Raw genomic sequence first — 57,671 nt, 5'->3', positions numbered from 1 at the left:
CGCCACACTCCACCGATGTCGCTGGCGTGGTCGAAGATCGCGAACTGGTCGATCCCTGCCCTGCGCAGCGCGACACCCATCCCCAGGCCACCGAACCCCGCACCGACCACGGCTACCTGCAACACCGCACCGTCCACGGTCGAGGACCCAACTCGCTGTCCAGCCCTCACCGGCGGGGCGTTCAGTGTGCCACCGCCCAGTGGAACAGGGTCTCACTGGGTAGCGGGGCGACGACGACGGGCAACTCGGCCCACGCCCGCAGGTCCACCGGCAGGCCGGGTGCGCACAGGCTCATCCCGCAGCGGTGAAAGAACGCCGCCGTGCCGGCGGCGTCGGTGTCGAACTGGCCGTAGACGATTCGAGCGCCGCTTTCCTTGGCGATACGCAGCGCTTCACCCAGCAGTGCGCGCCCGATGCCGCGACCGTGGTGGCCGGGCAAGACGGCGAGGGCATGGATTTTGATCGTCGCCAGTGCGCCCTGCACGACGGCCTCAGGTCCGAGGACGGCCAGCTGGGAGACCAGGTGAATCGACGGCCCGCCCGCCAAGCCCCCGACCACCCGGCCATTGACCGAGGCGATGAGCGCCATCGTTCGTGCGGCCCGCACCATCGAAATCCCACCGACGGCACTGGCATCGCGGCGTGCGGACGCCGCGTAGTCGCGTGACAACCCGGTCGACAGAATCCCGGCGTCGTTGGCGTGCAGCAGGTTTCGTGCGGCGCGGCGGCCGCGAGGCACACCGCAGAGCCGATGCCATCGCTGGAACTCGCGTAGCTCAGCCTTACTACTGGCAGGGCGGACCTCAACGGTCAAACCGCCGGAATTCTGGGCCTGAGTCATGGCGTCTCCTGAGAACGAAGGAAAGTGTTGGGTGGCGATGGGCCAGCGGGCCGCCGTGCCTAACAGGTCTGTGCCACAGCGCTATTTGGGCTGCCACTGGCGTTGTCCGTCGGTGTTGGTGGTGACGTGGCCGAGTTGGATGTCGGCGAAATGGACGCCGAAGCCGAGGGTGTTGGGGCGGGTGAGTTCGTCGAGCAGGCGCATCGCGGTTGCGCGTGCGAGGGCGGGCTCGTCGTCGGTGACCGTGGTCAGGTGCGGGTGGGTGATCTGGGCGGGGGTGGTGAGTGCGTCGCCGAAGGCGATCAGCCGCCGTCCGCCGGATTCGAGGAGGTAGCTGGTGTGGCCGAGGCTGTGTCCGGGGGTAGCCATGGCGGTAACGCCGGGAAAGATCTCCTCTCCAGCGCTGATGGTGTGGATCTGGTGGGTGAAGATGTCGAGGACTTCGCGGGGGGGTGCCGTCGACCGCGGCGAGTTCGGGGTGTTCCCATTCGGTGCGTCCGACCACCACCGTGGCGTCGGGGAACGGGCGGGTGGTGTGGCCGGGCTGGTGTGCCCACAGCCAGCCGATGTGGTCCATGTGCAGGTGGGTGATCGCGATGAGTTCGACCTCGGCGGGGTTCTTGCCTGCGGCGGCGAAGCTGTCGAGCAGCTGCCCGCCCCGCAACAGCCCGACTGCCGTGGGCACCGCCAGAGGGCCGAAGCCGGCGTCGATGAGCATCGACCGGCCGTCGTGCTCGACCAGCAGCGCGCCGACGCTGGCCACGAGATAGCCGTCGTCGTTGATCAGATGGGCGTGTTCGGTCCATACCTGTTCATCGCTGTCGGGCAGCCACGCTTTGGGTTCGAGCAGGGCGACGCCGTCAGGCAGGTAGGTGATGGTGTGTTCGCCGAGCTGGTGGCTGTGGACGGCGGCCGGGCGGGCGCTGCGGTGAAGTGTGAGGGTCATGGCGGGGATTCCTGTTCGTGCGGAACGGCGGGGGCGTGTGTGCGGTCGTCGCCGGCGGGGCCGGGTGGGTGGTCGGCGAAGGTCTCGCCGTTGTGGTGGTCTGGTCATGTCGTGGGGCGGGTCGGTGTGCGCCTGTGGGGATCGAGTCGACAGGCATGGGTCCTGTTTGCGGGCGGCTGGTTCCGGCAAGCCAGATCGCCGCGCCGGGTTAGCGGTCTGGTCCGGCATCGCGATGGGCCTCGGTGGTGGTCGGCTGCTCGCCGCCGTCGAAGCCGGGATCGGCGTCCAGGTCGGAAGCGAGCTGGTCTGGTAGGGCGGCGGCGATCGCGGCCTCGGTCGCCTGGCCGGACTCGGCCTGGTCCATGGCTACCGCCTCGCCGAGGACGGCGCGGGCGCGTGATCTCAGCTCCGCGGGTTTGGATAGATCGGCATCGAGCTCTGAGGTGGAGGAGCTCGTCGTGCGGGCGTCGCGGCGCAGGCTCGACAGTGAACGTCGAACACTGGCCGCGACCGCGGGGCTTGCGTGGTTGCGCCATTCGGCGTTGAGCTCATCGAGTCCGTAGTGCAGGTACTGCTCGGTGCGCTGCTGCAAATGCTCGTCGGTGATGGTGAAGGCGCGGGCGCGTTCGCGTCCGCTCATCCCGATCGCTGCCGCGGTACGGGTCGCGCGCGTCCACAGCGCGTCCATGTTGCGCCGGAGTTGTTGCGCGGCAGCGGGTTCGGGCTCGCTGGCGATGCCGTGGAGGGTGAGGAGGTGTTCGCGGGCGGCGGTGATCGCGGCCATGTCGACCAGCTGCGCGGCGTCGGCGATGACCCGTTTGACCGTTCTACGGCCTGCCTGCTGGCGTGTCGGTGCCCGTAGCAGTTGCTCGTCGGTCCAGGCGCGCCCGGTCTGTCCGGCTTGGCGTGCGTGCTCGACCCAGCTCGGTGGGATGCCTTGGCTGCGGGCCGCGATTTCGGTGAGTTCGCGCTCCCGGTCGAGGTGTCCGAGCTGGTCGAGTACCCCGGCGCTGTCGGCGGCGCTGAGTCTGTCGGTGTGCATGGTGTGGCGCAGTCGCGCGGATTCGGCGGCGAGGTGGTGGATTTCGCGCAGCAACACCGCGTGCTCGCGCGGGAGGTCGCCAACGCGCGTATCGGCGTTCGGGCCGCTCATCGCTCGATCCCGTCCGCCGTTGGCAGGGTCGTGATCTCGGTCCAGGGGTCGGCGCCTTCGGGATCGCTGAATACCGGTGGCGCAGTGGCAAATTCGAGGTCGACGTCTGGGCTGTAGGTGAGGTTCGCGGCGTCGACGGCGGCCTCGATCTGGTCGGCGGCGGTGAGCGCGGGCTGGAACAGTGGTTGCGGTGGCTGTACCGAGGCAGCGACGCGAGCCCGCAGATTCTCGAGCCGCGGGAGCGCTGTGGTGGTGTCGATCGGTATTCCGGCGTCGGCCAGCGCGGTGGCTTGGCGGGCGTAGCTGCTGGTGTCGGTGCGCAGGGCTTGCTGCCAGCGTTGAGCGATTCCCTCGGCTGGAACGCCGTCGAGCATCGCGACCGAGGCCTGCACCCAGTCACGAGTAGTGCCCCACAACTGGCGACCCTGTCCAGCGGTGAGGCCGAACAGGTTCGCCACCCCCACGGTCCGGGTGTGCAGCGCATGGAGATTGCCGTCGAGCCCGGCGCCGTCCGCAGTGCCGGGCTGGGAGTGGTGGGCGGCATCGAGTGCGGTCCATTCGCGTAGCCGCTGGACGTCACGGTCGAGACCGTCCAGTACCCGGTCCCACTCGATCGGTTCCGGAGCACGCAGAGACAGATCCGGGTGCCAGGTGATGCCACGCTCGCCCCGCTCACGGACGCGGTCGATCCACGCCCGCGGAACAGCGGCGGCGAGCGCGGCCTCGGTCAAGGCCTCGCGCGCGACGGCGTGGTGGTGGAACTCGGCATACCACTCCGGCGGTGGGCGTTGACCGGTCCGCTGTTGGTGTTCGGTGGCGGTGGCGTGCAGGGCGCGCAGGTGCACCGACTGGTTCTGCACGCTTTCGAGCACCTTGACCTGCGCTGGTGTCGGCTCCTTCATGACCGGCCTGCTGCCGGGTTGCTACCGAGTGCACGGAAGTCGGGGCCGAACCCGAGCCGGTCGATCGGAGTTTTGGCTCCCGGCGTGCCGAACCAGTTCGCGGGGATCGGCACAGTGGGCAGCCCTGGCGTGGGGTTGTGCTGGTCGGGCGTGCAGCGGTGCAGCGGTCCGTTGGCGGCATCGAGGATCAGGCGCATGTGCGGGTCGATGTGGCGGGTGAACAGCGCGCTCATCGCCATTTTGTCCTCGGCGCGCAGCGCGGCTTCGAACACCGCGTGCAACCCGGCCAAACGCACCGCGACCCCGTGGTGGCTCCACCACTGCCGACACCACGTGTACTGGCCCTCACGGTTATTCGCCGCGATCCGCACCGACGTGACCGGCAGCAGCCACTCCTGGACGAACTGGCTGAAATGCGCGAACCGTGGCGGCGGCTTCTTCTCCTCGCCGTCCCTGCTGCCGGTGTTGTTCTTGGCTTTCGCGAGGTTGCCCCAGCTGGCCGGTACTGGGGTGAACGGCAGCGACGGTGTCGGCACGTGGCTGGCGCGGGTGCAGCGGTGCAGCGGTCCGTTGGCCGCGTCCAGGATGACCTTGAAATGGGCATCGACATGGGACAGCAGGTACGAGCTGAACGCGTTGCCGGTCCGGGCGCGGCCCTGGGCTTCGAACGCGGCGTGCAGGTGGGCCATCCGCACCGCGACCGCGCGGTGGGCCCACCACTGCGAACACCAGGTGTAGGTGTTCTCGCGGTTGGCTTCGGCCAGGCGGACGCTGATGACCGGCAGCAGCCAGCCTTCGACGAAGTCGGTGAAATGCGTGAACTGCGGCGGCTTCGGCGGCTGGGACTTCTTTCCGGCTGCGGCGGGCGGGGTTGGGCTGGTCATGGCTGCTGCCCCGCCGCGGGATCGCTACTGTTGCTGGGCAGGGCGATCGGTTGGGCGGCTTTGTCGAAGCGCGCCAACGATTTCAGGATCAGGGGCGCGTATTCGGTGTCTTGCCACCAGATCTTGCGCACCACCACCGGACCGTGGCCCGGCAGCCGTACCAGGGCGCGGTCCTTGGGCAACGCGGCGAGCAGGGCGACGTCCAGGTTGGGCTCGGAGCGCCAGGACAGGCTGCGTTGGACGCCTTGGGTGCCGTGGCTGCGGGAGCGGTCGGCCACATCGTGGGGTCCGGTCATCGCCGCCCAATGCTCGAGGTAGTCGGTCGCGGCGATTCCGCCGCCGTAGACCTCGATCGATTGGGCGCGCATCGTCTTCAAACCATTTGCCCCCCACAGGTCTTCGCCTTGCTCCAAGACCTGGAGGATGGTCATGAGGATGATTCCGCAGCCCCCGGCGTAGGTGTAGTAGGTCGGGAGTTCAGCCAGTCGCGCGCAGTTGGCGGCCTCATCGAGCACTCCCAGCAGTGGCACCGTCAACCGCCCATCGGGGCGGGCGCGCGCGGCATCGAGTGCGGCTTCGAGGATTTGGCCGACCAGTGCCGAGGTCAGCGGGGTCGCACCATCGGGTCCGGCCATCGACAGCGCATACAGCGTGTCGGTGGAGGTGACGAATTGACTCGGTTTGAACTCCGGCAAGAAGTGGGTCTGAGCCTGTGCGGTTGTGACCACGACCAGGCGGGTCTTGCCTAGCGCGTTCTTGTCGGGTTTGTCCTGCACCTGCAATTTCTGTCGACGGGGTGGGGTGACCATCTGGGCGTAGCCCTCGTCGGTGAGCACGTTGAGGTAGCGGCGCGCCATGTCGTAGAGGCCGTCACGTTGGCGGGCGTAGAGGGCCTGGGATTCGAGGATGCGTTCGGCCGGTCGGTCGTGGCCGTAGCTGCGCAAGATCAGCGCGGGAGTCTGGTCCTGGTCGCGTCCGAGCCATTCGGCCACGTGCAGCAGGTCCCCGTCGGCGCAGGCGGCGGCATACATGTACAGCGCCAGCAGCTCCTGTGCGCCGCCATCGAAATAACTGTCCACCTTGGCATTTGCGGCTTGGGAGGCTGAGCCGGAGGCCGCGGAGACGAAGAACCCGGCCAGCTTGCGCGCCGCGGGCAAGTTATCGACTTGGGCGAGCAGGTTCACCCAGAATCCGCACTCGACCTTCCCGGTGACCGCCTGCAGGTCGCACAGCCAGATCCAGCCGCGCTGTTCGCGCCCAGAAAGGGTGTGGCGGTATAGGTCTGGCTTGTTCGACGTCGCCAGGCACGGCCCCCACGCCGCCAGTACCGCGGGAATCGCCCAGGCCATGGTCTTGCCGGTGCGGGTGCCCGCCGCGATCGTGACACCGAGCTCGGCGGGTACATACAGCTCAACCCCGCCGATCACGGTTCTTCCGAGGGGTGGGCCTTTCATCGCTTGGGTGGCGGGGTCGGCGTCGCGCAGCAGCCGCCGGTTGGCGGCGGCGTTGTCGCGTGCTCGTGCGAGCCGGATCTGGCCGGGGCGTTGCATGGTGCGCGCGGCAGCATCGATTTCGCTACCTGCCGACAGCGCTCGCCACCCGGCCGCCGCCGCGGCGATGCCCGCGGCGAGGAAGGCGACCAGCAGCACGCTGGACTGCCAGGGCCACCGGTGTTGCCCGGAGATGACCGCCAGCAGCGCGCGGGATGGGTGGGCGATGACGGGTTGCCCGGCCCACCAGCTACCCACGCACAGGGCCGCCCACGCCATCAGCGCCACGACGATCACCGCCAGGGCCAGCAGCAGTAGCGCGGTTTCCTCACCGATCCCGCGTTTGGTGCGGCGGCGCGTTTCCCGGGTCGAGATCATGGTCAGAACTCCTTGGTTGTGGGTTGCGTTGGGGTGCAGTGGTTTTCACGAGGCGACGTCGACGCCGAGGTCGCGGTGCGCCACCACGGCGGTGGCGTCCTCGGCGTGCTCGGTGCTCCAGTCGGCGGCCTCGCCCTCGGGCATCGCGGCCTCGATCGCGGCTTCGATCTCGGCTGCTTCTGGGAGTGGGTCCGGTTCGCTGAGCTGCCGGTCACCGGGTTGTTGGTGCCAGTAGGTGCCCTCGCGCCCGGCGAGGTAGACCGCTTCGATATCGGCCAGCGCCACCCCGGCGTCGGCGGCGTTCATCCGCGCGGTGCGCGCCGCGGCGAGCAGGGATTCCAGGCGCGCGATGTGGGCTTGATCGTGTTCTGGTGAGCCCTCCCAGTTCTCGACCAGCCGCGCGTGCTCGGCAGTGAAGTCCTGCACCTCGCGCAGCGCGGCGATCTGCGCGGGCTCGCGGTCGGGTTCGCCGGTGTATGTGTCAGCGCCTGGTGCCGGACGCAGGCGCTCGGGCAGCAAGTCGGTGTGCTCGTGGGTGCCGCGGTCGAGGTCGCCGAGTTCTTCTTCGATCGCCAGCAGCCGATCGGTTTCGGCGATGACCGCGTCGACCTCGGTCAGGGTGGTCAGCTCGGGCCCGCGCCCACCGAGAGCCCGGTCGAACAGGGTGGGGCGCTCCGCCTCCCGTGTGAGGGAGCGCTGCGGTGGCTGCCAGCGAGCACCGTCCTGGTCTGAGCCGGTGACGGTGGTTTCGAGGTGGCCGGTGAGTTCGGCGGCCTGGCGCAGGTTGCGCCACACCATCTCATCGACGGGTAGATCACCGACCGCTTGCGCTTGATCGAGGCGGTTGAACAACTGACGGGTGGTTTCGGGGCGGATTTCCCACCCTGAGATCGCGGCCTGCATCTGCCCCCACAACGTGCGAGCCTCGACCGATTCGTGGCGGCCGTGCTTGGCAGCCAGCTCGTCAGCGCGGGCGGTGAGTTCGCGCCTCTGTTCAGGAGTCTCGCTGTGCGGGGCGATCAGCCGCAGCTGGTAGTAGCGCGAGAAATCGGCGCGGACCTCGGCTTCGAGGCTGGTCGCGGCCTCGCGCCAGTAGGCGGGATCGGTGGGTCCGCGGGGCGGATCGGGCCAGCTCATGCCCGAGCCCTCGGCTCCAGCTCAACGTGCACCGCTGAGTGGGACAGGTGTGGTGATGCGGTGGTGGTGGACATCGACGACCTCCGGAAAGTGGAAGGCGTAGCGCCAGGCGACCGCCAAGTGGTGGTGCGGCGCAGGAATGTCCCGGCAGTGATGGTTCGACGTCACGGTCTGTTGGCCCGTAACCAGACGTCAACGAAAAGCGTTAGGCACAATCAGGTTTCAGTCGGTCGGTTCGCAGCGAATCCTTTCGGGGTGTCGTGGTCATATCTCGGTGCCGAGATCGGTCGCGAGGCGAGGCTCGTATGAGTCGGCGGGATAGTCGAGCTCACCGGCCCCGGCGGTGTCGCCGACGGGCAGCGCGGCGTCGCCGCCGCCATCGGGCAGCGCGGCCTCGATCGCGGTGGTGATGGCGGTGCGGTCGGCGGTGAGGTCGTCGATCACACCGCTGTCGGACAATGCGGCGTCGACGAAGCGCGCGCGCAGCGAGGCGCTGGCGGCGTCGATCATCTGCTGCGGCGTCGGCGGCGAGGTGTGCGCGCCAGCGGTGGGGGTGGCGGTAGCGGACTCGGCGGGAAGGTAGGGCGGGATCGCCAGATCCGGGCTGGCGATGGCGTAGGCGTTCCATTCGGCGACCACACTGAGCTCTTCGTGGGTTTCGACATACAGGGCATGGCCGCGGCGCGCGCCTTCGGCACCAGCGCCCCAGAGGGTTTCGGCTTCGGCTGGGGTGATCTCGGCGGCGTGGGCCAGTGCGGTGACGCGTTGGTGGCGCAGCTGCATGTTGTCGGCGAAGCGTTGTTCGGCGATCGGGTTGGCGCCGAAGCTCCACCGGCCGGTGGCTATACGGTCCGAGCGCGCGGCGGACAGGCTGGCCATGCGTTCCAGATGCCACAAATCCAGTCCGAGCATGTCGACATACATCTCCTGGGCGGCATTGTCGCGCGCGGGTGCGTGGCGAGTGGCGGACCGGATGGGTGGGTGGGCATCGCGGGTGCCGAGTTCGCGGATGTCTTCGACCCAGGTGGGATCGAGCCCCGCGCTCAGCGCGGTCTGTTCGGCCTGCTCGCGCTCGGCTTCGAGGGTGTCCAGGTGTGCTAGGTAGGCGGCGCGGTGCTCTTCGTTGAGCGCGGGGTCCTCGGTGGTCTCGTAGCCCGCGTTGCGGACACGGGTGTGTTCGGCGGCCAGCATCCGGATCCGCAACAAAAGCTGGGCTTGCCAGCCGACCACAGTGTCCGGGGGTGAGGAATCGGGGGTGGTCATCGCCGCGTCCTTCAGAGCTCGTAGCCGGGCTCTGGACCGGAATCGGTTGTCCGGTGGTCTGTTTCAGCACCGGCTTCGCTGACCCAATCCCGGCCCGAGTCATCGGGGAGTGCAGCCCCGACCGCTGACCCGATCTCCGCGGTAGTAGTCGACATCGTGGGATCGATCGTGGAGATCGCTTCGGTCGCGCGATGGATCAGCACATGCGGGGTCGGTGGTGCGAGGTCGAGCTCGGCGTGGGTTTGGTGAGCGAAGACGAGGTGATCACTGCCCCGGCGGGCTTGCTGTTCGATTCCGGGCCAGGCGTAGGTGCGCCACCGCTCGTGCAGTTCGGCGTCGTCGTAGCCCCGCACCACCCCTGCCAGGTGCTGCCACCCCGCCCGGTCACGCTCCCACAACTGGCTGCCCTCCTCGGCGGTCAAACCGATCACGTGGGCGGTGGTGTTGGCGCGCGCCCACAACGCGACCATGTTCGCGTCGAACTGCGCGTCGGCCCCGGCATCACGTGCCACCCGGCCGTCGAACCCGCGCAGCCGGTGCTCCACGCTGATCACGGCCATGTGCTCGAGCTGCCACACATCCGAGGCGATTCCATCGACCATGTGGCGAACCGGGTCCTCGCCGTGCCGCAGCGTGGGCACGGCATGGGAAACCTCGTCCCATTGCAGGCCCCGCTGCCCCGCCGCCTGCGCCTCGGCGATCGCCGTGGCAGGCACCCCGACGGCGGTAGCGTGGATCTCGATCTCGCCGCGGTCGGCCTCCAACGCCCGCAGATGCGCCCGCCAGCTTTGGATCGGGATATCCCCCTCGCCGTAATGCGGGTGATATTCCGGATGCCCCTGCATCAGCACCTGAGCGTGAACGGCGGAGAGGTTCTGGATGCGTTCGAGCAACCGCACCTTCCAGCCCGGTAATCGTTCCAGCTCCGGTAGTGGTTGATTCACGTCGTTTGCCTTTCCATGTAAAGCGTTGGTGTGCAGTAGTTTTCGAGCTACGAGGACCGGCTATAGCCCTCGCCCGGCGTCGAGCTCACGTGGTGGATGTGCGGGTTCCACCGCCTCCTCGGCGAGGTCGGATTTCCCTGGCAGAGCTGTGAGTCCGGCGGCGTCGATCGCGGCGTTGATCGCCGTTGCGGTCTCGTGGTCGCGGCCCGGGTCGGTGACGGTCAGCCGCCGGGCGTCCGGGGTGTGTTCGCTGAGCGCGGTGGCAGCGAGCTCAACCATGCGGTCCGGGGAGATCGGCATCTGGGCGGCGGAATCTTCGTTGGTGATTCCAGCCCATTGCAGGACCAGGACCGGCGCGGCCACCACGGGAAACTCCATGCCCGCCACCTGATTCCAGCGCCTCACCAGTTCCTGGTCGGGATAGTCGCGTACCTGCGCGGCGACGACCGTGGACCATTGCTGGCGCCCGCGCTGCCAGACCTGATGGCGTTCCTCCTGGCTCAGCGTCAAGGCGTGGGAGACCGCGCCGAGGCGCTGCCAAGTCATACCCATGACCCGCCGAAATTCCGCAACCGGACCACCGCCCAGGTCGCCCCGGCTGATGTAGGCGGCATGGACACCGGCCATGTCCTGCAACCCGTGCGTTTCCCGGGAAAGCGCGGCGATCAGCGTGTGGCGCGGCACGTGCCCGGAGCCGAGCATCACCTGTCCCGGCTGCCACAGCACCCCGCGTTGCCCGGCGGCGCGGGCGTAGTCGATCCACGCCTTGGGTGCCCCGATCGCGACCGCGGTGGTTTCGAGTTGTTCACCGGAGCGCTCACCGATGTCGAGGGTGCGCAGCATCTCGGGCGACGTATCCGACTGGCTGGCGGTGCGAGCCCGCACCCGCAGCTGCTGGTTGTCGTTGGCGAGGTTCTGGATCGCTTTGAGCAGATGCGCCTGTAACGGAGTCGGAGCGTCCATCACCGGCACCCGCCCAGCCGCAGCGCAACCGTCGGTGTGTTCATCGCTCGACCCCCGCGTCCGGCACGGGCCCCAGCGGGATCTCGACCGGATCGAATTCGATGTCCACGTCGATGACCGCGTCGTAGTCCACACCGGTCAACCCCGCGGCCTCGACGGCTGCCTCGATGCGCGAGCCGTCGAGGGCCCCGGTGTCGAGAACCTCGGCGTCGACTACGACGTCGCCGGTGTCGTGCTCGAGCTGCGTGGCGAAGCTCAGCTGTTCGGTCAGCCCGGCAACATCATCGAGCGCCCCCCGCCATGGCCCGGCCTGCTCCCACTCGGCCGCGAGGTCGGCCAGAGCCTCGAAGTCGTCGACATCGAGACCGGCGTCCTCGGCAAGCCGCGCCCGGTAGGCGGCCGCGTCCTGCTGATGCTGATCCGACAGACCCTCGGCCGTCTGAGCGTTGGCGAACGCCGCCGCCGAACCCATCGCGGCCCCGGCATCACCCTGCTCGGTCAGCGAGTCGGCGAAACCAGCCGCGCGGCGACGGATGTCGATGAGCAGCTGCTTGTACTCGACCTCCAGCTCATGCACCTCGACCGCGCGGGCTTCCCGGTTGACGTAGCCGTCGACCTGATGCTTGTGGAGCTTCTTTTTCTGCTTGCGTTCCAACCTCCCCGCCGCATTGCGACGGGCCAGGTCTTCATCGGCCCGCTCGATCTGGCGTTCCTTGTGCTTCTTGTCCAGCTCGTACAACTGTCCGCCACGCCAGGTCCGGGCACGGACTTCCTCAACCCTGGCGGAATTCAATGCCCGTTCCTGGTCGGCCGACTCGATGGAATCTCGCACGCGGATCCAGTGCTCGAGAGCGGAGCGTTGTTCCTTGGCCTCGGCATCGTGCATGCGTTGAACATGTTCGGCCTTCGACCGGGATTCCCCACCGCGCCCGCGCATCAGCGCAGCGGTGGTGTGCGCGGTCTGCAACGCTTGAACAAAACCCTGGCGAACAACCTGGCTGCTTTCTTCGACCGGATCCCCGCTCATTGGGGCACCATCCCTTCTGCAGCCCGAACAGTTAGGGTTGTTACCTCTCGGTTCCGGTGGGTGCATGGCCAGCGTCGCGTGCCATCCGATGGCCAGCGTGAGTATTGCCAGCCCCACCGGGCCGAGGGCCATAGACCGGCGTCAGGGACATGCCCCGCAGAGGGCCGATCAATGAGCTTCCGGCGGCGGCCCTCGATTCCGACGAGGTGGTTCATCGACCTCGAAGGAGTGCAACCTTGGCGTTCGTCGGCTGGGACTGGGGCTGCAGTGCCCACGAAGTGTCCGTACTCGACTCCGAAGGCGGATGCATCGACCGATTCGCGGTGGCCCACACCGAAGACGGCATCGCCGAGGCGTTGCGGCGGCTGGGCACTCACGGTGCGGCGACGGATCTCGCGGTGATCATCGAAACCACTCGCGGGCTCGTGGTCGACCGGCTGCTCGCCGCCGGTCACTCGGTGATTCCGGTGCACCCCAACGCTTTTCATGCTGCCCGACCGCGTTGGGGCGCGGCGCGCGCCAAGAACGACCCCGGCGACGCGTTCAAACTCGCCGACTATCTGCGCACCGACGCCCATCGACTGCCCGCCCTGGCGCCGACGCTGCCGCAAACCCTCGAGTTGCAGGCATTGACCCGGTTGCGCGCCGATGTTCTCGAACAACGCATTACCGCGGTCAATCAGCTCACCGCCCTGCTCGACATGCACTGGCCGGGCGCGAACACGATCTTCGCCAAACTCAACTCCGACATCGCCACAGCGTTCCTGCGCCGCTACCCCAACCCCGAATCCGCGTCCCGGCTCACCGCTGCCCAGCTCGACAGGTTCTGCCGTCGCCACAGCTACAGCGGCCGCCGCAGCGGCACCGAACTCCTCGCCCGGCTGCGCTCGGCACCCACCCCCGCCAGCCGGCTCAGCCAAACCGTGATCGCTCAGCTCACCAGCACCCAAACCGAAGTCATGGCCTCGCTCCAACAGCGCCTCGACGAACTCGACATCCTCATCCGTGACGCCGTCACCGCCCACCCATACGCGGCGCTGCTGGCCAGTCTGCCGCGCGTCGGAGTGCTCAACCTCGCCCAGATCATCGGCGAGGTCGGCCCGATCCTCGAACGCGTCACCAGCTTCGACCAACTCGCCGCCGAAACAGGGCTCGCGCCAGTCACCCGAGCCTCCGGCAAAGTCCATACCGTCGCTTTCCGACACGCCACCAACCACCGCGCCCGACAAGCCCTGATCACCTGGATCGACAACAGCCGCAGGGCCAGCCCCTGGGCCGATCAGCGATACACCGCCGCCCGCAACCGCGGTCAACGACACCCCCACGCCATCTGCACCCTCGGCCGCGCCTGGCTGCGCATCATCTGGGCCTGCTGGCGCACCAAAACCAGCTACGACCCAACCCTGCGAGAACCACTCCCACAACAACGCGCCGCATAGGGGTTGACTCAGGGAACTCACGCCCGCACCTGCAGTCCTGTCAGCAGCCACGCCGAGCTCGCGCTGACCCGCCACGCGTGGGCGTAGACGGCGAACACGATCCGCGCCTGGCCGGCCGGTTCGACCGACACGGCCAGGACCCGATCGGCGGTGGTGGCGGTGTCGGGCCCGTGATCGTCCTCTGAGACCCGCACGCTGGTAGTGAGCTCGGTGTCATCACGCTGCCATGCCTGGAATTGCTCGGCGGTGATCGGCGCCCACACCAGCGCCGAAGGTTCGGCCTGGTCGGCGAACCGCGGGTCCATCAGCGGATACGCGGCGCGGAACGCACCGCGCTGGTCGGCGTGCTCACGCGAGCGGTAGCCGAAGATCGTGCTCACCGCAGCGGTCAGGACCGCCTCGGCCTGGCACGGATCCAGCTCGTGGAAAGGCGGGGCGAACCGATCGGCGCGGCATTGGTACGGGGTGGGCGCCGTGGTGTCGGGAGTGGTGGACGAGCACCCCGCCAAGCTGGAGAGCACCACGGCCGCCGTGATGACGAGAATTGTTCTGCTCATGCCGGTTCCTGGGACTCGAGCAGCCCGCCCAGATCGGTACCGCACCAGTCGATGAAGGTGGGGCGGGTGCATTGTTCGGCGGCGGGGTGGTGCACCGGATCGGTGGTCACCTCCAGCACCAGCGCGGCGGCGACCGCGGCCTCGTGCAGCTTGATCAGTTCCACCCCGCGGCTGCGGGCTAGGACCAGGTGCAGGGTGGCGGCTTCGGCACCCCATTGGCAGCGGGCTTGCCCCGCGAGCCAAATCGCTTGCCGTGCCGAGGCTTCCGCAGCGGCAACGCCGGTAGCAACCGGGTAGTCGGGCGCAAAGCGGTCATGCCAGATGACTCGGCCGTCGGCCCGGCAGATGGTGAAGGCATCCATGGTGGCCGCCGACCACAACATCAGCTGCGGCCCGCGCCGCGCCATGGCCACCAGTCGGCGGTGCACGCTGCGCCGCGCGGCCTCGACCTGGCGCAATCCTTCGTAGTCGATCCCCGCGACATCGTGTAACGCGGTCACGAACCGCTCGAAGCTGGCGGAGTCGGTGAAGCCGTGTTGGATCGCGATCTGGTCGAATTGCCGCTTCCTGGTAAGCTTTCGCAGGTCGGCGACGCGCACGCGCACGACCTTCTCCGGCGTGATTCGGCTACCGGCGACTGATCTCGATACGCGGTGGGTGTTCATGTGCGACCTCCTGGGAGGCTGGTGTCGGGATTCGAGTAGCGGCGCACGTCGATGTGCTCGCCGTCCCACGCCGACAGCGGGGTGAGGGTGACCGTTTGCCCGGACTGCGGGGCGTGCAGCAGCAGGTCGCGACCCTGGTCGTCGCGGCCGTAGTAGATGCCGACGTGATGGGAATCGGCGTCGCCTCGGGCGGTGAAGAAGATCAGGTCCCCCGGCGCCCGCTCGGCGAACGGAATCACTTGCGCGGTGGGGTGGTCTTGCTGGGCTTGGGTGTAGTGCGGCAACCGAATACGCCCACCCGAGGCGTGGTAGACCGCATACAAGGTCAGCCCGGAGCAGTCGAATCCGCCGCCGGTCGGGCCGTTCACATCGCCGCCGCCCCACACATACGGGGTGCCCATCCAGCGGGACGCGTGCTCGATCACCGCGCGCCCAAACTCGCTCGCCTCGCCGGGCAGGGGTGTGCCGGAGCCGTTCGGCCCGCATCCCGCCGCCGGTGCCCCGGCTGGGGTTCGGGGCATCGAGGCCGGGTCGATGTCGGCGAACAACGCATACAACCGGCGCGCCAGCTCCAACTGTCCGCTGTAGGCGTTCGGTGCCGACCGTTCGATCTCCTGGGCGAGCTCGGCCGGGGACATCGCACCTGCCCGAGTTCCGAGGGCTTCGGCGCGGTCGTAGAACCAGTTGATCTGATAGACCGGATCCATCAGCATCGCGATGCCGACCGATCCCCAGACGCTGGCGCGCATCTGGTGCGGGCCGACCGAGTCGTGGTCGAAGCCCAAACCGTCGTTGGCGTAGTTCAACGACTCCGGCACCGCCGGGTTGGCGAGATTGCGGAAGCTGGATTCGGTGGCCTGGGCGGCCAGCTCGGCGATGATCACCGGCTCGGGCATCCCACGCTGGCGGCCGATCGCCACCCCGTTGCGGGCCAGCTGCAACTGCCGCTCTGACAGTCCTTCCACCGTCTGCCCGGTCGGACCACTCACCCCGGCTGCGCCCTCGGAGACCGGGGGTGTCGCGCAGGTCAAGGAAGGGTCGGCGCCGACGGCAATGAGTAACAACAGCAGCAGTACCGCGGGTAGGCCGAGGGCGGTGGCGATCACCGCGCGCGAGGAAGTGTCCATGGGCACTCATCACCTGCTCGCCTCACCGGCGGTGGGGAGGTTGTCGAAGCGACGGTTGGTGTTGTGCACATCCGCCTCGCGCTCGCTCGGAGTGAACACCATCCGGAACGCGATCCCGGGCTCGTTCGCCTCCCCGGTCTTGAGCAGGAAACATCCTGTGCCGGGCGGTGTTTCACGCCGTGAGGGGTCGAGGTCGTCGTCGCTGGGCGGCCGCGGCGCGGCCCAGGAGGTGACGAGCAGTTTTTCTGTGTCGGTGATGCCCACCGCGCTGCGGATGCGGTTGATCTCCTCCGGCCCAACCGGCCCGATCAACTTCGCGCGCGCCCGTTCGAAGAAGCCCACCGCTTTGGCTTGCGCCGCCGGGGAATCGAAGGCTGCGAGGTCTTTGATCGTGTGGCTACACATGATCAACCCGGTGCCGAGCGTGCGGTTGAGTCTGGTCAACGCGTCGACGCGATCGACCATGAAATGCCCCACCCCGAGCACGCGCCAGATTTCGTCCATGACGACTTCGAACGTGCGCGGCGGGGCGAGCCCGGCGTCGGCGAGTGCGTGGGCGGCGGCGACCGCGCCGAATCCTTCGCTCCAGCAGACCATCAGCACCGCGGCCAGCAGTTTGGTGTCGCCCTCGGGAATGCGGGAGACATCGACGCACACCGCCGGGCTGGACAAATTCAGTCGGGTGGTGGTGGGGCCGTTAAAGATCGCTCCGAATGGCCCTTCCACCAAGGCACGCAGAGAACGCCGCAGGGTCTTCGTGCTGGCCCGGTAGGTGGCATCGTCGTCTTCCTCGGCGAACTGGCGCAGCTGCTCACCACCGCCGGAGATGACCTCAAGCAGGTCCGACAGCAGCGGCGGATTGTCGTAGCTGAAACCGCTTGCGGGGCTGTAGAGTTCGCGAAGCCCTGCGGCGATCAGGACTTCTTCGTAGTCGGCGACCCGCGACCCGCGCACTAGCTCGATGAGTCCGGCGACGATGTTGACCTGCCCGGCTTCGACCCGCGCGGTGACCTGGCGGCGTTGATCGGGGTCCGTGAGCCGCTGCACGACCGCGCCGAGGGCTCCGACGTCGAGCGGGTTGAGGGTGCCGTGCCCATACCCGACATCGACGACCTGACCACCGAGGCGTTCGACGAGGTCGCGGTAGTCGGGTTTGGTGTCGCCCATGCACAGCACCGTCTCCCCGGCCGCGACCGCACCGGTCACCATCCGCCGGATCAGGCTGGATTTGCCGAATCCGTTGAGCGCCAACACGAATGCGATCGGCGCGGTGATGAAGCCTTTGAGAAACCAGGACATCGGGTCGAAATGCACCGGGGCGCCGGTGATGTAGTGCGCACCGACCGGTGTGCCGACTGTGGGGGCGCTGGCGCCTACACTGAACGGCCACAATCCGGCGACTTGGACGGTGGTGGCCCGCCACTCCGGGGTGGCCGCGACGACGGCGGCGCGGCCACCACCGAGCCCGCGATATCCGCGGTCGGTCAGGGTAGCCAGCGATCGGTCGAAGCCATCGCCGCCGATATCTTCCGCGCGGCGCGCGGCGGTGACGCGCCGATGATCATCGCTCGACATCGCCAGCCGCGCCCGCCAACCACGCAGACCGGGCCGGGCGGTCGCGGCCTCGACCGCGGCACGCGCCTGGGAACTGAGCACACGCACGCCCGCGACGGTCTCGGTACGCGCCGGTCGTGCGGATCGGGACGGCTTGGGACTCATGCCGACACCCGCTTGGAGATCGAGGTGTGCTCGGGCAGGATCAACCCGATCCCGAGCGAGGCGGCGAAGGCGGCGGCTTGACTGCCGTAGCAGCGACGCACCGCCAACCGCGAGGCCGCGGCCATGCCCTTGACCGAGGCTTCGATCCCGGGCAGATCCCCATCGAGGTGATCGGTCACCGTCACCAGCACCCCGAACCGCGTCAATCCGGCGCCGCGGGCTTGCTCCTCACGCGCGGCTTGGGTGTTGGCGACCCGGATACGCGCCGAGGCCGTCGAGATACCGCGTTCGGTCTGCTCCGCGGCGACAGCATCGCGGAAATCGGAGTCCACGAGGCTGGTGGCCTCGGCCGCCGAGTGCAGCCGGTAGATGATCGCGACCCGCTTGCGCGGGATGTCCGCGCGCGGGCGCAGCAGCTCTTCGAGCACGGTTTCCATCACCGCCCCACGCGGAGCGGCGTCCATCTCCCAGGTGATCGAGCGCGCGCCGTCGTGCAGGTAGTGGTCCCACCGATCCTGATGGGCGACGGGCCCGACCGAGTCCCACGACTGGCTGCCGGTAATGTCCGCGCCCGCGGCTTCCACATCGCGTTGCGCGGCCAGGTCGTAGCGAGTGCGCACCAACCCCAGCACTTCCCACGCCTGCAACGGGGTCGCCGGAAGCCCGGCGCGGGCGAGCTGGGACAGGACTCCCTGCAGGCGTTGCCCGATCTCGCGGGCCTGCTCGGCTTCATCGCGACGAATGCGGCCCTTGCCAATCGCGCGGTAGGTGATCGCGATACGTGCTTCGATCCGCACTCCGACCCCGCCGAGGTCGGCGGCGGCTTCCCGCATCACCGCCTGCGCATACGCCGGGGCATCCGGACGGACCAGGCGCGCGACCTCACGCGCTTGCTTGAGCCGGGTCTCGACGGTGTTCTCCAGCACCGCGGTCACCGCCACCACTTCCCCGCCACGGCTCTGCGTGGCCAGGAACTGGCCGTACCCTTCGATCCAGGCATCGATCTGGGCCTGGTCGACGAGCTCCTTACCGCGCGGGATCACCCGCAGCACGACCGTGTAGTGGTCGCTGCGGCGGATGTGGATCATCGCGAACCGCTTCCCACCCGCGGTCTCGTACTCACTGAGCCGCGAATCAGCCAGCAGCCCAGGAAGTTTCGCGACACCGGGGATTCTGGAGAACCGACCGCTGCGGTAGACGTGCTCGCCCCGGGTTTGGGCGGCGGCGAATTGCATGCGCAGCAACACGATTTCCCAGCCACTGCGGCCGTTGCGGGTGATCGCCAATGGCGTGAACACCACCGCCGCGACCGCGATCATCCCACCCGCCACAGTCAGGGATCGGGTGAGCATGAACGCCACCATCACCATGACGATCAACGCCAGCCCGAGCATCGACACACCCCAGGTGAGGCCGAAGAACCCGGCCGATCGGGGCCGTTCCCACCGGCCGTACATGCGTGCGGTCATCGCCGCACCTCCCCCGGGCCGAGGGCGTCCGGATCCCACCCGGCCTCGCTGGCATCACGCACCTGGCTATCGATGGCGGACACACCCTGCTGCGCGAGACCCGCACCGATCTGCGCCCCCATCACCGCCGCACCAGCCGGGCCCGCACCAGCGGCGCCAGCTACCGCGCCACCGCCACCACGAGCAGTTGCACCTGCCGACTTCGCCGCACCGTCGTTTGGGCGCACTCCGCCTCCTCCACCGCCGGTGGGGCCGGGCCCAGGGCCGCTGGAGCCGCCGCCGGCGCTGACACCCGCCGAACCACCACCACCCCCGGCAGACATCGAGCGTCCCCCGCCACCACCAGACGATCCGGACGGGCTGTTCGGTGGTGATCCGTTGGGCGCGTTCTCGCCTTCGCTGACCTTGCGTCCCTCCGAACGTCCACCGATCGAAGCCATCGCCACACCGGCCGCGCCACCGGCCAGCACTGCCGTCGCGCCGCCACCACCGCCGAGTGTCGCGACCGCGGGGGCAACCAGTCGGATCAGAGCGGGCAGGACGACCACGCTCATCACCAGCAGAATCAACCCCAGCAGCACCAGCTGCGGGTCGCGTTGATCCTCGTTGCCGATCACCGCGAACGCGATCGCGTACACCAGCGCACCGACCGGTTTCCACAGCACGAACGCCAGCGACCACGCCAACAGCCGCTTGTAGGCCTGCGACCCAGGACCGGTTCCGGATGCGGCAGCGGCCATCGGGATCACCGCGACGACCACGATCAGCAGCGCTTGCCGGATCACCAGCATCACCAGCTGGATCAGCATGCTGATGGCGCCCAGGACCGCTACCAGAAGCAAAATTCCCGTCCCCAGCCCAGAACGGGTTTCGCCGTCGAAATCGGTCAGCCGGTTGACCGCGCCTGCCCAATCTCCGCTGCTGGAGTCGAAGATCACCCATTGCGCGAACGCATCGCCCGCCCGTGTCCCGGCGGCGATCACCGCCGCGAAGGTCATCGACGCGAACACCGCTCGCGCCAGCATCAAGAAGCTCTCCTGCGCCTCACCGGCCACGCCGCCGCGCTTGGCCAACGCCAGGCGCGCCGCGGCGAACATGATCCCTGCCGTGAGTAACACCACCTGCAGACCGCTGGTGTAGTCGCGAATCGCAGACAGCGCCGCGCCAGGCTCGCCCTGCGCGCCTGCCAATTCCGGAGCCGGGATCGTGGTCCACCACGTCATCGCCAGCCGGAGTCCGCTAGCGAAGCCGTCGAGCATCGTGTCCGCCAGGTCGTCGAGTACCGAGCTCGCGGCCTCGGTGGCGGTTTGCTGGAGTTCTTGGCAGGCTTGTCGTGGTCCGAGGGGCAAGTCGCAGAGGTTGGGTCCGGGTAGCTGTGTTCGCCAGCTTTCGGCGCCGTGGGTGGTGTAGGCGAGGGTGCGGTGGGTCATGGCTGTGCCTTCCATGACCCGAATCCCGTCAAGGTTGCTGCCGAGGTCCCTGGTCCCCAGAGGGTTTCGATGTTGTCGGGGACACGGACGCGCCAGTCGCCGTCGATCCAGGTCATCGGCCAGGTCGCGACCGTGTAGCCGATGTCGTCGCGGGTGGCGAACTGCACGACGGCGAGGTCGTCGGCGTAGCCGGGTTGGATTCGCACGCCGTCGGGGACCACGACGTAGCGGGCCGCGCCGATGGTGCGCCGGGAGCGGGCGAATCGGTCCAGCAGGGGTTGGCCGCCGCCGTAGTAGCGTTCACGCACCACCTGCTGCCAGACGCCTTCCGGCGCGGATAGGGCTCGTGCCATCGCGTCGAAGGCGGCCAGCGCTGCGCCTTGTGGTGTGCGCGCGAACGCGATCGCGACGCCGTCGTAGACCGCGGTGGGGCCGTCGCTACTCGAGAATGGCAATGCCGCACCGCCCCACCCGCGCTGCCACTGGATCCGCGCCGGCGGCGCGCTCAGGTAGTTGGGGCGTGCCGGGTCGGGCCGGGCAGTGAAGTCTTGGGGCAGAACAACACCGGTCTCAGTTGCGGGGGTTTCGAGGCGGTTGCCGAACAGGTCGGTGCTCGGCGGCAGCAGCGCGGTCGTCGGCGGCGGTTCGGGGTAGGTGCGTTCGGTGGGGCCGTGTCCGGGATCGGCTGGGAGGTCGCGAGGCTGGTCGTCGCGGGTGATGGTGACCACGAACGCGGCGATCACGACGACGCTGATGCTGACGAGCAGGATGATCAGTAGGCGTTGGGATTTCATGTCGGCGGCTCCTCATCGAGGCGTGAACGTGACCATGTCGGCCGGTGCTCCCGGGACAGTGGTGACTGGGCTGGTGGTGGCGTCATCGGGCAGTCGCAGCCGCCAGTCCTCGCGCTGCCACAGCACTTGGGTGCTGTTGCGGGTCAGCGAGTTGTCCGGATGCAGGCTGTAGATTTCGACATCGGTGGAGTCGAGGGCGTAGCGGGTTATCTGGTAGCCCAGGATCTTCGGTGCGCCCTCGGCGATGGGGGTGGTGATCGAGATCTGGGCTCGTGCGGTGGCCCAGGCATCGCGGCCTGGCCCGGAAGCGAGCATCTGCTGACCGACCGCGGCCCATTGGCTGTCGGTGGCGATCGACATCCGCACCGTCGCGTGGATCGCCGCCAGCGCCGCACCGGCCGGGGACCGGTCAAACCCACCCGCCACCGGCCCTTCGGTGCGGCGCGGGCCTTGATCGGCGACCGGCAACTCGATGCCTTGGAAGGGCCGCCACGCCATCCCCGTCGGAGGTGTCGCGATCGCGACCGACGAAGGTGTCGGGGTCGACGAGATGGTGTCCTCGCTGGTGCAGGCGAGGAGCCCGGCGGCGGCGATGGGCCCGGTGAAGGCCAGCACGGCGATGACGCCGAGACGGTGGGGGCGGGTGGTGTTCACAATTCTCCTGGTAGGCAAGTCAGTTGGGAAGCACAGCGAGGGCGATCGAACTGGCGGCACCGAGTAAGGCCGCGCCGAGCAGCGCGCCGAGGAGTCCTTCGACGCCTTCTTCGCGGTAGCTGCGGATCGCGAGCAGCCCCGCGACCCAGACCGCGCGGCCGATGCACAGCAGCAGCACCAGCCACGCCAGCCAGCCCAGCAGCTGCGTCAACGGCGAAAGGACCTGCGCGGGAAGTGGTTCGGCGATCACCACGACGCCCTCCCGTGCTGGTGGTCGCGGTAGGCGACTTCGAGTGCGGCGATGATCGGCTCGGCGGCTCGGGCGGGGTCGGCGTGCGGAAGGGAGTGCCCGGCACCGGGAATGGTGTCGTAGTCGGCCCACAGACGTTCGGCCAACGCCTCTGCGCGCCGCGGTGCGATGATCGGATCGGATCGCCCGGCCAAGACCCACGTCGGGATACGGCGCACGATGCTGACCACCTCGGCGGTGAACGGGGTGAGATCGGAAGTCAACAGCGCCGCACCGAGGGCATCAATTCCTGCCGTGCTCGTCTCGACGCGGCTGCGGCGGAGAGGACCATGGTGGCTGGGTGGGTCGTAGAGGTGGCGGGTCAGCTCGGCGAGCAGGAGATGTTCGCGTCGTGGAGACCCGCGCGAAGCCAGGCTGTCCACCAGTGTGGTGACGTCGCGGAGGTCCGGCCACGGGTTGAGCAGGACCAGTCCCGCCAATGCGGCAGCCTGGCGCGGATAGTGCTGAGTCCAGGCGTTCACCAGGAGCGATCCGGCCGAGTGCGCGACTAGGATCACCGCACCATGGGCGAGGGTCAGGATCGTGTCAAGGTCCTCGACCAGCACCGGCAAGACCGAACGGGCTTCAGTCTTGTCGTAGAGGTGGCGTTGCGGGCGCGAGTAGACGATCTGGGTGATGCCGCCGCCGAGGCGAGCGTGCAGGTGGCCGGTCAGCGACGTCCAGTAGGTGGAGTCGGTGAGCAGTCCGGGAATGTAGACCACGCTCGCCGGGGACCAGACCGGCCCCAGACGTGTCGCCGACAACGAGATCCCGTCCGAGACAGCCACGTTCACCTGCTCGGCCTCTACGCGTGTGGCCGGTCCGGGTGAGCCGATCGCTACGGGGGCAGAGCTCTGGCCGGGGCTGGGTGTTCCGTACCGCGCGGCTGTATATAGGTGGGGATGGTTCCGGTTGGCGGGCATGGGTTATGCGCCTCCGGTGACGACGGCGTTCATGATCCCGCCAGCGCCGGTGGCGATGATGCCGCCGACCAGTGCTCCGAGGATGATCTTGGGAGATTCGACCGCTCCGCCGTGGAAGCGTTCCCACCCGAATTTCCCGCCCGCGTAGATCAGCGAGGCGATCCCGGCGAGCATGACCAGCCAAGACAGGTAGTTGACCAGGTTGAGCAGCTGTGGAGCCCCCGGCGGTTCGGTGGGGGTGATCCTGATTTCCTGCGCGAGGACGGTCAGCGTCTCGCCGACCGCGGAGGCGGTGGTCATGACGGTTGCTCCAAATCAGGTTGTGCCGCAGCAGTTGTGCGGTTGGCGACCAGGTGGGTGATGATTTGCGTGCCTGCGGTGTGCACGTCGGCGGGGACTGCTTCGCTCAGCAGAGCGTGCCGACGCCTGCGAGGCGGTGGGTCGAAGGGGATGTACTGCGCCAGCTCGCCCAGTTCCCGCACGACCAACTCGTCGTGCCAGCCGATCTCGTAGACCGTCTCCGCCAGCTCGGCGACGACACCGCGGTAGCGGCGCACCGCGGCGGGAACCTTCCCGGGCCGCGCCGCCGACAGCACCAAGCCGAGGACGGTGACTCCGTCGGGGGCCAGCCCGGCATGCCATTCCCGAAGCCGCTCGGCGGCCGCGGTCAGCCCCGGCATGCACAGTCGCGCCGCAACCAGGACTCGCTGGGTGGTCGCGGGTGAGGCGGGCCAGGCCAGGCCGGTGTCGGCAGCGGGAGCCCACCATCGCGCCAGAGTCGAGGTCCCGGCCCCACCGTGGGCGCCGAGCACCGCGAACAACGGCGGATGCGCTCCGGTGGTGGGCAGCGGCTCCTCACGGACCGGCGCTCTGCGCTCGGCCGCGGGTGCGGTGATCGTGTCGGGATCGAAGCGACGGTCCGCGCCGAGTTGCGGAGCGTGGTCGCCGGCGGTGTGCAGATGCAGCGGTGCGGCCACGGTTCAGCCCCGCTTCTGGATGTTGGAAATCACCGTGGCGCCGTCTGGGTTGTGGCCGAGGTTGATCAGTTGCAGGTAATCGATGCGCTGCCCGTCCGGATGCAGCTCCACCAGATGCACATCGGCCGCACCGTCGGCGATCGGGGTGATCGCCACGCAGTGGACGGTGCCCGGCGGGATGGAGGCGATACCGGCGGCCAATGCCTCGGGAATGATCCCGACTTCCGGTGCGATCAGCCGCAGCGCGGCCTCGGCGTTACGCTGCACGTAGTAGGCGTGCTCGAACGCCGCGATCACCCCCGCCGGACTGTGGATGTCCCCTGGACCGTCGGTGACGATCTGACCGGACAGACCCGCACACGCCCCGGCCGCAGCCGATGTAGTGGTGGTCGGGGGGCTCGCGGTCAGCGTCGGGATCACCGCTGGCGTGTAATCGCGGTCGGCGATCGAAACGATCCCGGCGACCACGAGCACCGCGGCGACACCGAGCGCGGTGAGCAGGATCAGCCATACACGCCGCGGCAGCCGCGGCAACCAGGTGCTGCGGACACCGGTGCGGGCAGCAGGCGCAGCGGTGGGTGGGTGTGCCACCCACCGCCACTCGCTTGCGCCACCGGCGGGGTGCTCTGTGCTGTCGTCGGTGGGAACTGCCTGGAGGACAGCCGGTTCGGTGCGTTCGATCCATCCCGAGCCGTGCTGGGGAGAGATGTCGGGTTGCGGGTGTGGGGTGTGGATGTCGGCCATGGCTGGTGGTCACCTCCTCGGCGTTCGGTGTTCGGGTGGATCGGTGGGGCCCTTCGGGCGGAAGTGCCGGGGTAATCAGCGCTCACGGGCCCGAGACAGCTGATCGGTCTTCCGCCCGAAGGGGTTCAGGGCGGCCCGCCGTGCGGGGTGGACGTCGCCGCGGGCGCGCTGCTAGTCGAGTGGGATGGTGTGGACGTGGTGAGGCGGGGAAGCGGCTTCGGCGTGGCGGCACCCGAACCCCCGGTTGTGGCAGCGAGGTCGCGCGCTGCGGCGGTGAACCAGTCCGCTGTCACCGCGAAGGTCGAGCGGCCCTGCGGTGTGGCCGGGACACTGCGGTAGGAGCCGTGGCGGCCGGTGGTGTCGCTGTACTGGGCTGAGGCGGACAGCGTGTAGAGCTCACCGGGGTCGGTGATCGTGGAGGTGATCGCGGTGAACGCGTCGTTGACCCAGCGGCTGGCTGTCTGCGGCGGCACCAACTCCACCACCGCGCCCGCAAGTTTCGCGCCCAGCGCCGCGACCGCCGCCCACGGATTGGCCAAACCAACCGTGGCCAGCTCCGCGACCGTGGCAGGGGTGAACACTCTCTGCGCCACCGAGATCACGGCGTTCAGGCCGATGCTGCCGATTCTGAACAGCGCGGCCAACGCTTCGTGCGGCCCGGGTGGTGTGGAATTCGGTTGGGAGGCTTGAGCGATGCGCTCACCGAGCGTTTTTTCTGGTTGGTAGGACAGTTGGTCCAAGCTCGTGCCGGTCAGGTCCTCGTTGACCACACCGACCGCAGTGGTGTAGACGGTTGCCGAAAGTGACTGCACGACAGTGGAAATCGCCGCAATTGGGTCGCGCAGGTCGGATCGAGCGGCGATGTTGGCGACTGTTGTCACCAGCGGTGAGCCGGTCGGGGTGTCGCAGGTGGCATCGCCGGGAACGCACAGGTCGGCGACCCGGCCGGTCAACGCGCCGTAGTTCTGCGGCGGTGCGGCGGTGATCCCCGCCCCTGCTAGGGCGGGGTTGGTGAGCGTGATCGCCGAGACCTTCTCCCCCGCCATGCCGGGCGCCGCGGATGGTGTGGTCGATCCGGATCCAGGCAGCACCGCAGTGCTCGCTGCTCGGTCGGGGTTGGCCAGCAACGCGATCGCCGCGACTTGGTCCGCGCTGACCCTCGCGGTACCGGTGCCGACGTGGTGGGCGAAAGTCGATACAGCGGGTGCGCCGTGGGCGTAGCCGGCGGCGGCGATCTTGGTAGTCGGGCAGCGGGTGAGGACTTCGCTGGCCATCTGCTCGAGCTGTTCCGCCGCCGCGGTGATCGCTTCGTCGTACGGCGGCTGGGCACGGCCGGATTCGCGGCCGTAGGGGACGTAGGCCCGTTGGACGAGCTCTCCTGCCGCAGCAGCCATCGGCCCGAAGACCTGCCCCAACGCACCAGAGTCGCTGGTGGACGCGACACCTGGCGAGGACTCTTGCCCGCCCTGGACGCCCAGGACATACAGGGAGGGGCAGGTTTTGCCCATCGGCACATCCGGGTCGGCGTGGACGTTGCCGAGGACCGTTGTCGAGATCGCAGCAGAGCTCACCACCACCGCCAGAACACGGCGTAGTCGCCTGGTCGCGGGTTGGAAGTTTCTGCAGTACACGGTGATTACCTCGATCTCGATCGGGTTGCCTGCCCGCACCCTCAGCGAGGGGTCTTCGGGTGCGGGCAGGCGATTCAGGTGGTCTGCGGAGCCGAGCGGCTGGCGGGGCGGCGAAGCAGGTAGCTGGCCAATCGGGCGATGGCCTCACCTGCTCCGGCCTGGGCGGCGCCACGGTGCGCGGTGGGGTATTCACGCCAGGACAGGTCCACGCCGAGGGCGCGGTATTCGGTGAACAGCCCTCGGCCCATGCCGACGGGGATGAGGGTGTCTTCGGTGCCGTGATAGAGGTGCACCGGCGCCAACGGTGTTGCGCGGGCGCAGGTTTCGTTGCCGAGCACATACCGCCAGATCGGATCCGACCACGGATCCGGTCGCTCACACCAACGCCCCAGCGGCACGTCGCGATAGGTGGCCAGCAGCGCAGCCAGGCTCATATCGCTGGCGATGCGGGCCGTCTCCTCGCCGTCGTCGGTGAGGATATGAGCGGCTGGCAGATGCGCGTACGCGCGCCCGAGTCCGATGAGCCCGGCCAACGCCAGCCCCGCCCACGCCCCACCGTCGAGCCCGAGCACCAAGGCCCCGGGATCGGCGACGACCGCGCCCGCCGCGACACCACGCAGATCCAGGTCGGAGGCGTAGGTGGGATGTTGTTCGGCCGCCCACACCGCCGCCCGCCCGCCGTCGGCGTACCCCCACACGACCAGCGGCACATCGACCGCGTCGAGTTCGGGCAGCAGGCGCACCGCACGGGCGAGGTCGAGCACCGCGTGCGCGGCGGCGCGCCCGGCCAGGAACTGGTGTGGCCCCAATCGGGTCATCCCGAGGCCGAGCCCGTCAGGTATCGCGACCGTCCACCCGCGCGCCAGGGCCGCGCTGATGAACACCGCTTCGGGTTCGGTGCCGTCGGCCAGCAGGCGCGAGGGTGCGCAGCCACCGCCGAGACCGTGAAACGACGGGCAGTACACCAGGATTGGGCGGGGACCGGTCCGTTCGGCGCTCGCGGGGGCGATGACGGTGCCGGAGGCGGGGATGGGTGCGGAGAAACCCGTGCGGGTGGCGTAGACGAGCTGCCAAGCTCGTCCGGCTTCGTCCAGGTCAGTCAGTTCGATGCTGCGGCGGCGCAGGAGGTCGCCGGGACGGGGGTCGAAGCCGATCTGGCTGCCAGTGAAGAAGTCGTCGACCTCGGTCGCTGGAAGGGGTTCGGGTCGTTCGGTCATCAGCGGGTTCCTGCGATGTCGTGAGCGGCGGCGACCATCCAGGCGACCCCGGAGTTGAGTTGTCCGGTCAGGGCGTAGCCGTTGTGGCGGGCGACGGTGTCGGCGTAGCGCAGCCAGATCGCTGGATTGACGAGGTCGGCGTTGTCGGCGACCAGCTGCCCCCACGCCGCACCGAGTTGTCCGGCGAGCTTCGGTAGCAACCCGAGCGGGTTCGCGGAGACGGTGGCGGTGATCTCGGTCCACCGCGCCGCCGCCGCACCGATGTCCTCGGGCGTGGGTGCGGGGATGCGGGGGTCGGCGGCGTCGATCAGCCGTCCGGCCAGCGGCAGCTGCGGGGCGTAGTCGACGTTGCTACCGCCGACTTGGAAGTCGTTGAGTATCACCGTGGTCCACGCATCACCCAGGGTGGCGTGGAACAGGGCGTTGAGGGAGCCGATCGCGGCGAGCGGGTCGCGCAGGTCGGCTTGGGCGGCGATCTCAGCGCCCACGCGCAGCAGCGCGGCACGGTCCGGCGCCGAGCAGGCCAGGTCACCGTCGGTGCAGATGTCGGCCACCCGCCCGGTCAGCGCGCCGTAGCTGGTCGCCCCGTCAGCGATACCGCCACCCGCGGCGGGCGGGTTGGTGATCTGCACCGCCGACACCGCGACCCCGCTGGTCCCCGGTACAGGGTCGGGCACCGTCTGGCCAGGGCGACCCGGAAAGATCGGAGCACCAATCGCGCGGTCGGCGTGCGCGTACAACGCAATCCCGGCAATCCGGTCGGGTTCGACCGGACCAGCTCCGGCACCGACATCGGCAGCGAAGGACGACATCGCTTGCGCACCTTGGGAATAGCCAATGCCGGCGATCATCGTGGCGGGGCATTGCTCGGCGATCTCGGAGACGGCGGCATCCAACTGGGCGCGCGCATCAGTCACCGACGCCACATACGGGTCCGGCCCGCCGCCGGGGACCGCGCCGCCGAATCCAGCGCCGTAGGGGATGTAGCTGCGCTGCACCAAACCGGGCGCGGCGTTCAGGACCGGGGCGATCAGCGCACCGACGACACCGGTGTCGGCCAGCGGATCCGCAGTCGGCGAGGACTGACCGGTGCCTTGAATTCCCAGCACGTAGAGCGCCGCGCAGCCCGGCCCAATAGACACCGCCGAGGCATTGCCACTTCCGGTGGTCGCGGCGGACAGGCCGACGGCGGCCGTCACCGCGGCGGCAGCCGCAGCAGTGCGTGCGCGGGCGTTGGTCGAGGTGTTCATGGCTGACCAACCCCCACTCCGGCACCGAAACCCGCCCCGACGGTGCCACCAGCGACCGCACCGACGGCCGCGGCCGGAACACCGACCACCACGGCACCGGCCGCGGCACCGGCGGCGGCACCGAGCGCGGTCCCGGCCACACCTGAAGTGACGGTGCCGATCACGGGTACTGGGACGAGGGTGCCGAGCGCGGCTCCGGCGATACCGCCGATGGTGCCGCCGATCAGACCGCCGACGACCGCGCCGGCGGTGCCGACGGGTACCCCGGCCAGCGTCGCGCCTGCCGCGCCGCCGATCCCGGCACCGGCCAGGGTGGCGCCGCTGACCCGGTCCGAGCGCCCCGCCGGGATGCCGATCGAGTCCAGTGCGGTCGCGACCTGCGCCTCGGCACCCGCAGCGGCGTCGTTGATGACCTCCGCGCAGTGCGGGGGGACCCATTCCGGGCGTGGGGTCTGCCACTGCCCGATGCGGATCGTGTTCTCCGGCGCTTCGATCGGCGCGACCGGCGCCACCGGCGCGGGCAGATGCAGCTCCTCGAACCGGATCGGCTCGACCGGCACCTCCGGCGGCGGGGCCGGGCGTGAGGGGGATTCGTTGCGGACCTGCGGCGGCTGGGAGTAATACACCGGCGGCGGCGGCGGTTGCGGCGCGGGCTCCGGGTCGGGTACTGGAGGTGCGGGTGGCGCCGGGGGCGGGGTCGTGCCGGGCTGTGCGGGCCCGGTCACCCCGGGCTGGTCGGCGATCACCGCTGGGGTGTCGGTGGCGGCGCTGGCCGCTCCGGCCGCGGCGATCACCATGGCCAGCGGAACCGTGCCGGCCAGCAGCACGCGACTGGCACTAAGCTTTCTGGATTTTGGCATGCGAAATAGACACTTTTCATCATGGGGGAGGAATTGGGGTTTTTGAATCGGTGAATGCGCGGAGGCGGCGCGGGATTCGCGGCTCCCAGAGGCGACTTTGCCTCTGGGAGAACGCTTCTCAGGACGTGCTCGTCAGATGAAGGGCAGGGCGAGCGCCAACGCCTGCGCTGCCACGGCCAGGCCGTTCGACAGCACTGACAGACCGGCGTTCACCCAACCGAGAATCACGAAGGGGTCCAAGACTGTTTCCTTTCAAGTGGTTCGGACTTGCCTTTCCATCAAAACCACGAAAGGTGTTGAAGCGCTAGGATTCTGGCGTACCGAATTTCCGGTACGCTTCCCGCCGGCATACTCATACACGTCGTATCCAGGCTGTTTGCCGATGATTTGACGATCTAACCGTCGTACCGAATTTCCGGTACAGCCCTTGGCGCAACCCGCGGAACCGGTAGGGCGGGCATGCTCAACGTGCGTCTGAGCCAGCTATTGCTGGGCGGACCACGGGTCGGAAAACCCTTGCCGGGGCGTTACCTGGTCTGGTAGGAACGAAGCATCATCCCGGGGGTAACTCTTCATCGTATCGCTACCAGTCCTGCAACGGAAGACAATTGGAGAAGGGGGGAACTGGCATGAGTCAGAATCCCGCACGCCGATCACCAAGAATCAGAAGACTCAGATCGCAGGTCGCCATCCCGACCTTCGGCAGCACCTGCCGACTGATCCGCGAGGATCTGGGGCTCTCGCTCACCAGGGCCTCCCCTCAACTCGATATCGCCCGCTCCACCCTCACCGACGTCGAAAACGGCTTTCTACCAACCCTCGATACCGTCAACCAGATCATCGCTGGCTACAAAGTCGACCCCTTGATGGCGCGGCACCTGCGCGAACTTCTGGCGCCTGCCGAAGATCTCCCTTCGACCGACTACCTACGCCAGTGCGTGCGCGAGAAGACGGCCGCGGTCGATCATCTGTGCGACCTCGATGAACGCGGCGTCTTGGCCGCTTACCTCGATCCGCTGTGGAACCTGTTGGCCTGCAACGACTCCTTCCGAGCCGCGGTGCCAGGACAGCACGAAACCGATCTGATCCCCGCATGGCTGTTCAGCCCGCCAGCGAGAAACTACTTCCTCGACTGGCCCGGCGAGGCCACCCACACGGTCGCCTCCCACAAGACCATCCTCGGCCGATACCGCGACTCCGAGCAAGCCCAGCGCTTCGTCCAGATCCTGGGACAGATCCCGGAGTTCGTCGACTTGTGGACCTCGAGCATCCGCATCGCATACGGCCGCAACACCGCCGACCTACTGCACATGCGCGACCGCGCAACCGGTGACCCCGCGTCCTACAGCCTCAGCATCTCCAACGTCACGCAAACCGAGCACGTCTTGCTGGTCACCGCGATACGTAAGCCCTACTCCGGACCGGCGTTACACCACCCCGTGACATCTTCGCGACACGCCGACGCGACACGCCCATAGCCTTCGGATCCACCATCCGAACCACACACGTCTCGAGCCGACAATCCCGACCCCGCCGCCACCGTCGGCGCCCGACTAGACCGCCCCAAGGCTATCTAGTGGCACACTCCATTCACAAGCTCGGCTTCGCATCCGAACCGGACCAACACTCATAGCCCGGACTTAAACGATGCGATTTGCTAACCAACGCCACGGAATCGAACATATTGAATGTGAGGAGATCTTCGATGTCTGGCTACCGAAATGTGATACGTGACACGAATATGGCGTCCGAGTTTGCTTCGTCCGCCCTCCCTGCTCGGCCTGTTCCCCGTCGGCAGCCACGCCGCCGTGCCTTCCGGCCCGGCAGTCTGCGAGCGACACTGCCACGACACCACCCTGCCGCCAGAGTGCAGGGTGGACAACGTCCCGGAGCTGGCCGTTCCAAGGCGGGCACCGTCGATGCCACCTCTGCCGCACGAGCCGACCTACCCTGATTCCGTTGGTGCACGCGCAGTGCGAAAGTCGCGCCGCTGGTACGAACGGCAGCTCAGGGCAGGCCACCTACCCGAACGCAAGCAGGCAGAACCTGGTTCCTCACCACAAGCGACATCACCGCAGCACTCAAAGCAACCAGTCCCACTGCCAAGCTGACAATGCCTATCTGTCTGTCGTCCGAGAACACCGGCCTTACGACACCGTGCCGGTTGCACCGCGCACCGACAACTCGACACCGAATCATGTGTGGCCAAAGCGCGCCGAAATCGGCATCCCCAGGCGTCACGGATGGGATGAGCCCGAACGGGTCACCGTGGAACGGCTCGTACGGGCAGCCGCAATTGCCGCTAACAACGAGGCCGGTTTCGTACGGAACGGCCTGAATCTCCTAGACACAACACGATGAAATCCGCCAGCCTGCGCTGTTCGGGCAGGGCAAACTTGCCCCAAAGGCCGGACCTGGTGCATCTTGGGGCGACGGGTAGTTATCGTCGACCCGGGATACGGCAGCGCGAGATCTGAACCGCCTGCTTGGAGACCCCAACCAGTCCAGGGTCAAGGAGTGAATCGCGAGACCGGGAATCGCTCCTCACGATCTGATGGCATCGGCAAGAACTTCGTATGCGTGATCCCACGCGATACGTTCCTGTTCGAGGAGTACGCCTGTTTGATGGCTGGCCGCGTGGTCGAGGAGATGTTCGTAGAGGCGACGTTCCGAGTTGGTGAGGTGGGATAGATCGATCCGGGTCGCAGTCGCCCCTTCGACGGCGAGGTGGCGGAACCGGTCGAGAGTTCTGAGGTCCATGTGTACGGTGTCGGCGCGAACGCCGAGTCCTCGGAGGTCACTGATGAATGCAAGGCCGGGTAGATCTATGTCGCCCCAGTAGATCACCTTCCGTGCCGAGCGGACCCATGTGATTCGGGCATAGTGAGTGACGCTGAACCCCGCGCCGTGAAGCACGACAGTTCCAGGGTGGTCATCGGTGATCGCGTAGCCGGTTTCCTTGTTTTCGAGGATCACGACGGTGTCAGGCGTGCGAGGCCATTGGTTGAGGTCATCGACACCGGCAGCGAAATGACGCATGCCGGCGAGCTGTTGACGGAGTACGGGATCGATGACCGCGACCTGTATGAGGTAGGGCGGGATGCGCAATCCGAGGCGTTGGTGTAGTTGGATGCGTCGGGACACCGGAGCGTCGTCGTCTGCGTTCTGCTCGTCGGATGGTTCGTAATCGAGGTCCTCACGGGGTTGTTCATCACCGAGGAGTGCCAGCAGCAGTGTGGCGTGGCGGGCGAGCCATTTGGTGTTGATTCCTTCGATCGGCAGCTGGCGGAGCAGCATGCCAGAGGTGGGGTTATCGGCAATCCAGCGTGCGGTCGAGGACAGACATTCATAGTCCTGGTCGGGTAGGTCAGTGAGACGGCGGATGATGCGGTCGAATCGTGTTCCAGGAAAGGTGCGTGCGAGTTCGGTCAGGCGCGTGCCGCAGCGGTGCCATATCGCCTGCGTGTCGGGAACGACGGCGGCAGCTGCCCCGGGTGAGGTGAACGTGAGGGTCTTGGGCATGCTGTGGATGCCGGTGGGGAAGCGGGCATTGGCATAGTCGAGGACCCCGGGTCCGCTGTAGCGTGCCCAGTCGTCGGCCCAGGCGTGGCATGCGACGGGGTTCTCGGACCGTTCGGCTTTGGTCGGTGGTTTCAGGTTGATTCGAAGCGGCCACGATCCTTTTCCGCGGGCCCAATCGGGGTAGTCGCGGTCGAATCGCTCTCGTATGTCGCGCTCGATGTCATCGGGATGGCGCATCGCTCAACCTTTCCGGGACTTGCGGTGTTCACGCGGACTCACGGGCCGCCTCGTACTGCTCGCTCATCCTGCGTGTGAGAAGTTCGCCGAAGGTAGCGGATTGCGCGGTCGAGCGAGCTTCTGTTGCAGTGACATGTTTGTCGACGAGCACGGCTTGCCCGATGAACGGTTCGACGATCCCGGACATCCGAATCGGCGCAGCCATGATCAGTTGGAAGCCGAACTCTTCGAACGCTGCCAATGCTTGCTGTGCGAAGGTCTCGTCGGATTTGCTGAATGCTTCGTCGAGCATGAGCGGGGCGAAGGTTGGTCGTCCGTCGGAGTCACGGTCGGCGAGGTTGTAACTCAATGCGGCTGCGAGACAGAAGGCAACCAGTTTTTCTTGTTCGCCGCCGGAGTTGGAGGCGGTATTGCGGTACGCCTTGGTGGTCTCTCCGTTGTTGTTTTCTTCGCGGCCGTAGAAGGTGAAGCTGTTGCGGACGTCGAGTACGTTGGTGCGCCAGCGCCGGGATTCGGTGTCGGTCCCGGTGAAGCGCGCCATCAGATCGCGGATTCTGTGTACTTGCTGTATCAAACGGCCGCGATCACCGCGAGTGGTTGCTGCGTCCCTCAACAGTGTATCGACTTGGTTGCGGAATTCCTTCGCCTCAGCGGGTTCGTTTGTCTTGCGTACGATCTGGAGGTGGGTTCCGGGGTCGAATTCCACGCGTTTGAGGCCGGCGTTGACCATGTCGATGCGCGTTCTGATGTCGTTGGTGGCCTTTTCGATGGTGCCGTGCAGGAGGCTGATGGACGGCACCATGTTCTCGCTGATCATGCGCTGGAAGTTGTCCATCGCCTCCGGCAGCTTTCGCTCGACGATGTCGGCGTGTAGCTGTGCGAAATCGCCACCGCTGTGCTCGACGTCGCCGCTGATGTCGGGTGCGCTGTCCGGCCATTGCTCGAGGAATCGGGCGATCGCTGCCTTGATCTTCGAGTGGGCGAGGATGCGTTGGCTGTTCGCATTCTCGCGGCGGTGTTCGAGTTCCTTGCGGAAGGCGCTGCGGACCTGTGGCATCGAGTCGACGGTTGCCGGAACTTCGACGGCAGCGAGTATTTCGTCCAGGTGGGCGCGGTCCTCGGGGTCGTCGATGGTGTGAGGTTTGAGCTGTTCCTGATCGAGTATCGCGATGAGCTTCTCTTGTTGCTTATTGTTTTCGCTGAGCTTGTTCTCAAGTGCGGCACACGCCGCAACGAGTTTCTTCCAGCGACCCTCGGCGTCGTCACGCTGCTCTTGCAATGTATGCAGGTCGATATTCTCGGCCTTGAACTCTTCGATTCGCTGCTTAAGGTCTGCGACTCGCATGCTGGCGGTTCGGTGATCGATCTCGCTCCAGTTGGTGTATGCGGTGAGCGACCGCGCGGCCTCGCGTGTGGCTGTGAGCGAAGTAATGGTGCGGTTGAACTGGTCGGCATCGTGAGCTGTTCGTGTCGCCTTCTCCTCGAGAGCGGTGACTTCATCTTCGAGGGCTTGACGTTTCGCGGCGACGTTTCCACCCAGGATGTAGGAGGAAGGGCTGGTCACCGCGGCCCGATCGTCTTTGCGATAGTGGCCTCCCGGCAGTTTCACGGTGCCGCGGATGGTCACCGCCCGCGGGTATGCGTCCAGGTCGCGTGCGTTGTCGACGCAGATATGGTCGAACTTTTGCGCGAGCTGTGCAGTGAGCCACCCGGTAAACGGGTGAGAGGGGTCGACGGTGAGTTTCGCCGCCAAGGAGTCGGCGTCGACGCGAGCGGGCACAGTTGTCGCGTTAGGAACGACGTGGTATTCGACCAGGCTGCGCATGTCGTGCTCGTCGATGAACCGTTTGACCGAAGCCTGGTGTTCTTCGGGTACCAAGAGGCGGAGGCCGAAGTTGCGTAGCACCCTCTCCGCGGCCGGTCGCCACAGTTCTTCGCCGTCGACGATGTCGATCAACTCGGCGGCGTACGGCAAGGCGTCGGTCGAGACACCCGCGCCTCGAGCGATCAACTTGCGCCGAGCGCGATGCTGCTCCGGGATCAGAGTGCGCGCTGAGCGCAGCGCCGCCAACTCGTCGCTCCGGGCGTGGAATGCGTTTTTCGCTTCTCCAGCTGCGGCGTAAAGCGTATGAAGCTGAGGCTTTTTGTTGTCCAGCTCGTCCTGTGCCCGGTCACCGATGTCGGCGAGTTCGTCGTGGAGTGCCGCAAAATCCTCGGGGCACTCCGGTGTTGGTCGTCCGAGCTGGTCGACCAGCGCGGTATACGCGGTGTGTGCTTTCTGAACCGCAGCGGCTTCGGATTGCCTCTGACCGAGGGTCGATTCGAGCTCTCGCAGGCCTGCGCCTTTCTGGTCGAACTCGCGGGCGAGCGCCTTATAGGTCTCGTATGCGTCGTCGTGGCGGGTCGTTTGTTTACCGAGTTCGAGGTCTGTGTCCCGCACGGCATCGTCGATGCGGTCGAGTCCGTCTTCGACGGCCCGAAGGTAGACCCCGCGCAGGTAGTGCTCCATCGAGATCCCTGACAGCGACTCGGCTCGGCTGTGCAGGCGGATGGCCGCCTGGTAGTTCTGCCAGTTCTCAGGAACTTCCCGGAGTACTTGTTCCTGGTCGAATGCGCGTTTTGCGGTGTTGTATGCCTCATTGAGCGGTATGAACGCATTGACCATTTTCTGCGCTGCCTGAAAGGTCGGCGGCTCGTCCAGCATGTTCTCGCGGATGAACAGATTGAGGTCCCCGACGTTCTTCATCGCTTTTGCCTTGCCCAGCAGAGACAGCGCGGTCTTGGAAGTACCGAGGCCGATCCGTTTGGCCAGCTCAAGGGTGTAGCGGGTTTGGGTATCGAAGTGGGTGTCCGGGTAATTGTTCTTGTACCAGGCCAGGTCGTAGCCGCGTGCAGCCCACTGTTCCATCACCCGAAGGTCGAAGTCTCCTTGGTGGAGCTGGTGCATGGTTTTCAATGAGCCGCCGTCGACCTCGCCGCCCGCGAACCATTTGACGACTACTGCCGTGGTGATGGAACCGAGTCCGTCGGCGTAGGTGGCCGCGATTCCGGACCAGGTCGATTTCCCGGCACGCAGATAGCGAACCTGGGACTGCTCGTGCTCGTCGTTGGTTTCCGACCACGCGCCTCTGACGTAATCGGCAAGTGAGCGGGTTGCTTGCTTGGCTCCGCGAGCGGTCAGATCTGCCGAAGCGTTGAACCGCTGGTCGTGCGTGGGTAGCAGAACCACAGAGTGCGCATCCATCAGCGACGACTTGCCTGACCCGGACGGACCGGTGAACAACACACCGCGCTCGTCAACAGGCAGGTCCTTGTACCCATCGAAGGTTCCCCAGTTGGCGATCTGCAGCCGGGCCAGACGGTACTGGCCGAGGTGGATCGCGCGGCGCGGGCGGTTTGCCCCACCGGCGGACGGGGAGGTCCACCCGGTGGTGTTGGCTTTTGTCGCGGAGTGCAGATCAGGCACCGTGCGCCTCCTCGCCGTCGCCGTCAGCGTCCTGCAATGGTTCGGCACACGCGATCGCGCGGTAGCGCTGCTCCAATGCTTCGATCCGGTCGGAGGTGAGAAGTGAGGTGATCACACCGTAGATCACGTAGCGGTTGGTGCCCGGAACCTGTTTGATGATCGCCGCTTCGCCCAGTGCCCTGATCGCCGCTCGAATCTTGTTGTGGAAGTTGCCTTCATCGGTGTCTTCGGGCCGCTTGTAGGCCAGCATGTGGTCGATCATGTCCTGAGTGGTGACAATCGGGTCATCGGGTGCCGTCAGATACTGCTGGTACAGGTAGAGCGCCAGAGCGCTCGCCGCGAGGCTGAGCGTTCGCGTGCGCAGAATGGTTCTGCTGTGCGGGCTCGGGTCGACGGCTGGCTCCGTGAAGGCGTAGCGGTGCTCTCGGTTGATCTTGAGCACGACTCCGAGCTCGGCCAGACGACTGCGGAGAATGTCTTCGTACTGAAGCACGCACGACCAGTATTTGCGGTCTGCCTCGCTGACGTATGGCGCGGTAATCAGTGCCTGCAACGTCCAGCACACCTCGGGCGCCAGTTCGCTGGTGTCTCCATCGAAGCGCGGCTCATGGTGGCCGGGTTCGACGCGCGATCCGGATACTGCTTGGTCCGGCTGGTTGAATACCTCTTCCGGATCCAGCGCCACAGCCGCGGGGGCGAGACCGGTATGTAGGTCGGCGAAGACTTCGTCGAAGGGTTCAGACATCCTCGTCCTCTTTCGTGGGTGGCTCGAATAGCATCTGCTGGGCTCGCAATGTGCGTGCGTAGCCGGTGTGGGCTCGCTCGACCGGCTGGGGAATCGGCGTGCTGAACAGCACAGACGGCAGGGTGATTTCCCGCGGTCCGCGGCTGGTGTGCGCGACCACCGTGACAACGGCGTCCGGTTGTGCTGGAGGTGAGCCGAGTGACCAGAGACCGATCACGTCACCTGTTCGTGGGCGATCCAGTTCGGTGAGGACATCCCGCAGGTCGGCGTGGCCGCCGCGTCGACGCAGAGCTGCGTTGACGGCGTCGCGAAGCACAGCCCAGTCGATCGACTCGCGGCCTACCATTGCGGTCACATCGACCGGCGTGTCGGGGATCTCGACCAACGGATCGGGTTTGTCGACTACCCCTTCATGGAGCCGTAACCGTCCCACAGACGAGGTGTCGACCCCACTCATCGGGACAGTGAACCCGATATCGCGGCCTCCGTGGGTGCGTTTGAATGCCTCCACGGCAGCGGCCTGCGCGTTACTGATACGTGTCCGAATCCCCTGATAGTGCAAGGCATCGCCGCTGCGGACGAATGCGTTCATCCGGCGGAATGCGACCTGGCGGGCGTCTTCGACTTCGCTGATCCGGCTCCACATCGCGTCGATGAACCCGTCCAACGGCTCAGCGAGATCGCCGGGAAGCTGATCCAGGTGATGAAGGATGGCCTCGATGTCCGACTCGAGCTGACTTCGTTGCGACGGCCGTGACACCAAAGTCGCGAACGACCGAAAAGCCAAACCCTCAGGGGATTCGCTGATCACGTCATGGCCGTCGAACATCCGCCCAAGGGAGTCGGCGAACTCGGCAGGGTCGTCAGCGAACGTGCGCCGGATCAGTTCGGCTGTGTTGGCCTGCATTTGCTCGCCATACCGTGCGATATCCGAGGGCATCCGTTCGATCAATTGCACCAGCGCAGAAACCTTGTCGATGAGTTCACGTTGATTGATCTCGATCGGGATGTCCTCGTCGAGTGCATCACGCTGGGCCGCCAGTTGCGCGATCTGCTCGTCGAGAGCAATCCGACGCGACTCGGCATCGGGGTTCGCCTCGGTCGCGATCTGCCGGATCTCCATCATGACCATCGCCAGGGCCGATTCGGTGGCGATCGAGGAACGCCGTCTCAGGTTGCGCATCTGCCGCACCGCCTGGCCCGCGCCCGAGGTGAGCTGATAGCGCTCGATGCGACTGTCCGGGTCGATTGTTCTGCGCACCCACCCCCGTTTCGTCCATCGGATCAAGACGGCGTCGGTGTCGGGGAACGAGACCAGTTCACCTTCCTCGCCGTGGGGGTAGCTCCGCAACAGCCGCGGCAGGTCTTCGTCGAGGGCCGCAGTCAACGTCTCCCCGTCGACAATCTGACCGTCACCCAGATGCGCGGCCATCAGAGCCAGGTGCAACAGGGCGTCGTTCGACCGCAACAGTGACATGGTGACGTCGGTGTCTGCGTTGCTACGGAACTCATGCAGCAACCGTTCAGCATCACTGTTCGGCACCAGCTCCCCCTCGAATCGTCGCTCTACGGCCGCCTCGCCAGCATAAGCACGTGGACCGACAGCAAAACTGCTCACCGGGCGGCGATCGCAACCTCAGGACCACCGTTGCGCAGGGCTTCAGTCGCGTGGCCAGGATGTGTGCTCCCCCGGCCACGCTCCTGCTAAGTCAGCGCTTGTAGGCCGCTGGCAAGGTCAGCGTTGACCAACTCGTCGCGTTCATCGGCGCTGAGCCACCGTGCTATCGAGCTGCCGCCGGTCGGCCGCTCGACCCAAAGGACATCGTCGACAGCTTCCGCGACCGCGTGCAGATGGCTGATCACCATGACGAGGCGCTCCTCGCCGGTCTGAGCGCGCAAAACGTCGAGTGCCGATTGCAATGCATCGGTGTCCAGGGTTGCGAAGCCCTCGTCGAGGAACAATGACCCGAGGCGGGGGCCGTTGAGGGAATGCAGTTCCGCCAGAGCGAGAGCCAAGGCCAGCGACGCCAGGAATTTCTCGCCGCCGGAAAGCCGGTTGGCACTGTGCTCAACCTGGCTGCTGCGGCTGACGATATCGCAATTAGGGGCGAACCCGAACTGATTCTCAGTCAGCTGTCCAAGCAAGGTGCTAGCGATACCGAGGAGCGTTTGAGTGTTCAGGGTCGTCAGATGGCCCAGGAACTTGGCGTCGACGAACTCTCGCCGTAGTACATTTAGCGCCGCGTAGCGTGCCTCGCCGGCGGCGATCGCGAAATCGAGGTCCGCCGCCTGCTGTATCTGCGCCTTTGCCACACTTTCAGCCGTGCGCCAGTCTTTGGCGTCTTTGCGAGCCTCTGTCATGGCCTCGATGAGCGGGTGAACCGACTGCGGCCTGGTCCAGTCGACGGTCGCGTCGACGCCTGGCACGTCGGGCAACTGTCGGGCCTCCTCGACGAGTTTGGCAGTGGCTTGTTCGTATTCCAGGGTGTGTGCAGCGTACGCGCTGGCCAGGTCGGAGTTGACCTCGGCGGTAATCTCGCACAGTTCGGTGAGGAGTGTGCGAGTCTCGTCGACGCCCGCTTCAGCGGGGAATCGCGGGACCTGATTCTTGCCATCATCGAGATAGTCGATCGCTCGATGCAATTCTTTGGCCCAGGTACCTAGTGCGCTCTGTAGGTCCGCCAGCGGCCTATCCAGGAGTTGGTTGGTTTCTTGGTCCAACTGGTGCTGCTGGGTGAGGACATCGGTCATCTCCTGGCGAGCCGCCTCCCGAGCATTGACCAGAATTTCTATATCGGACTTCGCGGCAGTGACCGCATCGGTTGCCTCGAGGACAGATTCGTCTGTGATGTCGAGTATTTCACCCGCCAGCATGTTTCGGATGCGGACGGGCAGGCCGCGGACCTCGGCAGCGGTACGATCGATAGCCTCGGCTTCACGGACTGCAACTGTGCCAGCTTCCTCGACTGCCGAAAGATGTGCCCTTTGATGGTTTGCGAGCGTTTCGCGGTCAGACTTGATGGTGAGAGTGGCCCGAAGCTCGTTCTCCCGGAGCCGCGTAATGTGGGCCGAAACTGCCTCCTCGCACCTGGAGATCGCTGAGGTGATCGGCTCTGTCAGGGTCTGGTCCTGCGCGACATGTCCTGTTGGAGCGGCCAATGTGTCCATTACGGCGGCAAGCGTCGTGAATGATGCTGCCGCATCGAAGGTTCCACCGACTCGTGCGACAAGGGAGGAGAACTCGTCGAACTGTGTGCGCGTCGCGTCAGCGGCGCGCTGCGCGTCGAGCTCCGCGGCGTGAAGTTTTTCCACGCTGTTCGAAACTGCCTGCGATGCGGTGATGATTCTGGCCTTGGCCACGGCAAGTTCACCATTGATCTTTCCGCGCAGCTCCGTGGCATCGTCCAGAGCGGCCCTCGCCTTACGCATCTCATCGGTGCCCGGAGTTGCGTCGGCCTCGAAAGAGGCTGGCACTTGCTGTCGACAGACCGGGCAGCAATCACCGGGATGGACGTCCGCCGCGATCAGGGCTGCCCGATCCTGCCGTTCCAGTGCACCTTTCCTTTTCTCAGCGGCGGTGACTTCGGCAATCGTGGCAGCAAGTTCTTGCTCGAAACGTGCCCTGACCTTGTTGGCGTCGTCCAGCTCATCGTTCGCCGACCTTCGCGCAGTGGTTGTCTCGGCGATCAGCAGGGCGGCCTTGGTCGAGTCGGCGATCTGTGTACGGAGTTCGCGGGCACGGTTCCACACACTCTGGCCGACTTCGGCGGCTGCGTCGGCCTCGTCGACGAGTGGCTGAATCTGCTCGGCTTGTTTGTCCAATGCGGCCTCGTCGGCGGCGATTCGACTGGCGTCCGCAGCCAATTGTGCGGTGCGGGTCTCGAGGCTAAAGCGCTTTTGACGGTGACCTTCGATGCGGTCTGGGAGGTGAGCCAGGATCGCGGCAGCGTCGGCAAGTGGACTGAGGCCCTCCCCAGCCTGCTCTCGCTGTCGTATCTGTTCCACCAAACCCCGCTCACGAGTCTTGATTTTGGCTGCACTGTCGACGAGCGAAGCTCGTTGTTTCTCAGCGTGTTCGGCGATCGGCGCGAGCTTGTCGAGGGTCGCGACCGCATCATGCACCACCCCGTCCGCGAGGTTGTCGGCGGCCTTCTGGGCCGCGACTGACGCCCCGCGAGCCGTGGAGACCTTCTCCTGCAGTGTGCTTATTGTGTCGATCGATGTCACCAGCCGGGCTGCCAACGTTTCAGCAGCTGAGGCCTTCGAGCAGCAATCGGCGGTGGTCTGCTCCGGCTTGTCGGGCATGCCCTTGCGTTTTTCGGTTGCTTGCTCGAGGAGTGCTTTCAGCTCTGACGCCCGCTCCCGAGCGACGTCCTGGACCGCCTCCAGCGAATCCGCACCGAACAGCTCGCGCAGATGTTTCTTACGCTCACTGGGTTTCGAGGTCAGAAGTTGGTCGAACTTTCCCTGCGGCAGCAGTCCCACACGTAAGAACGTGTTGTAGCCCAACTGCAGAACGGCTTCGATACGGCTGGTCACAGCCGTCGCGCCGTCGACTTCCTCACCGGTGTCGAAGTTCTTCAGATGGTGTCGTCCAGCATTGGAATTCGTGGCATGGATTGTGCGGTGCACCTGCCACCGATGCCCTCCGTGTGTGAAGGTGAGTTCGACGCTGCCGATGTCGGCGTGGTCGGCGATGAGTAGTTTTGTCTCCCGGCCGTCCCACGAACTCTTGCCGAACAGCGCGAAGGTGATCGCCTCCAGGATGCTGCTCTTGCCGGCGCCGGTGTCGCCGAGCACAGCGGTCAGACCTTTGTCGGTGAAGTCGATAGTCGCTGGTTCGGGGTAGCTGCGGAATCCCTTCATGGCGAGTGTGATCGGCTTCATCGCGGTACCTCCGAATCAGTAGAATGGCCGACGGTCAGCACACCCGCACGATCGATGCTGTCGAGGGGCCGCCCGTCAATTGCGGCGGCCAGCAAGTTCTCTTCACAGCAGGCTGTTCGGTCTGTCGGATCCGGGTCCGCCTGTAGGTCAGCGAAGGTGGTCATCACGTGGTCCAGCGCCGGTCCGGAGACACGACCTTCGGAGAGGTATTCGCGCAGAATATCTTCCACACTGGGGAGGTCCGCGGCTGCCGTTCCCCGGTCGAGGATCTGCTTTTCGGCACCCTCGCGGATTTCATCGATGCCGACGATAGTCGCCTTCGGCAGCATCTCTGCCAGTGTCTCCGCAAGCCTCAACGTCGGACCGTCGGTGTGGACGGCGACCTTCACCCAAGCGTCGCCGACTCGGCCTGCATCGGTCCTGATCTGATCCAGCGTCCCGACAAGCTTGACCAGTCGTCGGCCGGATTCCAGTGGCACAATCTCGATTCGAGGATCTCGACCGGGCGCGATCTCGGCGAGAACCACGCTCTTGGTGTCGCGAGTCTCGCCGAAGTCCATCTGGAGCGGACTGCCGGCGTAGCGGCCGGTGAAGCCGATCCCGTCGATCCGCTGCGGCTTGTGGATGTGGCCGAGTGCACCGTAGTCGACCAGAGGCAGGCTGGTAGCCGTCGCGGCGTAGTCGGACTCGATGGAGATCTGTCGCTCGGAATGCGAGGGCGTGGCTCCCTCGACGAACAGATGCGCCGCAAAGACCAGCACGTCATGCGGACCACGATCGTGAGCAAGGCGGCGATACACGTCAGCCTGCACGGCCCGCATCCGCTCGGCGTAGGTTGCGGTCGCAGTCACCGGGTCGGCGAAATCGTAGGCAAACCGATTCGGGTGCAGATACGGCAGCGCACCCACTCGAACCGTGAATTCCCCTTCAGCGGTCGGATATTCGGCAACCAGCAGTCCGTCGGGCCGAGCGTCGGTCGCGAACCGCACCCGGGCTTCGTCGTCGGTCCGGGCACCCATATCGCTGAGCATGAACTCCAGGAACGACAGCACGTGTCGCGTGTCGTGGTTACCGGCGACAACCACCACGGGCGCGATATCGCCAAGACGTCGCAGTGCCCGCGCAGCTCGGCGCATGTCGTCCAGACTCGGTCGATGACCGTCGAATAGGTCTCCACTGTGAACGATCACGTCGGGTCCGAAATCAGCTGCGATATCTACGATCTCGGCCAACACGGCATCGAATTCTGCGTCGCGCCGGTGGCGTCCGATCTGGCGTCCCAAATGCCAATCGGACGTGTGGAACACGCGTGCGGTCACGAAGTACTCCGAAGAAGGTAACGGGCGGGCATCCCATGCACCGCCGCGGTCGAATGGAGTCGAGCAGCACTGAGATTACACCACACTCGGGAGGATGTCAGGAAAAACTCTGGAAGCCTGGTAGGCTCCGAATCCATGAGCAACCCACTGGACGCGCTGGACAAGAGCATCGCCGAGCTGCGACGCGCGATCCGCGATGCGTCCGCCGCTGGCGACTCGGAGCGGGTCGGCGAACTTCGGGCGCAGCTTCGCCGGACCGAGCGTGCTTGGGATGCCCTCGTCGAAGCCGACGCAACGACACCGTCGACTGCGATTCCGGACCAGCCGGCGGCGGCCGAACCACGCGCGATGACACTGCCCGCCCGCGAACACGTGCAGCGAGCACTGGTTCTGCTCCAGGCCCCCGCGGCGCCGAAGCTGATCGTCGATGTCCACGACGCGTTCTTCCCGGGAGATCTGACGGCATCCAAGCTGTCGAGCCTGCGCCGCGACGAGGAACGCTCCTACCGTTCAGCTCCTGGCGCTCGGCCCTACTACCTGTGTCCGGCGCTCAACCACGACCTCCTGTCGCCGACCAGAGCGTTGCTCACGATCAGTACCTGGCCGCTCGAGCAGCGCATCATCGGCCCGCTATCCCCCCGGGTGAACTTCCTGACCGGCGCGATCCGAATCGCCGAGGCCATTCGCGGGATGCAAACGGCCGGTTCAAAACCCACGCCAGCGGCGATGCGCTTGCTATGGCGCTTCGCGACCAACATCCCTGGCGCGATGCCGCCGGAGGCGAGCCTCGTCGTACACGACATCGGGCAAGTGATCGATGCGTCGCTCGCCGAGCTGGAGGTCCATTCCGATGCCGATCATGCGACCCGAACCGCGTCCGCGCAACGGGCACGAAAGCAGCTAAGCGACGAACAGCAGCTGTTCGGCGCGCCGATCCGACAGGCCCGGCTCAAACATGCCGACTCCTGACCAGGTTAGACCCCGATAGGCCCCTCCAGTCCCCCTCCTCAAGGAATCACACTGCCGTGAAGGTAGCTCCCGACCCCCGATTGGATGCGTTGCGTGGGTCTGCACCGCGTCTGAATTACAACGCTCGGTCACTGGCCGCGCTCGAAAACAATCCGCGCTGCACCTTGAGGGCGGTCCTGGATGCCTCCGGCTCCAACAAGACCGCCATCGCCGCCCATGCCGGATACCCTACTCAGTTCGGCCAGTCCATCTTCGCTATCACCCGAGGGAACAACTTCGAGAAGATGGTGAAGGCCAACGGATGCGCCGAACTGCTGCGCGTACTCCGAGAGGTCCTCGAACTACCGATTCCAGAAGTCGGATACCGGGATCTCAACGACGTCGGCGGCGCGAGCGGCCTCTCGGTCCGCTACACCGAGACCGAGAAGCTACTGCTGGCAGCCGCCCGAGGCGATGCAGACGGCACTCTCTACGACCACCCGCTGCTGCGGTTGGAGGTCGGCGGCCAGCCCGTATTCCTCGAACCTGACCTCGTGGCGTTAAAGTTCGGCGCCCAGTTCTACGTGGTGGAGATCAAAAGCTTCCCGATCGTCGACGGGCAGGCGGACACAGCACTGGTGAAGTCGGCGACAACCCAGGCATGCGCGTACGTCCTCGCGCTACGCACCATGCTCGCCGCTGCCGGCATCAGCAACCCCGACGAAATCGTGTCCGACAAGATTGTGCTGATCGGACCCAAAAACTTCACCAACCGCCCGACCGGGGCCTTTGTCGACGCGCGCAACCAGGTGAAGAACCTCGCCCGCCAGCTGGCCCGCATCGAACGCATCGGCAACCAACTCGACCTGCTGCCCGAAGACCTGACCTTCGACCTCGCCGAGGACAAGGACGGACGCCCGCAGCGCCCCCGAGACGAACTGCGGGATGCGCTCGACACCGTGCCAGCCGCATACCGTCCCGACTGCCTCAATCACTGTGAGATGGCCTTCTTCTGCCGCTCACGCGCACGGGCCGCCGGATCCCTTGATGTGATCGGGTCGACCGTCACCGAGCCCCTCGGCGGCATCGACACCATGACCATGGCCCTCGGGCTCGCCCGCGGCGAACTCGAGCCGAACCAGGAGCAAATCGAGATGGCAGTTGCTCTGCGCCACGCCGCACGGCTGCGAGCTGAACTGGTCGACACCGGCAGCACATCGATGAGGAGCGCGCGGTGAGTAAGGTTTCGGCCCTGGCGCGCCTGGAAGCACTGGAGTCCATGAAAGCGCTGCCCATCACGCAGTTTCGGCACCGACGGCTCTCGGACAAGCCACTGGTCGTGATCCCACTCGTAATGGCTGGCGAAGCCGGCTCCCCACTCGCGGTGATGATAGGCCAGACCAAACGGTCACCACGACTGATCATTGTGGGTCAGCCACGAAATCCTGATCAGCGTTTCGTTTTCGCCGCGGAACTCGGCGACGTCGTGATGGGCTACATCAACGACCACCGGCTGAACCGCCGGGAAATTCGTTCTCGAAGCGGCGAGTCGCGATCCCGATTCACCGGAGCCCCGCAGGTTCTCGTGCCCAACCGCGGTGGCATCAAAGCACTCGCAGATCTGGGCCGTACCTGCCGCTTCCGTAAGACAACCGGCGACTTCCCGGTCTCCGCTGTCGTCCCCGAGTTGGGTAGGTGGCTCACCTTCCTCACCGACTCGGCGGAGCAGGCCGGAACCTCGATGCTGCTGGCCGTCACCAATCTGCTCACCGACCACTGGGCGACGGGACAGAGCACCCTCGAAGACCAAAATCTGGCTTCCGTCATGGCCTGGATCGCCCCACCAACCGGTGTAAGCGTCGAGCAGGCGCTCATGGACGCCGAGAACCCGGTCATCTGGCCGCCCGCCGGACCCTCGACATCACCCGAATTCGACAATCAGCAGTTGCACTCGGCGATCAAGGGATTCGACGCCGCTCGAGAATCCGGCGACACGGCGGCCTTCAATGCCGCCCAGCAGGAGCTCCGCGACCTCATCGGCGACCAGATCAAGCCGACCTGGCGAATGATGTGGGACGCGATCGCCCTACTGCATGGCGTCCCGGAGGCGCCTAGCGCAGCAAAACGTTTCGACGCGGACTGCGCGTCGTTCACAGACTTCTCCGATTATCAGGAGACTGGTGCCGCGCTGCCCCAGCGGGCGCGAGACAACGCAGTCGGCGCCGCGAGACGACTCAGTCGCCTGGAACGCTCTATCGAAGCTTTTGAAGCCGACATGGCCTTCGATGACCCCTTCGTACTCGCCGACCGACGCAGCATCGGCGAAGCGTTTGCCGGCACCGTTGAAGCCGTGGAACCCGACCGGGTCGTTACCAGTGACAAGAACCGTCCGGTATTGAGACCGCTTATCGCTATCCGAACCCTCGACCCCACCAGGCTCGCAGATGGAACCCAGCTGATCAGCCCAACGATGGGAGTCGGCCATAAGGCCAAGATCGTCGGAACAGTGCTCGACGAAGACTCGAGCCTCGTCACTGTAGAAGTCGTTGGCGGCATGGGCCGTCCGGGGAAACCGACCATCGGATCAGTCCCCGAACTCGGTCGGATTGTCGCCTATCTACCCGATCCGGGCTGGCGGGCCACGCCTACCTTCCCTGCCACCGGGACAATGCCATGGACACATACCGATACAACGGCACCCGATCTTGACAGCTCAACTTCCGCCACAGCAAGCACAGAGGAGTGGGGCGATGAGGACTAACAGCCCGCTCGCCGTCGACCCCGCCATGCGAGCTGCCGCAGTCACCGACAGGATCTTGACCGACCTCGCCAGCTCCGACTACCGAGCAGTCGTTGTCGACTCACCGCCCGGAGCCGGGAAGAGCACTCTCGTAATTCGCGCCGCGGGCAACCTCGTCGCAGGCAACGAGCGCCCAATGATCGTTGCCCAGACCAACAATCAGGTCGACGACCTCATCATTCGCCTGGCTCGAGAACACCCCGAAATCCCGATCGGCAGACTCAGCGGCGGCGACTACCGGCCTTCGCCGGTGGTCGCCGACGTCTGCACCGTCGGGACGAACATCGCTGCCTTGGCCGCATGTCAGATCGTCGTCGGCACATCCGCCAAGTGGGCCTTGGATCGCGACAGCCAATTCGGGTGGGCGATCCTGGACGAGGCGTATCAGATGCGCTCCGACAAGCTCCTGCAGATCGTCGAACGATTTGATCGGGGACTGTTCGTCGGCGACCCCGGCCAACTCGATCCCTTCACCGTGGCAGAAACAGAACGGTGGACAGGTCTTCCTCACGACCCGACCAAGAACGGCGTCAGCGTAATGCTGCAGCACAACCCACAGACCCCGGTACACGAACTGCCAGTCTCCTGGCGCCTTCCAGCTTCCGCTGCGCCCACAATCCAGGAAGCCTTCTACCCGCTCTCCGAATTCACCTCCGGCACAAAAGCGGGCACGCGAACCTTACAATTCCGGACTATGGGCTTCGGCTCTACAGCTCTCGACGAGACACTCGAAATGGCCGCAACAACCGGATGGGCACTGCACGAACTCCCCCGTCGACATGTCCCCCGAACAGACTCCGAGACAATCCAAACCGCAGCAGACCTCGCAGCCAGACTACTTGACCGAGGCGCCGTCGGGTTCTGCGAACACCACCCTGACGGTCGTGAGCTACAGGCCAGCGACATCGCGATCGGAGTGGCTCACCGAGACCAAGCCGACCTCGCCCGGGTCGCGCTCACCCGAACAGGCAACCCCACAGCGAGTAGAATCACCGTCGACAACGCCAACAGACTCCAGGGACGCGAATACGAAGTCGTCATCGTGATGCACCCGCTATCAGGCCGACGCGACGCAAGCTCGTTCCACCTCGAAGCTGGCCGACTCTGCGTTCTCACCTCACGGCACCGCCAGGCTTGCATCGTTGTCGCCAGAGCGGGCATCACGGACCTGCTCGACAGCCACCCATCAACCGAGCCCATCCATCTGTCGGTGCCAGCCAAATTTCCCGATGGCTGGCAAGCGAACCAAGTTGTAATGGCCCACCTCGCCCAGCATCGCGTTGGAGCCTGACACATAGGGTGAGGTTCACCCTCAATGGTGAATAGGGGTTCAAGCCGCTTCTTCTGCGACTGTGAGGAACTACTCGTAGCGAACAGGACTGAGCATCCTGATGACGGAATGCCGCCGGTCAGTGCTGTACCCCGTGGATCTCCAATTGTCAACTGCGGTAACGAGTTCCGCCTTGGCGGCGTAGGCGTGCCGACAGTAGTGCTCATGTTTGAAGGTCCACCAGAATGATTCGGCGGGACTGTTGCCCCAGCATAATTCGGTCTCGCCCATCGACCGCTTCAGTTGGTGGCGGCGGCAGGCTTACCTTGTCAGCGTCGCGGTGAACTCACCACCACGATCGAAATGCAGCACTGCGCCCGCGACGCTGCGGCCACGGGTCTCCACCGCTCGATCGGATGGCCTCACACACCATGTCGGCGCCGATGTGGTCAGCCACGACGTGGGCGAGCACCCGCCGTTACGACGCCCGTGGACCTGGTCAAGCGGCGAGGGCGAGCATGCTGGCACGCACGCGCGGCCGACGACCGGCGATGATCTGGGCGGCCGATTCGAAAGGAGGCTCGACGCCCTGACGGGAGGTCCGGCATCAGCGGGTAGTGGCGCCAACGCAAAAGTTCAGGTTTCATGGATTGGGGTGATCAGGCTAGACGGGCAGAAAGTGAACCTCCCGTGCCTTCGATCCGTCCAGTCCAGCCGCAACCCGACCCGCACGACCACAGGTCGCCGACGTCTCGTTCTACGAGCAGGAACCACGACCACCTTCCCTCGGCATCCACCACGACCCAACCACGGCCCCGCCCGCGGGTGCCGGATCAGTTTGCGGTGCACGACATCCGGCGCGAACCCGACCGTGGCAGAGAGCCGGTCCTCCAGTTCGACGGTTTGCTCCATACCCGGAAGCGACGTGCCAAGACGGCTGGCACAGTCCCCTTTCAGTTTCCTGCAGAGCTACCAGCAACACCCATAGATGAATTAGTCCACGCCACCGCAGCTTTGGACAATCGCGGGCGTCTCGGCAACAAATCACTGTTCCGCCTGCTGTCCTGGACCTCGGCTGATCGTCTACAGATCACCGTTGAGGGACAGCTTCCGGTCATCCGGCGTTCTCAATCGGGTCGGTCCTTGATTCGCGCGAATGGCTACCTCTATCTGCCTTCCGCGGTGCGACGCGACTGCAACCTCACGGCCGGCGAACGAGTCCTCCTTGCCGCAGCACCCGCTTTAGACGTCGTCGTGGTATATCCGCTGCAAGCTGTCGCCGGGGCGCTGTGGGCCTACCGTCGTCACGTCTGGGAGCGCAAGCCGTGACTACCGACGATGACATCAGCACCGCGTTGCACCTGCTATCACGTCTCGGGCTGACCGTCGCCGACCTGCAAGCGAGTCCTCAAGCAGCAAATCCGATGCCGACGTTCCGGATTTACATCCACACCGTCTCCGAGAGGTCCAACGACAGCACACTGCGCAACTACGGTACATATTGGCGATTCCTCGAAACGCATTGGGGTGACAGACTTTTAGGAAGTCCTAGCACGAGTGAGATCGAGGCAATAATCGAGAAGTATCGTCGGCAAACGGCGGTTCGCGCGAACACACGGGACGGTCAGGGCGCGGCCCGCATGTTCGTATCCGCGATCCGGCATCTCTATCGACATGCCGAACGAGACGGCTTCGTTCATCCGTCCAGCAATCCTGCCGCCGCCGTACACAAGCCTGCGCAGCTAGCGAGTGCCCGCCATGCCCTCCCCCTCCAACAGATCAACGAACTGGCACGGGTCGCGTCGACCACTGGCGACGACCGTCAACTCGATGCGCTGCTGGTCCGGTTTCACATCGAGACGGCATGCCGGCGCGGTGGTGCGCTACGTCTGCGAGTGGCGGATCTGAACATCGAGCACTGCCTAGTCAGGCTCAGGGAGAAGGGAGGCACTCTTCGATGGCAACCGGTATCACCAACTCTGATGCGGCATCTCGTCCAGCACGTCCGCGAGCGAGGCGGCACAACAAAAACCGATCGCGTATTCCGCTACCGCAACGGACGCGCGATCGGCCGCCGACGCTACGACACCCTCACTCAACGGCTTCGCGCCGAACTACCCTGGGCCGCTGCGCTTCAAGTCTCCGCGCACTGGTTCCGACATACCACCCTGACCTTCGTGGAACGAGAGTTCGGCGTCGCCGTCGCGCGCGCCTACGCCGGACACAAAGGACCCGCCCCCGGATCCGGGGCCACACTCATCTACACCAAGGCCGGACTCCTCGAGGTCGTCGAAGCCCTTACCGCGCTTACAGGCGAGCCCCATCCCCTGTCGGGAGCCAATGAACCGATCCCAACGGAACCAACCTGACACCGAAGACCGAAACGGCAATTCTCGAACCAGAAAGTCTGCCCAACCAGCGCTCCGAAGGAGTCAAACCACACCTATTCCGACCAAACGAATTCTGCCGCTTCACAATCTGGTGGATCGCTCTGCTTGCGCTCCGAACCAACAACGTCCCGCTTCGCCGAGCCCCGTAGGCCAGTGCGCTGCTCGACCCACGCCAGCATGCTGCTGCCACTCTGCAGTAACAATGAGATTCCTTGCCGAATCCGGCGGATAGGCGCTGCGATCGCCTGGCCGCCCACTCGACGTTCAACTCCCCGTTGGAGTTCTCGCCGAGCCCGGAGAATCGGCGCTGCCTATCGCGGTCCACCATGCACCTGTGGGCCAGCGAGTTGAGATTCACGCCGGACCCGGAGATCCAGCGCTGCACGTGATCAGGGAGGTCCGCCACCGAAGTTGATGTGGCGCAGGACGATCCCCGGCAGGGCTGGCCGGGTGAGCCGCACTGTGCGCCGTCATCGGCTAGTCCCTCCTGACGCGGGCGAGGAGTCGTGTCATTCTCCCACCCCGACACAGCGGATCGTCGCCTGCGCCAGCTCCGAGTTATGGGTTGCTTCCACAGATCAGAGCAACCTTCCTGCCGTACCGCCGACACTCCTGACTTCGGCCCGACCTGTGGCATCACCCGGGAACGGCCGATGTTCCAACCATGCGCTACTTCATCGGCAGCTCCCTGTGAAGTCGGCAGGTTCGGCTAGTTATTGCGATTCTCGCCGAGCCCGAAGGCTCGACGCTGCAGGCCGCCGTCGGCGCGGCGGTGGGGTCGGCAATGTTGAGATTCTCGCCGAGCCCGGAGGCTCGGCGCTGCCATGAGCGCGATCCCTCGATCGAGGTCCTCGGGCTTGTTGAGATTCTCGCCCAGCCCGGAGGTTCGGCGCTGCGGCTCGGGTAAGGCTGTCGACTTCGCCATGCCGATGTTGAGATTCTCGCCGAGCCCGGAGGTTCGGCGCTGCCGTTGCGGTCGTGAATCGCGGGGCGGCCGATCACGTGTTGAGATTCTCGCCGAGCCCGGAGGTTCGGCGCTGCGGGAGGAAGTGGCCCTTGGTGTCGGTGTTGCTGTTGTTGAGATTCTCGCCGAGCCCGGGGGTTCGGCGCTGCGCCGACCGCCTCCATCTTCAGCTCGCGTTTGCGCTGGTTGAGATTCTCGCCGAGCCCGGAGGTTCGGCGCTGCAGGGCTGCGATCGGGTCGTGTGAGGCAGTGCCGTGGTTGAGATTCTCGCCGAGCCCGGAGGCTCGGCGCTGCCCCTGTCGGAAATCATCGAGGGCCTCGCCGACGGGATGTTGAGATTCTCGCCGAACCCGGCGGCTCGGCATTGCCTTTGGTGATGTCGGATTTCGCTTCGCCCTCGGCGAGTTGAGATTCTCGTTGAGCCCGGCAGCTCGGCGCTGCCGACAACGCGTCCTCGCTACTGCCGAAGGTCCGGCGCTATCCGCTGGAAGTGAAACCACGACCGCGAGGCGCGGTTGAGACTCTTGTCGGACCCGGAGATCCGGCGCTGCATGGGCGCCGCCGTATTCGACGTGCCGTTCGAAGTTGAGATTCTCGCCGGACCCGGAGGTCTGGCGCTGCGAGGACCAGCCTGACGCGGATGATCTCTATGGGGTGGTTGAGATTCTCGCCGGGCTTGGAGGCCCGGCGCTACTCGCAAGGACGGGTGGGGTGTCCTGCGCTTCGTCGAGGTTGAGATTCTCGCCGGACCCGAAAGTTCGGCGCTGCACCGCCGACTGCATCATTTTCGACGAGGCCATGATGTTGAGACTCTCGCCGGACCCGGAGGTCCGGCGCTGCCCCCCGAATTCGGCCCTGATTGCCACGCTCAGTCACGTTGAGATCGTCGCTGAGCCCGAAGGCTCGGCGCTGCCACCGAGTACCACTTCAGCCGCTCCATGTCGGTCAGGTTGAGATTCTCGCCTAGCCCGGAGGCTCGCCGCTGCGATGATGTGAGGTGGGCGAACGCGATCAGCGACGAGTTGAGATTCTCGCCGAGCCCGGAAGCTCGGCGCTGCGGGTCCACCCCTTGCCGACCGCGCCGTCCGCCCGATTGTTGAGATTCTCGCCCAGCCAGGAGGCTAGGCGCTGCACTGGCGGGCACTCACCAGACTTGGGTCAATACTGGGCTTTTGAGATTTTCGCCGAGCGTTGGGACTCGGCGCTGAGGCGAAGTCGTCCATTCTTAGCCGACGATTTTGGTGAGTGTAATCGCGTCGGGGATGGCTGTTTCGTTGATGGTGATGGTGTAGTCGGTGAAGGCGCGGATTGGTGTGGTGTGTGGTTGTTTCGTGTCGGGAGTGATGGTGATGGTGTCAGTGAGGATGTGTGCGGGTGCGCTGCCGTAGGCGTCGGGGTGGGTGAAGATGTAGAGGCCGCGCAGGGCCATTTCGGTGCGGGCGGCGGCGCGGTCGTGTTCGAACATCAGGGTGAAGCTGCGCCACAGCAGTGCCAGGTCTTCGGAGGTGACGCCGGTCCGGTTGGCCAGTGGGGCGCTGTAGTGGCCGACTCCGCGGTAGAGGCCGTAGGGGATGGTGTGTTTGCTGCCCATTTCGGTTTCTTTGTCGGCGTCTTCGCGGGTGCGGGTGACGCGGGTGATTCCGTGTTCTTGGGTCAGTACGGGGTGGATGCTTCGGGAGAATCCGATTTGCAACGGTCCTTGGACGCGGCCTGCGGTTTTGGCGGCTTTGCCGTTGTCGCCTTTGCCGGTGGACATGACGGCGCCGAACATGCGGACGTCGTAAAAGGTTTCACACATCCAGCGTTGCGCGCGTGGTATTGAGTCCTTGCCGCTGTCGAGTTTGAGTTCCGTGTAGGCGCGTTCGTGTTGGGAGTTGAGGGATACGCCTGCTTGGACGTAGATGTCGGTGCCGGGTTTGCCTTCGCCGAGCAGGCTGATCATGTTGCGGATCTTGCGTTTGATCGCTACGTCGGTGACCAGGCCCTGCATGGTTTCGGGGTCGGTGCGGGGCATTCCCGCGGCGTCGGGGTCGCCGTTGGGGTTGCCGTCGGTGATGTCGAACAGGAACACGAAGTCGTGTTTGCGGGTCGGGTTCAGGTGAACGTGATCGGTCATGTGGTGGCTCCTTTGTGGGAATTAGATTGATGTGGTCAGCAGGTGAGAGCGGCGGCTGCGTTCTCCTTGTCGCTTCTGGTTTTTCGCATGGCAGCGAGGTCAGCGGCACGTTGATGGTCGTAGCCGAAGATGAATTGGGTTTGACCGAGGTTGTCGAGGTGTTCGGGCATGCCATCGGCGCGGTCGAGCAGTGCGATGAGTTGCGCGAGTTTGCGGTCCAGTGCGATGCCGGCGGGTTTGGTGCTGTCTTTGCCGGTGAGCTTCTTGAGGTGGCTGTTGGCGTTGGAGCGCAGCCGCCGCATGGTGGTTGCGGGTTGGGTCATGGCGACGGTGAAGTAGCGGTCGCGGATGGTGGTGTTGATGTCGGGGATCGCGGTGCGTTGGATTGTTTCCAGGACCGCGAACATGCGGCCCCACACATAGGCGGGGTCGGTGGCGGTCTCGTCGAGACCCGGCATGATCGTCTCCTTGTCGGGGGAATGCCTGTAGGGCGGGCGGTTCACGCACAGGCGCAGCGTCGCGACGCGGGCAAGATCTACGTGGTGGTCGTTGCGGATGCGGTGGAGCAGTCCGGCCATCAGATGTGGTGGCGGCGCTCCTCCGTGCAGTGCGCATCGCAGGAGGTCTTTCTCGATGCCGTGGGCGGCGCTACCGGCGACGTAGCGTTTGCGTTGCCGATCCCAGCGGCCGCTTGCCTGCACCATGGCCCACAACGGGACGTAGTGCAGACCGTCTTCCCACGGCTGGGTGGATTGGTGATCGCGGAACCAGTCTGCGAGGCGCTGTTTGATACGGCTAACGGGGACGTCGATCCAGTCTCGAACGATGACCCGGCTTTGGTTGGCCGACAGCGTGAGCGCATAGAACTGGTTGGCGCTGTCGTGTTCGTCTTGCTCGTCTGCCTCCGAGTCGTGTTGGTTTCCGGCGGGGCGGGGTCGGCCGATGTGGGGTTGGTGGAGCAGTTTCTCCACCGCTTCGCGGTTGGGTGTGTCCAGGTCCATCCAGCTGGTGTCCGCGGGTACGCGAAGCCACCACGTGAACACGGTGTCCTCACCACGGCGACGCTGATCCGGGTCGGTCAGGAGGTCATTGAGCGCGGTCATGGCGGTGGCGCCACAGTCCTCACACACGGGAGTGTTGACCAACTGGACGGCCCCCATCCGCCCTTGGGCCGCCGTGTTGATCGAGACGAGTGCGGCGTCGCGGCCTTGCTTGGGGCGGCCGTGGCTGTCGACGCCGACCGGGATGAGGCGACCTTTCACCATGTCCGGAATGGTCTTCAACAAGGGCCCGGCCGTGCCGCAGGACAGACACAGCCCTTCAGCGCCGCTGCTCTTGCGGGTTCGTGCGACCTGTGCCCAGAATGCAATCGCCGAGGGCAGTTGATGGGCCCAGACACCATCGATCATGACACCCACGAGGTCGGACACGGACAGTTCTGCTTCAGTCGCCTCGTCGAGGTGGTTGAGCAGCTTCAAATGGCCTTCATCACTGAAAAATTCGCTCACCTGACGTGCGATCGGGTCGCCGCTTGATTCAGCCCATTGCTGCACCAGTGCGAGGTAGTCGTCATTGCGCGTTTGCGCGGCGGTGTGAGCTTTGTCGCTGTCGTCTTTGGCAACGCCGAAGACATACTCCACGGTGTCCACGAGCAGCATCGGTGGCGGCTTCTGCCCCGCCCGCACCAGATACGGCACTGAGATCAGCGCGCCCGCCCTGTGATCGCCGCTGCGGCGGTCGAGCAGGCTCGCTATGCCAGCAGTGTCGATCGAGATCACCCACCGCACCGCACGGTCGCGGTGGTAGCGGGGGCGGTTACCGCTGCCGCGGGCGGCGAGTTGGGTGATCAGCACGACGCCTGCCGCCGGTGCGCACGCCGATGCTGGCTCCGGCCCGGCGTGGGTGGCGCTGCGGTGGGCAACTCGAGCCCTCGCGGCGGGATATGAAGTGTGCCGTTGTCGAGTCTGGCGAGAAACCATTCGTAGGTTTCGCCCCCGGTCTCGCCGTAGACGATGGTGTGCAGCATGACACCGAGGTCTTTGTTTGCATCCTGTCCATGGATCGGTCGTTCCTGGCTGGGATTGCCGAATTCTGCGGTGAATTCTCGGCACCCCAAAAAGGGTTGGGTGAAGCATGCTCCCCTGTTGACCCGGCGTCGGAACTGCTCGCGATACTTCACCTCGGTGCCGTGGGTGTCGGGCAGCAGCTCTATCTGGGCGTAGATGCGGTAGGCGACATCACGCAGCGCGACCGTATTGCGTTGGTCACGATCGGCTTCGGCGTCGTAGCGCAGGCTCGGGTCAACCATCGCACGACGTACCCAATCCTCGGTGGTCATCGACTTGACCTCGTTGCGTCGGATCGAGAACCAGCGAATCGGTCTCAGCACGTCGATCTTCTCGATTCGGTACTCGAAGCCCGGTTTCCAGAAGATCGCCTTGAGCACCCCCTGGGCGGCCGAGGGGGTCATCACCTCGTAGCTGAACCGTTCTGCCTTCAATTCTGGTCTGGTGAAGCACGCGTACTCACCGCGTACTTCGACCACCAGCGGTGGATACAGACGTCTCGGCGTAGTCAAAATATGAAACCTCCTGTGCCATAGTCGATTCCTCGGTCACGGTGATAGTCACCGAGCCATTCGTACAGATCCCCCACCAACACTCTTGCGAGTCCGTCGGCCACCGCGCGCGCGGCGAGGCGTCGCGGAAGACTTGCCGTGTACGGCTGCAACCGTCGATACACCGACGGGCCCACCGGGCCCTCGCCGAGGAGTTCCTCCAGCAGCTCTCGACGTTCGGTCGCGTCGCCGTAGGGAACGACGACCGACACCGTGCGTTCCTCGATCATCGTGAACAGCTCGGCGACCTTGGTGAAGTTGAACTCGCGACGCAACTGCCTGATTCTCACTGCAGTACTTGAGTTTTCGATCCCGTCGACGGCATATCGTGTCTTGTAGTAGCGGCTCATAGCGAGGAGCTGGTCCAGGTCACGGCCCGGGCCGAATTGCGTTCGGGTGATGTCCAGAGCTGAGCCATAGATCAGTTGCGCTGCCCGGATGTCGCCGTCGGCAGGTTCGAAAACCACTACTCTGCCTTCGGCTCTGACTCCGTGGCGATTGCAGCGTCCTGCGGCTTGCAGCAATGCCTCCGCGGGCGCCAGTGCGCGGTACACGACCGGGAAGTCCACATCCACGCCCGCTTCAACCAACTGCGTGCTGACCACCGCCACCGCTCGCCCGAGCCGAAGTCGAAGATTGATTCGCTTCAGCACCTTGCGTCGATGCGCACCCGCCATGCGTGTCGACAGATGCAGCACCGGTCCACCGCATCCCCGC

48 protein-coding genes and 1 pseudogene (2 of these 49 only partly in view) are annotated in these 57,671 nt (G+C 66.0%); 8 read left to right on the top strand and 41 right to left on the bottom strand.

All coding sequences use genetic code 11. From position 1 onward, the window contains the following. The 13 genes and pseudogenes from AC3EO7_RS20835 to AC3EO7_RS20775 all read right to left on the bottom strand — a co-directional run. Window positions 1-125, bottom strand: partial view of a flavin-containing monooxygenase gene (locus AC3EO7_RS20835; RefSeq protein ID WP_435592152.1) — the start only. The gene continues 829 nt to the left of window position 1, outside the view; the window shows 125 of its 954 coding nt (coding positions 1-125); the start codon lies at window positions 123-125; the stop codon falls past the left edge of the window. A gap of 56 nt (window positions 126-181) precedes the next feature. Then, window positions 182-841, bottom strand: a complete 660-nt coding sequence (locus tag AC3EO7_RS20830; protein WP_435592151.1) for a GNAT family N-acetyltransferase — start codon at window positions 839-841, stop codon at window positions 182-184. A gap of 81 nt (window positions 842-922) precedes the next feature. After that, window positions 923-1,210, bottom strand: a complete 288-nt coding sequence (locus AC3EO7_RS20825) for an MBL fold metallo-hydrolase (protein ID WP_435592163.1) — start codon at window positions 1,208-1,210, stop codon at window positions 923-925. Between the two features lie 52 nt (window positions 1,211-1,262). Continuing rightward, window positions 1,263-1,559: pseudogene (locus tag AC3EO7_RS20820) on the bottom strand (MBL fold metallo-hydrolase); the annotation flags it as partial. Window positions 1,560-1,995: 436 nt separating this feature from the next. Then, the gene (locus tag AC3EO7_RS20815) at window positions 1,996-2,940 is read right to left on the bottom strand and encodes a hypothetical protein (RefSeq protein ID WP_435592150.1); all 945 of its coding nucleotides are present in this window, start codon (window positions 2,938-2,940) and stop codon (window positions 1,996-1,998) included. Then, a complete protein-coding gene (locus AC3EO7_RS20810; RefSeq protein WP_435592149.1) occupies window positions 2,937-3,842 on the bottom strand; it encodes a hypothetical protein in 906 nt (301 codons plus the stop codon). Before AC3EO7_RS20810 ends, AC3EO7_RS20815 begins: the two co-directional genes overlap by 4 nt. Then, window positions 3,839-4,726: a DUF4913 domain-containing protein gene (locus AC3EO7_RS20805; RefSeq protein WP_435592148.1), complete on the bottom strand. Its 888-nt coding sequence runs from the start codon at window positions 4,724-4,726 to the stop codon at window positions 3,839-3,841. Before AC3EO7_RS20805 ends, AC3EO7_RS20810 begins: the two co-directional genes overlap by 4 nt. After that, window positions 4,723-6,594 carry a type IV secretory system conjugative DNA transfer family protein gene (locus AC3EO7_RS20800; protein WP_435592147.1) on the bottom strand — a complete coding sequence of 624 codons (1,872 nt, stop codon included), beginning with the start codon at window positions 6,592-6,594 and terminating at the stop codon, window positions 4,723-4,725. Before AC3EO7_RS20800 ends, AC3EO7_RS20805 begins: the two co-directional genes overlap by 4 nt. A 45-nt stretch (window positions 6,595-6,639) precedes the next feature. Further along, a complete protein-coding gene (locus AC3EO7_RS20795; protein WP_435592146.1) occupies window positions 6,640-7,731 on the bottom strand; it encodes a hypothetical protein in 1,092 nt (363 codons plus the stop codon). Between the two features lie 264 nt (window positions 7,732-7,995). Then, window positions 7,996-8,994 (bottom strand): hypothetical protein, encoded by a 999-nt coding sequence (locus AC3EO7_RS20790; RefSeq protein ID WP_435592145.1) that lies wholly within the window; start codon window positions 8,992-8,994, stop codon window positions 7,996-7,998. Between the two features lie 11 nt (window positions 8,995-9,005). Then, window positions 9,006-9,938 (bottom strand): hypothetical protein, encoded by a 933-nt coding sequence (locus tag AC3EO7_RS20785; protein ID WP_435592144.1) that lies wholly within the window; start codon window positions 9,936-9,938, stop codon window positions 9,006-9,008. A gap of 60 nt (window positions 9,939-9,998) precedes the next feature. Continuing rightward, a complete protein-coding gene (locus AC3EO7_RS20780) occupies window positions 9,999-10,901 on the bottom strand; it encodes a hypothetical protein (protein ID WP_435592143.1) in 903 nt (300 codons plus the stop codon). A 40-nt stretch (window positions 10,902-10,941) separates the two neighbouring features. Further along, window positions 10,942-12,060 carry a coiled-coil domain-containing protein gene (locus AC3EO7_RS20775; RefSeq protein WP_435592142.1) on the bottom strand — a complete coding sequence of 373 codons (1,119 nt, stop codon included), beginning with the start codon at window positions 12,058-12,060 and terminating at the stop codon, window positions 10,942-10,944. Between the two features lie 104 nt (window positions 12,061-12,164). On the opposite strand from AC3EO7_RS20775, the gene AC3EO7_RS20770 reads away from it, so the two are divergent. Then, on the top strand, window positions 12,165-13,367 hold the full coding sequence (locus AC3EO7_RS20770; protein ID WP_435592141.1) for an IS110 family RNA-guided transposase: 1,203 nt from the start codon (window positions 12,165-12,167) through the stop codon (window positions 13,365-13,367). 17 nt (window positions 13,368-13,384) lie between these two features. Here AC3EO7_RS20770 and AC3EO7_RS20765 read toward each other — a convergent pair whose 3' ends face one another. The 17 genes from AC3EO7_RS20765 to AC3EO7_RS20685 all read right to left on the bottom strand — a co-directional run bounded on the left by AC3EO7_RS20765 (window position 13,385) and on the right by AC3EO7_RS20685 (window position 29,640). Continuing rightward, window positions 13,385-13,924 carry a hypothetical protein gene (locus tag AC3EO7_RS20765; protein WP_435592140.1) on the bottom strand — a complete coding sequence of 180 codons (540 nt, stop codon included), beginning with the start codon at window positions 13,922-13,924 and terminating at the stop codon, window positions 13,385-13,387. Beyond that, a complete protein-coding gene (locus tag AC3EO7_RS20760; RefSeq protein WP_435592139.1) occupies window positions 13,921-14,523 on the bottom strand; it encodes a hypothetical protein in 603 nt (200 codons plus the stop codon). The genes AC3EO7_RS20765 and AC3EO7_RS20760 overlap by 4 nt, the downstream gene beginning before the upstream one ends. A 62-nt stretch (window positions 14,524-14,585) precedes the next feature. Then, window positions 14,586-15,716 carry a C40 family peptidase gene (locus AC3EO7_RS20755; RefSeq protein ID WP_435592138.1) on the bottom strand — a complete coding sequence of 377 codons (1,131 nt, stop codon included), beginning with the start codon at window positions 15,714-15,716 and terminating at the stop codon, window positions 14,586-14,588. Window positions 15,717-15,725: 9 nt separating this feature from the next. Further along, window positions 15,726-17,435 (bottom strand): hypothetical protein, encoded by a 1,710-nt coding sequence (locus tag AC3EO7_RS20750; protein ID WP_435592137.1) that lies wholly within the window; start codon window positions 17,433-17,435, stop codon window positions 15,726-15,728. Then, window positions 17,432-18,904: an SCO6880 family protein gene (locus AC3EO7_RS20745; protein WP_435592136.1), complete on the bottom strand. Its 1,473-nt coding sequence runs from the start codon at window positions 18,902-18,904 to the stop codon at window positions 17,432-17,434. Before AC3EO7_RS20745 ends, AC3EO7_RS20750 begins: the two co-directional genes overlap by 4 nt. Next, window positions 18,901-20,349, bottom strand: a complete 1,449-nt coding sequence (locus tag AC3EO7_RS20740; protein WP_435592135.1) for a TrbL/VirB6 family protein — start codon at window positions 20,347-20,349, stop codon at window positions 18,901-18,903. The genes AC3EO7_RS20745 and AC3EO7_RS20740 overlap by 4 nt, the downstream gene beginning before the upstream one ends. Then, complete coding sequence (locus tag AC3EO7_RS20735) at window positions 20,331-21,128, bottom strand: DUF8175 domain-containg protein (RefSeq protein WP_435592134.1); 798 nt, start codon at window positions 21,126-21,128, stop codon at window positions 20,331-20,333. Before AC3EO7_RS20735 ends, AC3EO7_RS20740 begins: the two co-directional genes overlap by 19 nt. A gap of 12 nt (window positions 21,129-21,140) precedes the next feature. Next, on the bottom strand, window positions 21,141-21,782 hold the full coding sequence (locus AC3EO7_RS20730; RefSeq protein WP_435592133.1) for a DUF8175 domain-containg protein: 642 nt from the start codon (window positions 21,780-21,782) through the stop codon (window positions 21,141-21,143). Window positions 21,783-21,801: 19 nt separating this feature from the next. Beyond that, window positions 21,802-22,035 (bottom strand): hypothetical protein, encoded by a 234-nt coding sequence (locus AC3EO7_RS20725; RefSeq protein ID WP_435592132.1) that lies wholly within the window; start codon window positions 22,033-22,035, stop codon window positions 21,802-21,804. Beyond that, complete coding sequence (locus AC3EO7_RS20720; RefSeq protein WP_435592131.1) at window positions 22,029-22,859, bottom strand: alpha/beta fold hydrolase; 831 nt, start codon at window positions 22,857-22,859, stop codon at window positions 22,029-22,031. The genes AC3EO7_RS20725 and AC3EO7_RS20720 overlap by 7 nt, the downstream gene beginning before the upstream one ends. Window positions 22,860-22,997: 138 nt before the next feature. Continuing rightward, window positions 22,998-23,294, bottom strand: a complete 297-nt coding sequence (locus AC3EO7_RS20715) for a hypothetical protein (RefSeq protein WP_435592130.1) — start codon at window positions 23,292-23,294, stop codon at window positions 22,998-23,000. Continuing rightward, a complete protein-coding gene (locus AC3EO7_RS20710) occupies window positions 23,291-23,971 on the bottom strand; it encodes a CpaE/TadZ family protein (protein ID WP_435592129.1) in 681 nt (226 codons plus the stop codon). Before AC3EO7_RS20710 ends, AC3EO7_RS20715 begins: the two co-directional genes overlap by 4 nt. 3 nt (window positions 23,972-23,974) lie before the next feature. Continuing rightward, window positions 23,975-24,715 carry a DUF8176 domain-containing protein gene (locus tag AC3EO7_RS20705; protein ID WP_435592128.1) on the bottom strand — a complete coding sequence of 247 codons (741 nt, stop codon included), beginning with the start codon at window positions 24,713-24,715 and terminating at the stop codon, window positions 23,975-23,977. A 125-nt stretch (window positions 24,716-24,840) separates the two neighbouring features. After that, window positions 24,841-26,346 (bottom strand): cutinase family protein, encoded by a 1,506-nt coding sequence (locus AC3EO7_RS20700; protein ID WP_435592127.1) that lies wholly within the window; start codon window positions 26,344-26,346, stop codon window positions 24,841-24,843. A gap of 74 nt (window positions 26,347-26,420) precedes the next feature. Continuing rightward, window positions 26,421-27,563 carry a lipase family protein gene (locus tag AC3EO7_RS20695; RefSeq protein ID WP_435592126.1) on the bottom strand — a complete coding sequence of 381 codons (1,143 nt, stop codon included), beginning with the start codon at window positions 27,561-27,563 and terminating at the stop codon, window positions 26,421-26,423. Continuing rightward, on the bottom strand, window positions 27,563-28,813 hold the full coding sequence (locus tag AC3EO7_RS20690) for a cutinase family protein (RefSeq protein WP_435592125.1): 1,251 nt from the start codon (window positions 28,811-28,813) through the stop codon (window positions 27,563-27,565). The genes AC3EO7_RS20695 and AC3EO7_RS20690 overlap by 1 nt, the downstream gene beginning before the upstream one ends. Continuing rightward, a complete protein-coding gene (locus tag AC3EO7_RS20685) occupies window positions 28,810-29,640 on the bottom strand; it encodes a hypothetical protein (RefSeq protein WP_435592124.1) in 831 nt (276 codons plus the stop codon). The genes AC3EO7_RS20690 and AC3EO7_RS20685 overlap by 4 nt, the downstream gene beginning before the upstream one ends. A gap of 662 nt (window positions 29,641-30,302) precedes the next feature. Here AC3EO7_RS20685 and AC3EO7_RS20680 point away from each other — a divergent pair. Beyond that, the gene (locus AC3EO7_RS20680; RefSeq protein ID WP_435592123.1) at window positions 30,303-31,151 is read left to right on the top strand and encodes a helix-turn-helix domain-containing protein; all 849 of its coding nucleotides are present in this window, start codon (window positions 30,303-30,305) and stop codon (window positions 31,149-31,151) included. 1,066 nt (window positions 31,152-32,217) lie between these two features. On the opposite strand, the gene AC3EO7_RS20675 is transcribed toward AC3EO7_RS20680, so the two are convergent. The 6 genes from AC3EO7_RS20675 to AC3EO7_RS20650 form a co-directional block, all read right to left on the bottom strand. Then, complete coding sequence (locus AC3EO7_RS20675; RefSeq protein ID WP_435592122.1) at window positions 32,218-33,432, bottom strand: DUF3322 domain-containing protein; 1,215 nt, start codon at window positions 33,430-33,432, stop codon at window positions 32,218-32,220. 28 nt (window positions 33,433-33,460) lie between these two features. Continuing rightward, window positions 33,461-36,898 (bottom strand): ATP-binding protein, encoded by a 3,438-nt coding sequence (locus AC3EO7_RS20670; protein WP_435592121.1) that lies wholly within the window; start codon window positions 36,896-36,898, stop codon window positions 33,461-33,463. Beyond that, a complete protein-coding gene (locus AC3EO7_RS20665) occupies window positions 36,891-37,643 on the bottom strand; it encodes a DUF4194 domain-containing protein (protein WP_435592120.1) in 753 nt (250 codons plus the stop codon). Before AC3EO7_RS20665 ends, AC3EO7_RS20670 begins: the two co-directional genes overlap by 8 nt. After that, window positions 37,636-39,261 carry a DUF3375 family protein gene (locus AC3EO7_RS20660; RefSeq protein WP_488186281.1) on the bottom strand — a complete coding sequence of 542 codons (1,626 nt, stop codon included), beginning with the start codon at window positions 39,259-39,261 and terminating at the stop codon, window positions 37,636-37,638. The genes AC3EO7_RS20665 and AC3EO7_RS20660 overlap by 8 nt, the downstream gene beginning before the upstream one ends. A gap of 86 nt (window positions 39,262-39,347) precedes the next feature. After that, window positions 39,348-42,530, bottom strand: coding sequence for an AAA family ATPase (locus AC3EO7_RS20655; RefSeq protein WP_435592118.1), 3,183 nt, complete (start codon window positions 42,528-42,530; stop codon window positions 39,348-39,350). Beyond that, window positions 42,527-43,849 carry a metallophosphoesterase family protein gene (locus AC3EO7_RS20650; RefSeq protein WP_435592117.1) on the bottom strand — a complete coding sequence of 441 codons (1,323 nt, stop codon included), beginning with the start codon at window positions 43,847-43,849 and terminating at the stop codon, window positions 42,527-42,529. Before AC3EO7_RS20650 ends, AC3EO7_RS20655 begins: the two co-directional genes overlap by 4 nt. A 135-nt stretch (window positions 43,850-43,984) precedes the next feature. Between AC3EO7_RS20650 and AC3EO7_RS20645 the strand changes: the two genes are divergently transcribed. The 4 genes from AC3EO7_RS20645 to AC3EO7_RS20630 are packed head-to-tail and all read left to right on the top strand — an operon-like array spanning window position 43,985 to window position 48,888. After that, entirely contained in the window at window positions 43,985-44,818 is an 834-nt protein-coding gene (locus AC3EO7_RS20645) for a hypothetical protein (RefSeq protein WP_435592116.1), read from the top strand. Window positions 44,819-44,874: 56 nt separating this feature from the next. Beyond that, window positions 44,875-46,035: a hypothetical protein gene (locus tag AC3EO7_RS20640; RefSeq protein WP_435592115.1), complete on the top strand. Its 1,161-nt coding sequence runs from the start codon at window positions 44,875-44,877 to the stop codon at window positions 46,033-46,035. Further along, window positions 46,032-47,558 (top strand): hypothetical protein, encoded by a 1,527-nt coding sequence (locus AC3EO7_RS20635; protein WP_435592114.1) that lies wholly within the window; start codon window positions 46,032-46,034, stop codon window positions 47,556-47,558. Before AC3EO7_RS20640 ends, AC3EO7_RS20635 begins: the two co-directional genes overlap by 4 nt. Then, window positions 47,548-48,888 carry an AAA domain-containing protein gene (locus tag AC3EO7_RS20630; RefSeq protein WP_435592113.1) on the top strand — a complete coding sequence of 447 codons (1,341 nt, stop codon included), beginning with the start codon at window positions 47,548-47,550 and terminating at the stop codon, window positions 48,886-48,888. Before AC3EO7_RS20635 ends, AC3EO7_RS20630 begins: the two co-directional genes overlap by 11 nt. A 69-nt stretch (window positions 48,889-48,957) precedes the next feature. On the opposite strand, the gene AC3EO7_RS20625 is transcribed toward AC3EO7_RS20630, so the two are convergent. Beyond that, window positions 48,958-49,158: an integrase core domain-containing protein gene (locus tag AC3EO7_RS20625; protein ID WP_435592112.1), complete on the bottom strand. Its 201-nt coding sequence runs from the start codon at window positions 49,156-49,158 to the stop codon at window positions 48,958-48,960. Window positions 49,159-49,710: 552 nt separating this feature from the next. On the opposite strand from AC3EO7_RS20625, the gene AC3EO7_RS20620 reads away from it, so the two are divergent. Further along, window positions 49,711-50,196 carry a hypothetical protein gene (locus AC3EO7_RS20620; RefSeq protein ID WP_435592111.1) on the top strand — a complete coding sequence of 162 codons (486 nt, stop codon included), beginning with the start codon at window positions 49,711-49,713 and terminating at the stop codon, window positions 50,194-50,196. Further along, on the top strand, window positions 50,193-51,236 hold the full coding sequence (locus AC3EO7_RS20615) for a tyrosine-type recombinase/integrase (protein ID WP_435592110.1): 1,044 nt from the start codon (window positions 50,193-50,195) through the stop codon (window positions 51,234-51,236). The genes AC3EO7_RS20620 and AC3EO7_RS20615 overlap by 4 nt, the downstream gene beginning before the upstream one ends. 2,210 nt (window positions 51,237-53,446) lie before the next feature. On the opposite strand, the gene cas7c is transcribed toward AC3EO7_RS20615, so the two are convergent. The 4 genes in view from cas7c to cas3 are tightly spaced (at most 35 nt apart) and all read right to left on the bottom strand, a layout consistent with a single transcriptional unit that may run on beyond the window. Next, window positions 53,447-54,337: a type I-C CRISPR-associated protein Cas7/Csd2 gene (gene cas7c / locus AC3EO7_RS20610; RefSeq protein ID WP_435592109.1), complete on the bottom strand. Its 891-nt coding sequence runs from the start codon at window positions 54,335-54,337 to the stop codon at window positions 53,447-53,449. 35 nt (window positions 54,338-54,372) lie between these two features. Continuing rightward, complete coding sequence (cas8c, locus tag AC3EO7_RS20605; protein WP_435592108.1) at window positions 54,373-56,190, bottom strand: type I-C CRISPR-associated protein Cas8c/Csd1; 1,818 nt, start codon at window positions 56,188-56,190, stop codon at window positions 54,373-54,375. After that, window positions 56,184-56,882 (bottom strand): type I-C CRISPR-associated protein Cas5c, encoded by a 699-nt coding sequence (cas5c, locus tag AC3EO7_RS20600; protein ID WP_435592107.1) that lies wholly within the window; start codon window positions 56,880-56,882, stop codon window positions 56,184-56,186. Before cas5c ends, cas8c begins: the two co-directional genes overlap by 7 nt. 29 nt (window positions 56,883-56,911) lie before the next feature. Further along, a protein-coding gene (gene cas3, locus AC3EO7_RS20595; RefSeq protein ID WP_435592106.1) for a CRISPR-associated helicase Cas3' crosses the window boundary here: on the bottom strand, window positions 56,912-57,671 show its end. The gene runs 1,448 nt beyond the window's last position; 760 of the gene's 2,208 nt are visible here — the last part of the coding sequence; its start codon lies beyond the right edge, outside the window; its stop codon occupies window positions 56,912-56,914.

The organism is Nocardia sp. bgisy118 (assembly GCF_057708605.1).
This window is presented reverse-complemented; position numbering and strand designations above follow the sequence as displayed.

Bases quoted from the DNA above. Each gene is read 5' to 3' on its own strand.
- AC3EO7_RS20830 (WP_435592151.1), bottom strand. From the start codon at position 841: ATGACTCAGGCCCAGAATTCCGGCGGTTTGACCGTTGAGGTCCGCCCT.
- AC3EO7_RS20825 (WP_435592163.1), bottom strand. From the start codon at position 1,210: ATGGCTACCCCCGGACACAGCCTCGGCCACACCAGCTACCTCCTCGAA.
- AC3EO7_RS20815 (WP_435592150.1), bottom strand. From the start codon at position 2,940: ATGAGCGGCCCGAACGCCGATACGCGCGTTGGCGACCTCCCGCGCGAG.
- AC3EO7_RS20810 (WP_435592149.1), bottom strand. From the start codon at position 3,842: ATGAAGGAGCCGACACCAGCGCAGGTCAAGGTGCTCGAAAGCGTGCAG.
- AC3EO7_RS20805 (WP_435592148.1), bottom strand. From the start codon at position 4,726: ATGACCAGCCCAACCCCGCCCGCCGCAGCCGGAAAGAAGTCCCAGCCG.
- AC3EO7_RS20800 (WP_435592147.1), bottom strand. From the start codon at position 6,594: ATGATCTCGACCCGGGAAACGCGCCGCCGCACCAAACGCGGGATCGGT.
- AC3EO7_RS20795 (WP_435592146.1), bottom strand. From the start codon at position 7,731: ATGAGCTGGCCCGATCCGCCCCGCGGACCCACCGATCCCGCCTACTGG.
- AC3EO7_RS20790 (WP_435592145.1), bottom strand. From the start codon at position 8,994: ATGACCACCCCCGATTCCTCACCCCCGGACACTGTGGTCGGCTGGCAA.
- AC3EO7_RS20780 (WP_435592143.1), bottom strand. From the start codon at position 10,901: ATGGACGCTCCGACTCCGTTACAGGCGCATCTGCTCAAAGCGATCCAG.
- AC3EO7_RS20775 (WP_435592142.1), bottom strand. From the start codon at position 12,060: ATGGCCCTCGGCCCGGTGGGGCTGGCAATACTCACGCTGGCCATCGGA.
- AC3EO7_RS20765 (WP_435592140.1), bottom strand. From the start codon at position 13,924: ATGAGCAGAACAATTCTCGTCATCACGGCGGCCGTGGTGCTCTCCAGC.
- AC3EO7_RS20755 (WP_435592138.1), bottom strand. From the start codon at position 15,716: ATGGACACTTCCTCGCGCGCGGTGATCGCCACCGCCCTCGGCCTACCC.
- AC3EO7_RS20750 (WP_435592137.1), bottom strand. From the start codon at position 17,435: ATGAGTCCCAAGCCGTCCCGATCCGCACGACCGGCGCGTACCGAGACC.
- AC3EO7_RS20745 (WP_435592136.1), bottom strand. From the start codon at position 18,904: ATGACCGCACGCATGTACGGCCGGTGGGAACGGCCCCGATCGGCCGGG.
- AC3EO7_RS20740 (WP_435592135.1), bottom strand. From the start codon at position 20,349: ATGGAAGGCACAGCCATGACCCACCGCACCCTCGCCTACACCACCCAC.
- AC3EO7_RS20735 (WP_435592134.1), bottom strand. From the start codon at position 21,128: ATGAAATCCCAACGCCTACTGATCATCCTGCTCGTCAGCATCAGCGTC.
- AC3EO7_RS20715 (WP_435592130.1), bottom strand. From the start codon at position 23,294: ATGACCACCGCCTCCGCGGTCGGCGAGACGCTGACCGTCCTCGCGCAG.
- AC3EO7_RS20705 (WP_435592128.1), bottom strand. From the start codon at position 24,715: ATGGCCGACATCCACACCCCACACCCGCAACCCGACATCTCTCCCCAG.
- AC3EO7_RS20695 (WP_435592126.1), bottom strand. From the start codon at position 27,563: ATGACCGAACGACCCGAACCCCTTCCAGCGACCGAGGTCGACGACTTC.
- AC3EO7_RS20690 (WP_435592125.1), bottom strand. From the start codon at position 28,813: ATGAACACCTCGACCAACGCCCGCGCACGCACTGCTGCGGCTGCCGCC.
- AC3EO7_RS20680 (WP_435592123.1), top strand. From the start codon at position 30,303: ATGAGTCAGAATCCCGCACGCCGATCACCAAGAATCAGAAGACTCAGA.
- AC3EO7_RS20675 (WP_435592122.1), bottom strand. From the start codon at position 33,432: ATGCGCCATCCCGATGACATCGAGCGCGACATACGAGAGCGATTCGAC.
- AC3EO7_RS20665 (WP_435592120.1), bottom strand. From the start codon at position 37,643: ATGTCTGAACCCTTCGACGAAGTCTTCGCCGACCTACATACCGGTCTC.
- AC3EO7_RS20655 (WP_435592118.1), bottom strand. From the start codon at position 42,530: ATGAAGCCGATCACACTCGCCATGAAGGGATTCCGCAGCTACCCCGAA.
- AC3EO7_RS20645 (WP_435592116.1), top strand. From the start codon at position 43,985: ATGAGCAACCCACTGGACGCGCTGGACAAGAGCATCGCCGAGCTGCGA.
- AC3EO7_RS20630 (WP_435592113.1), top strand. From the start codon at position 47,548: ATGAGGACTAACAGCCCGCTCGCCGTCGACCCCGCCATGCGAGCTGCC.
- AC3EO7_RS20625 (WP_435592112.1), bottom strand. From the start codon at position 49,158: ATGGGCGAGACCGAATTATGCTGGGGCAACAGTCCCGCCGAATCATTC.
- cas7c (WP_435592109.1), bottom strand. From the start codon at position 54,337: ATGACCGATCACGTTCACCTGAACCCGACCCGCAAACACGACTTCGTG.